Origin of the sequence: Streptomyces graminofaciens, from assembly GCF_030294945.1 — a bacterium.
GTDB lineage: Bacteria > Actinomycetota > Actinomycetes > Streptomycetales > Streptomycetaceae > Streptomyces > Streptomyces graminofaciens.
The window spans coordinates 1,023,688-1,081,358 of the sequence record NZ_AP018448.1 but is presented as its reverse complement, the minus strand read 5'-3'; the positions used below and the strand labels follow the sequence as shown (position 1 = coordinate 1,081,358).

General features: G+C 68.9%; 47 protein-coding genes and 2 pseudogenes (1 of these 49 running past the window's edge). 24 read left to right on the top strand and 25 right to left on the bottom strand.

Going from position 1 to position 57,671, the window contains the following annotated elements; translation table 11 throughout:
- Together SGFS_RS04690 and SGFS_RS04685 are read left to right on the top strand one after the other, a co-directional pair.
- Positions 1-888: the 3' portion of an aldo/keto reductase gene (locus tag SGFS_RS04690; RefSeq protein WP_286247834.1), read on the top strand. The gene continues 93 nt to the left of window position 1, outside the view; 888 of the gene's 981 nt are visible here — the last part of the coding sequence; its start codon lies beyond the left edge, outside the window; the stop codon is at positions 886-888.
- A 143-nt stretch (positions 889-1,031) separates the two neighbouring features.
- Entirely contained in the window at positions 1,032-1,574 is a 543-nt protein-coding gene (locus tag SGFS_RS04685; protein ID WP_286247833.1) for an NAD(P)H-dependent oxidoreductase, read from the top strand.
- Between the two features lie 8 nt (positions 1,575-1,582).
- Here SGFS_RS04685 and SGFS_RS04680 read toward each other — a convergent pair whose 3' ends face one another.
- Both SGFS_RS04680 and SGFS_RS04675 read right to left on the bottom strand, forming a co-directional pair.
- Positions 1,583-1,792 carry a hypothetical protein gene (locus tag SGFS_RS04680; RefSeq protein WP_286247832.1) on the bottom strand — a complete coding sequence of 70 codons (210 nt, stop codon included), beginning with the start codon at positions 1,790-1,792 and terminating at the stop codon, positions 1,583-1,585.
- A gap of 588 nt (positions 1,793-2,380) precedes the next feature.
- A complete protein-coding gene (locus SGFS_RS04675) occupies positions 2,381-2,929 on the bottom strand; it encodes a DinB family protein (RefSeq protein ID WP_286247831.1) in 549 nt (182 codons plus the stop codon).
- Between the two features lie 28 nt (positions 2,930-2,957).
- Here SGFS_RS04675 and SGFS_RS04670 point away from each other — a divergent pair.
- Positions 2,958-3,248: pseudogene (locus SGFS_RS04670) on the top strand (UvrD-helicase domain-containing protein); the annotation flags it as partial.
- Here SGFS_RS04670 and SGFS_RS51285 read toward each other — a convergent pair.
- From SGFS_RS51285 to SGFS_RS04650, 5 genes are read right to left on the bottom strand one after another with little or no spacing between them, the layout of a single operon-like run.
- Positions 3,187-3,540: an ATP-binding domain-containing protein gene (locus SGFS_RS51285; protein WP_350283971.1), complete on the bottom strand. Its 354-nt coding sequence runs from the start codon at positions 3,538-3,540 to the stop codon at positions 3,187-3,189. The pseudogene SGFS_RS04670 and the gene SGFS_RS51285 overlap by 62 nt on opposite strands.
- Positions 3,476-4,090: a GTP-binding protein gene (locus tag SGFS_RS04665; protein ID WP_286247830.1), complete on the bottom strand. Its 615-nt coding sequence runs from the start codon at positions 4,088-4,090 to the stop codon at positions 3,476-3,478. Before SGFS_RS04665 ends, SGFS_RS51285 begins: the two co-directional genes overlap by 65 nt.
- Positions 4,038-4,484 carry a DUF742 domain-containing protein gene (locus SGFS_RS04660; RefSeq protein WP_286247829.1) on the bottom strand — a complete coding sequence of 149 codons (447 nt, stop codon included), beginning with the start codon at positions 4,482-4,484 and terminating at the stop codon, positions 4,038-4,040. Before SGFS_RS04660 ends, SGFS_RS04665 begins: the two co-directional genes overlap by 53 nt.
- 30 nt (positions 4,485-4,514) lie before the next feature.
- Positions 4,515-4,991, bottom strand: a complete 477-nt coding sequence (locus tag SGFS_RS04655) for a roadblock/LC7 domain-containing protein (RefSeq protein ID WP_286247828.1) — start codon at positions 4,989-4,991, stop codon at positions 4,515-4,517.
- A complete protein-coding gene (locus SGFS_RS04650) occupies positions 4,972-7,431 on the bottom strand; it encodes a sensor histidine kinase (RefSeq protein WP_286247827.1) in 2,460 nt (819 codons plus the stop codon). Before SGFS_RS04650 ends, SGFS_RS04655 begins: the two co-directional genes overlap by 20 nt.
- 416 nt (positions 7,432-7,847) lie before the next feature.
- Here SGFS_RS04650 and SGFS_RS04645 point away from each other — a divergent pair, with 416 nt between their 5' ends.
- Entirely contained in the window at positions 7,848-8,990 is a 1,143-nt protein-coding gene (locus SGFS_RS04645) for a substrate-binding domain-containing protein (RefSeq protein ID WP_286247826.1), read from the top strand.
- Between the two features lie 236 nt (positions 8,991-9,226).
- Here the strand turns inward: SGFS_RS04645 and SGFS_RS04640 are convergent, their stop codons facing one another.
- A complete protein-coding gene (locus tag SGFS_RS04640; RefSeq protein WP_286247825.1) occupies positions 9,227-9,874 on the bottom strand; it encodes a TetR family transcriptional regulator in 648 nt (215 codons plus the stop codon).
- A gap of 119 nt (positions 9,875-9,993) precedes the next feature.
- Here SGFS_RS04640 and SGFS_RS04635 point away from each other — a divergent pair, with 119 nt between their 5' ends.
- Entirely contained in the window at positions 9,994-10,986 is a 993-nt protein-coding gene (locus tag SGFS_RS04635; RefSeq protein ID WP_286247824.1) for an aldo/keto reductase, read from the top strand.
- 174 nt (positions 10,987-11,160) lie between these two features.
- Here SGFS_RS04635 and SGFS_RS04630 read toward each other — a convergent pair whose 3' ends face one another.
- From SGFS_RS04630 to SGFS_RS04600, 7 genes are read right to left on the bottom strand one after another with little or no spacing between them, the layout of a single operon-like run.
- Positions 11,161-12,027 (bottom strand): HAD-IIA family hydrolase, encoded by an 867-nt coding sequence (locus SGFS_RS04630; RefSeq protein ID WP_286247823.1) that lies wholly within the window; start codon positions 12,025-12,027, stop codon positions 11,161-11,163.
- Complete coding sequence (locus SGFS_RS04625) at positions 12,008-13,483, bottom strand: biotin carboxyl carrier protein (protein WP_286247821.1); 1,476 nt, start codon at positions 13,481-13,483, stop codon at positions 12,008-12,010. Before SGFS_RS04625 ends, SGFS_RS04630 begins: the two co-directional genes overlap by 20 nt.
- Positions 13,476-14,867: an acetyl-CoA carboxylase biotin carboxylase subunit gene (locus SGFS_RS04620; protein ID WP_286247820.1), complete on the bottom strand. Its 1,392-nt coding sequence runs from the start codon at positions 14,865-14,867 to the stop codon at positions 13,476-13,478. The genes SGFS_RS04625 and SGFS_RS04620 overlap by 8 nt, the downstream gene beginning before the upstream one ends.
- The gene (locus SGFS_RS04615) at positions 14,864-15,370 is read right to left on the bottom strand and encodes an acetyl-CoA carboxylase biotin carboxyl carrier protein (RefSeq protein ID WP_286247819.1); all 507 of its coding nucleotides are present in this window, start codon (positions 15,368-15,370) and stop codon (positions 14,864-14,866) included. Before SGFS_RS04615 ends, SGFS_RS04620 begins: the two co-directional genes overlap by 4 nt.
- Entirely contained in the window at positions 15,367-16,455 is a 1,089-nt protein-coding gene (locus SGFS_RS04610; protein ID WP_286247818.1) for a PEP/pyruvate-binding domain-containing protein, read from the bottom strand. The genes SGFS_RS04615 and SGFS_RS04610 overlap by 4 nt, the downstream gene beginning before the upstream one ends.
- Positions 16,456-16,483: 28 nt before the next feature.
- On the bottom strand, positions 16,484-18,304 hold the full coding sequence (locus SGFS_RS04605) for a PEP-utilizing enzyme (protein ID WP_286247817.1): 1,821 nt from the start codon (positions 18,302-18,304) through the stop codon (positions 16,484-16,486).
- A gap of 60 nt (positions 18,305-18,364) precedes the next feature.
- A complete protein-coding gene (locus tag SGFS_RS04600) occupies positions 18,365-20,482 on the bottom strand; it encodes an acetoacetate--CoA ligase (protein ID WP_286247816.1) in 2,118 nt (705 codons plus the stop codon).
- A 121-nt stretch (positions 20,483-20,603) separates the two neighbouring features.
- Between SGFS_RS04600 and SGFS_RS04595 the strand changes: the two genes are divergently transcribed.
- Positions 20,604-21,416, top strand: a complete 813-nt coding sequence (locus SGFS_RS04595; protein WP_286247815.1) for a helix-turn-helix domain-containing protein — start codon at positions 20,604-20,606, stop codon at positions 21,414-21,416.
- A gap of 31 nt (positions 21,417-21,447) precedes the next feature.
- Here SGFS_RS04595 and SGFS_RS04590 read toward each other — a convergent pair whose 3' ends face one another.
- Positions 21,448-21,825 carry a MerR family transcriptional regulator gene (locus tag SGFS_RS04590; RefSeq protein ID WP_286247814.1) on the bottom strand — a complete coding sequence of 126 codons (378 nt, stop codon included), beginning with the start codon at positions 21,823-21,825 and terminating at the stop codon, positions 21,448-21,450.
- Between the two features lie 187 nt (positions 21,826-22,012).
- Here SGFS_RS04590 and SGFS_RS04585 point away from each other — a divergent pair, with 187 nt between their 5' ends.
- A complete protein-coding gene (locus SGFS_RS04585; protein WP_286259797.1) occupies positions 22,013-22,936 on the top strand; it encodes an NADP-dependent oxidoreductase in 924 nt (307 codons plus the stop codon).
- 67 nt (positions 22,937-23,003) lie between these two features.
- Here SGFS_RS04585 and SGFS_RS04580 read toward each other — a convergent pair whose 3' ends face one another.
- Positions 23,004-24,017, bottom strand: a complete 1,014-nt coding sequence (locus tag SGFS_RS04580; protein ID WP_286247813.1) for a hydroxyacid dehydrogenase — start codon at positions 24,015-24,017, stop codon at positions 23,004-23,006.
- 381 nt (positions 24,018-24,398) lie between these two features.
- On the opposite strand from SGFS_RS04580, the gene SGFS_RS04575 reads away from it, so the two are divergent.
- The 7 genes from SGFS_RS04575 (at position 24,399) to SGFS_RS04545 (ending at position 34,735) form a co-directional block, all read left to right on the top strand.
- Complete coding sequence (locus SGFS_RS04575) at positions 24,399-25,727, top strand: ABC transporter substrate-binding protein (protein WP_286247812.1); 1,329 nt, start codon at positions 24,399-24,401, stop codon at positions 25,725-25,727.
- A gap of 46 nt (positions 25,728-25,773) precedes the next feature.
- A complete protein-coding gene (locus tag SGFS_RS04570) occupies positions 25,774-26,727 on the top strand; it encodes a carbohydrate ABC transporter permease (RefSeq protein WP_286247811.1) in 954 nt (317 codons plus the stop codon).
- Entirely contained in the window at positions 26,724-27,590 is an 867-nt protein-coding gene (locus tag SGFS_RS04565; protein ID WP_286247810.1) for a carbohydrate ABC transporter permease, read from the top strand. The genes SGFS_RS04570 and SGFS_RS04565 overlap by 4 nt, the downstream gene beginning before the upstream one ends.
- 14 nt (positions 27,591-27,604) lie before the next feature.
- Positions 27,605-31,021 carry a Tat pathway signal sequence domain protein gene (locus SGFS_RS04560; RefSeq protein ID WP_286247809.1) on the top strand — a complete coding sequence of 1,139 codons (3,417 nt, stop codon included), beginning with the start codon at positions 27,605-27,607 and terminating at the stop codon, positions 31,019-31,021.
- 113 nt (positions 31,022-31,134) lie between these two features.
- On the top strand, positions 31,135-32,316 hold the full coding sequence (locus SGFS_RS04555) for an alginate lyase family protein (RefSeq protein ID WP_286247808.1): 1,182 nt from the start codon (positions 31,135-31,137) through the stop codon (positions 32,314-32,316).
- Positions 32,317-32,336: 20 nt separating this feature from the next.
- Complete coding sequence (locus SGFS_RS04550; RefSeq protein ID WP_286247807.1) at positions 32,337-33,941, top strand: glycoside hydrolase family 43 protein; 1,605 nt, start codon at positions 32,337-32,339, stop codon at positions 33,939-33,941.
- Entirely contained in the window at positions 33,938-34,735 is a 798-nt protein-coding gene (locus SGFS_RS04545) for an alpha/beta fold hydrolase (protein WP_286247806.1), read from the top strand. Before SGFS_RS04550 ends, SGFS_RS04545 begins: the two co-directional genes overlap by 4 nt.
- 543 nt (positions 34,736-35,278) lie before the next feature.
- Here SGFS_RS04545 and SGFS_RS04540 read toward each other — a convergent pair.
- Positions 35,279-36,500: pseudogene (locus SGFS_RS04540) on the bottom strand (metallophosphoesterase).
- A gap of 220 nt (positions 36,501-36,720) precedes the next feature.
- Here SGFS_RS04540 and SGFS_RS04535 point away from each other — a divergent pair.
- Positions 36,721-37,275, top strand: a complete 555-nt coding sequence (locus SGFS_RS04535; protein WP_286247804.1) for an FCD domain-containing protein — start codon at positions 36,721-36,723, stop codon at positions 37,273-37,275.
- Between the two features lie 72 nt (positions 37,276-37,347).
- Here the strand turns inward: SGFS_RS04535 and SGFS_RS04530 are convergent, their stop codons facing one another.
- The gene (locus tag SGFS_RS04530) at positions 37,348-38,814 is read right to left on the bottom strand and encodes a non-reducing end alpha-L-arabinofuranosidase family hydrolase (RefSeq protein WP_286247803.1); all 1,467 of its coding nucleotides are present in this window, start codon (positions 38,812-38,814) and stop codon (positions 37,348-37,350) included.
- Between the two features lie 935 nt (positions 38,815-39,749).
- Between SGFS_RS04530 and SGFS_RS04525 the strand changes: the two genes are divergently transcribed.
- Together SGFS_RS04525 and SGFS_RS04520 are read left to right on the top strand one after the other, a co-directional pair.
- The gene (locus tag SGFS_RS04525) at positions 39,750-41,180 is read left to right on the top strand and encodes an endo-1,4-beta-xylanase (protein ID WP_286247801.1); all 1,431 of its coding nucleotides are present in this window, start codon (positions 39,750-39,752) and stop codon (positions 41,178-41,180) included.
- Between the two features lie 32 nt (positions 41,181-41,212).
- Positions 41,213-42,583, top strand: a complete 1,371-nt coding sequence (locus SGFS_RS04520; RefSeq protein WP_434026209.1) for an RICIN domain-containing protein — start codon at positions 41,213-41,215, stop codon at positions 42,581-42,583.
- A 440-nt stretch (positions 42,584-43,023) separates the two neighbouring features.
- Here SGFS_RS04520 and SGFS_RS04515 read toward each other — a convergent pair.
- Both SGFS_RS04515 and SGFS_RS04510 read right to left on the bottom strand, forming a co-directional pair.
- Positions 43,024-43,814, bottom strand: a protein-coding gene (locus tag SGFS_RS04515) for an IS5 family transposase (RefSeq protein WP_434028170.1) whose coding sequence is annotated in 2 segments (ribosomal slippage) — positions 43,024-43,493 and positions 43,493-43,814 — 792 coding nt in all. Because the reading frame shifts where the segments join, the coding sequence is not laid out codon by codon here.
- 110 nt (positions 43,815-43,924) lie between these two features.
- A complete protein-coding gene (locus tag SGFS_RS04510; RefSeq protein ID WP_286247799.1) occupies positions 43,925-44,776 on the bottom strand; it encodes an IS5 family transposase in 852 nt (283 codons plus the stop codon).
- Between the two features lie 294 nt (positions 44,777-45,070).
- On the opposite strand from SGFS_RS04510, the gene SGFS_RS04505 reads away from it, so the two are divergent.
- From SGFS_RS04505 to SGFS_RS04490, 4 genes are all read left to right on the top strand, one after another.
- Positions 45,071-45,655, top strand: coding sequence for a GNAT family N-acetyltransferase (locus SGFS_RS04505; protein WP_286247795.1), 585 nt, complete (start codon positions 45,071-45,073; stop codon positions 45,653-45,655).
- A gap of 118 nt (positions 45,656-45,773) precedes the next feature.
- Positions 45,774-46,142 (top strand): WD40 repeat domain-containing protein, encoded by a 369-nt coding sequence (locus tag SGFS_RS04500; RefSeq protein WP_434026206.1) that lies wholly within the window; start codon positions 45,774-45,776, stop codon positions 46,140-46,142.
- A 111-nt stretch (positions 46,143-46,253) separates the two neighbouring features.
- Positions 46,254-47,021 carry a hypothetical protein gene (locus tag SGFS_RS04495; protein WP_286247794.1) on the top strand — a complete coding sequence of 256 codons (768 nt, stop codon included), beginning with the start codon at positions 46,254-46,256 and terminating at the stop codon, positions 47,019-47,021.
- 198 nt (positions 47,022-47,219) lie between these two features.
- Positions 47,220-48,320, top strand: a complete 1,101-nt coding sequence (locus SGFS_RS04490) for an ABC-2 transporter permease (protein ID WP_434028183.1) — start codon at positions 47,220-47,222, stop codon at positions 48,318-48,320.
- 151 nt (positions 48,321-48,471) lie between these two features.
- Here SGFS_RS04490 and SGFS_RS04485 read toward each other — a convergent pair whose 3' ends face one another.
- Positions 48,472-48,594, bottom strand: coding sequence for a hypothetical protein (locus tag SGFS_RS04485; RefSeq protein ID WP_286247792.1), 123 nt, complete (start codon positions 48,592-48,594; stop codon positions 48,472-48,474).
- A gap of 493 nt (positions 48,595-49,087) precedes the next feature.
- On the opposite strand from SGFS_RS04485, the gene SGFS_RS04480 reads away from it, so the two are divergent.
- Together SGFS_RS04480 and SGFS_RS04475 are read left to right on the top strand one after the other, a co-directional pair.
- Positions 49,088-50,266, top strand: a complete 1,179-nt coding sequence (locus SGFS_RS04480; protein WP_286247791.1) for an NAD(P)/FAD-dependent oxidoreductase — start codon at positions 49,088-49,090, stop codon at positions 50,264-50,266.
- A gap of 71 nt (positions 50,267-50,337) precedes the next feature.
- A complete protein-coding gene (locus tag SGFS_RS04475) occupies positions 50,338-51,237 on the top strand; it encodes an RNA polymerase sigma-70 factor (protein WP_286259794.1) in 900 nt (299 codons plus the stop codon).
- A gap of 433 nt (positions 51,238-51,670) precedes the next feature.
- On the opposite strand, the gene SGFS_RS04465 is transcribed toward SGFS_RS04475, so the two are convergent.
- Both SGFS_RS04465 and SGFS_RS04460 read right to left on the bottom strand, forming a co-directional pair.
- Positions 51,671-52,393 carry a hotdog fold domain-containing protein gene (locus SGFS_RS04465; protein WP_286247790.1) on the bottom strand — a complete coding sequence of 241 codons (723 nt, stop codon included), beginning with the start codon at positions 52,391-52,393 and terminating at the stop codon, positions 51,671-51,673.
- A 733-nt stretch (positions 52,394-53,126) separates the two neighbouring features.
- A complete protein-coding gene (locus SGFS_RS04460; protein ID WP_286247789.1) occupies positions 53,127-54,014 on the bottom strand; it encodes a prohibitin family protein in 888 nt (295 codons plus the stop codon).
- An 899-nt stretch (positions 54,015-54,913) separates the two neighbouring features.
- Between SGFS_RS04460 and SGFS_RS04455 the strand changes: the two genes are divergently transcribed.
- Positions 54,914-56,116: a Vps62-related protein gene (locus SGFS_RS04455; RefSeq protein ID WP_286247788.1), complete on the top strand. Its 1,203-nt coding sequence runs from the start codon at positions 54,914-54,916 to the stop codon at positions 56,114-56,116.
- A 14-nt stretch (positions 56,117-56,130) separates the two neighbouring features.
- Here the strand turns inward: SGFS_RS04455 and SGFS_RS04450 are convergent, their stop codons facing one another.
- Entirely contained in the window at positions 56,131-57,606 is a 1,476-nt protein-coding gene (locus SGFS_RS04450; protein ID WP_286259792.1) for a bifunctional aminoglycoside phosphotransferase/ATP-binding protein, read from the bottom strand.
- Between the last annotated feature and the right edge of the window lie 65 nt (positions 57,607-57,671).

Genomic DNA, 57,671 nt, shown 5'->3' with positions numbered 1-57,671 from the left:
GATGACGCCGAGTCGATCCGCGCCGTCCACCGGGCGCTGGACCTCGGGGTCACCCACATCGACACCGCCGAGATCTACGGCCCCTTCCACAGCGAGGAACTCGTCGGCAAGGCCATCAAGGGCCGACGCGACGACGTCGTCGTGGCGACGAAGTTCGGTCTCGTCTCCCACGCCGGCGACGGCCCCGGCGTCATCGACAGCAGCGCCGACAACGTGAAGACCGCGGTCGAAGGCTCGCTCAAGCGGCTCGGCACCGACCACATCGACCTCTACTACCAGCACCGCGTCGACCCGAACACGCCCATCGAGGAGACCTTCGGCGCGCTGGCCGAGCTGGTCGCCGAGGGCAAGGTGCGCCACATCGGGCTCTCCGAAGCCGGCCCTGAGACGATCCGCCGGGCACACGCCGTGCATCCGGTCGCCGCGCTGCAGACCGAATACTCCCTGTGGACCCGCGACGTCGAGGCCGCAATCCTCCCGCTGCTGCGCGAGCTCGGCATCGGGTTCGTTCCCTACTCGCCGCTCGGGCACGGCCTGCTGACCGGGCAGATCCGCACCGTCGACGACTTCGCCGACGACGACTGGCGCAAGACCAACCCGCGCTTCACCGGCGAGAACTTCCAACGCAACCTGCGCATCGTCGACGAAGTCCAGGCCATCGGCGCCGAGATCGGAGCCACCCCGGGCCAGACCGCGCTGGCATGGCTGCTCACCCGCGGCGACGACATCGCCCCCATCCCCGGAACCCGCCGGGTCTCGCGCGTCGAGGAGAACACCGCCGCCGACGGCATCGAACTCAGCGCCGCTCAGCTCGACCGCCTGAACAACCTCACACCGGCGGCGGGCGAACGCCACGACGAGGCCAACATGGCCAGCATCGACCGCTGACCGCCGGCACCGCTGCGCCCGGCTCAGCCCGCGCTCCTGGACTTCGCGAAGGACTGACGCCCCGGCGAAGTTCCTGACCCGTCACACCCGACCAACCTGCATTTCTTCACCCATTTCACTGATCACTGAAAAGGTTTCTCATCATGTCCAAGGTTCTCCTCGTCGTAGGCCACCCCGACCTGTCCCAGTCGAAGGCCAACGCGGCGCTCGTGGACGCTGTCCGCGATCTGCCCCATGTCACCGTGCACGACCTCTACGCCACCTACCCCGACTTCCAGATCGATGTCGCCGCCGAGCAGGCGCTGCTGGCGGAGCACGATGTGATCGTCTTCCAGCACCCGGTGTTCTGGTACAACACCACCCCGCTGTTCAAGCAGTGGCAGGACAAGGTCCTCACCTTCGGCTGGGCCTTCACCCTCGACGGCTCTGCCTCGCAGCTGGCGGGCAAGAAGGCGGTCGTCGCCGTCACCGCGGGCGTCCCCGCCGACCACTACACCCCCGAAGGCTCGAACAAGGCCACCCTGGAAACCCTCCTCAACAGCTGGGAGGCGACCCTGCGGCTGTGCCAGTTCGACTTCCAGCAGCCGATGGTCAAGGTGTGCGGCACGGCTTTCGGCCTCTCCGACGAGGACCTGGCCACCGCCGCCAAGCAGTACAACGAACTGCTCGCCTCCCTAGCCGCCTGACCGCGCTCTCACCACCGCGGCTGCTTGCCCTCCTCCGTGCTGGGCAGATCGACCTGCTGGGCGAGGAGGCCGTCCCCGTCCTCGCGGGAGTTTGCCAGAGGCCGTCCGAAGCCGGTCGTCATTTCCGCAGGCTTTGCTTCGAGGCCCTGTCGCATGGGGCGTGCGACGGGCTTCTCGACGACGTACCGCAGCTTGTCGGGACCGACGGTGTCCGGCACTCCTGCGCTGTTACTGTCGCGCCATTTCCGGTGATATCGCGTCGCGTTCGGCGAGTACCGCAAGTCCGGGACTTGGACGGTGCGCCGTTCGAGGGGGGATGGGGCAAGAACCATCCAGTTCGCCCGCACCTCTGAGGGCTGGCGGATCGCAGTGTTTGCTCGGTGCGACCAGCCCTGACTGCCGTTCTGCTGCGGCTTATTGGCCACAGCGATGCCGGCTGGCCGCGCCCCAGATGCCGAAGGCCACGCACGGCGTTCGGCAGGACGGCGGCCGACAGCAAGGTGAGCGTGTCAGCGGCGCTACGATCGCGGCGTCGAAGCCCTGCACCGCTCGGGCGGCGATCAAAGATGTTGCCGAGGTAGGCCTCTCCACCGGAGAACACATGGGTGACCCGGCTGATGTCGGCCGGGTGAGGCCGGCTTCCTCGATCGAGCGCAGACCGAGTTCGGTACGGGCCAGGAACACGGCTCGATTGGCCGCTGCCGCCCTGTCAGGGAATCGCCGGACGAAGTCGGCCAGCCTGGCGCCGAGTTCTATCGGACCGTCGGAGGTGATCGCGGGCGGGAACAGTCGGCCCTCAGGGCGGTTCATCTCCTCCAGGTCCGGCAGTAGAGGTCGCGCAGCAGGGAAATCTCGGCGCCGTGATGGATCAGCTCCCTGTTGACGTGCAGGACGATGCCCTCCATGGGAAACCGCTCGGGACCCACCGTGGGCGGATTCTCCAGGTCAGCGTCCGAGAGCTCGCGGACCCCCGCGTTCCATCTCCCATACATCTCATCGAGCTGTTTTAGCGCCTCGTCAGCAGTCCCCGCGTAGGCGAATGTCTGGGAGTCGACGTCCTGGCCGCCGAAGTGCCATCCGACCCGGTAGCCCAGGCAGGAGACGATGATGTGCGCCAGCCGCCAGGCAATCGTGGTCACCGGCGCTGGCACCGGGTCAGGCGACGCGGAGTCCATCGTCCATTCCCCCGAACCTGTCGACATCGGTGCGGCCGACGTGTCACGTGGGCGGATGCTCCAGCAGCCACGTACCGGCTCCCAGAAGTACTCCTCATCGGCAAGACCGTGCAGCCGCGGCCGCAGGTTCTTGTGCCAGTGCCGGTCCAGCTGGTCCGCGATTCGCTCGCTTCTTGTCATTTCCGCACACTACACACAACGGAGACCGGTCCGATTCGAACACGACCACTACCTGAAGATGTGGGCGCTGATCCAGCCCAGGATCGAAGCAAACTTCCTCTTCCTCGATGAAGCCCAGGACACCAACGCCGTCCTGGAACAGGTCTTCGACGCCCGGCGCGACCACCCCCAACTCGTCATGGTCGGCGACTCCGCCAAGGCCATCTATGGCTGGCGAGGTGCCCGCGATGTGATGACCGACTTCGACGCCACCGCTCTCACTCTGACCCGCTCCTTCCGCTTCGGCCCTCTGCTCGCCGAACAAGCCAACCGCTGGCTCGAACAAGAGCGATGGTGTGGCGGCGTGCCCGGGTAAGGGCGACGTACAGGGAACGATGCTCCTCGTCTTCGGGGACGAGGCCGTTGTGCAGCGCTGCCGTATCGTTCTCCTCCAGCCGGACCCCGACGGTGCTCCACTCCTTGCCCTTGGCCTGATGGCACGTCAGGCCAAGGATCAGTTCGGTCAAGGCTGTGGCGGCGACTGCCGTCCTGGGCGAGGGGTGGCAGTCAGGTCGCCGCGGCCGATTCGGCGCGGGAGAGGGCGACGTTGAGTACGACCAGGAGCGCGTCACGGACGGAGCCCGTCTTGCGTGCGTCGAAGACGATCAGCGGGACGTGCTCGGCGATGTCCAGTGCCCACCGCACTTCGTCCAGGTCGTGTTCGACCTCCCCGTCGAACGCGTTGACGGCGACCGCGAAGGGGATGCGCTTGTGCTCGAAGTAGTCCACGGCGGCGTAGCAGTCGTCGAGGCGGCGGGTGTCCACGATGACGAGGGCACCGAGAGCGCCCTCGACCACGTCGTCCCACATGAAGCCGAACCGGTCCTGGCCCGGTGTCCCGAACAGGTACAGCTTCAGGGTCGGGTCGAGCGTGATGCAGCCGAAGTCCAGGGCGACGGTGGTGGTGGTCTTGCCGGGAGTGTGCGTGAGGTCGTCCACGCCTGCCGCGACCTCGGTGATCGCGGCTTCCGTGGTGAGCGGTCGTATCTCTGATATCGAGCCCACGGTGGTGGTCTTGCCGACCCCGAAGCCGCCGGCGATGACCAGCTTGACCGGTAGCGGCGGCTGCTCAGCCGCTGTCGCGGAGTGTGCCCCGTGAGTCGGGGACGGCACGGAGACCATTGATAACCCTTCGCAGTACGGAGATGTCCTGGGCGGTCCGGGCGTTGGGCACGTGGACAGCCAGGTGCCCGGCGGCACACAGGTCCTCGGCGAGCACCCGGACCACGTTGAGGTGCAGTCGCAGGCAGGCGGCCAGTTCCGCCACCGACTGCGGCCGCCGGCAGGCGGCGACGATGTCGTGGTGTTCGAAGGCGAGCGTGCCGAGGACGGAGAGTCCGGCCGAGGTCGACACGATCTGGGTCTCGATCGGGATCGGTGCCGCTGCGCCGCGCCCCGACACCCGCCCGGCGGTGAGCAAGAACGGCCGGACCGCGGGGGCGCGGCCGATCGGCTCCGGCGAGCCGCCCCAAGTGTCCTCTGCTGCCTCATGTGGTCCTTGTCCACCGACGGCCATGACGACGACCTCCTGCCTTGCGGGGATGGGTCAGCCGGCCGGTGTGGAGCCGACGCTGTTCTTCAGCTCCATCACCAGTTGGGGGGTGAGTGCGGCCCCGGCGCGGTTGGCGAAGAGGGTCATCTCGTAGGCGATGTTGCCCAGTTTCGCCTCCTTGGAGGCGACCACACCGAGAACGGCGCCGTTGCCGATGGCCGACACCAGTACATGGCCGCCTTCCAGGTCGATAATGACCTTGTTGAGACCGCCCAGGCTGTAGTTGCCGGAGACGCCTGCGGCGAGACTCGTGATGCCTGACACGATCGCGGCGAGCCTCTCGGAGTCGGCCCTGTCTCGTAGTTGGGAGACGGCGATCAGCAGGCCGTCGGACGACACCGCGATGGCGTCGACGACACCGGCGGTGTCCGTGGCGAAGCGGTCGAGCAACCAGGTGAAGTCGGCCGCCGCGGTTCGCAGGTCGTTGGGCTTCGCCTGTTCGGGGGTGCTGTCACCTGTCGACGTGGTCACTGCCCGTCTCCTTCTGGCCTTCTGGGGTTTCTGGAGTTTCTGGTGTTGCGGTGGTGCCGGATTCGTCAGGGGGCGAGGCAGCGTCCTGTTCCGCCCGGTGTACGGCGGCTTCGAACTCGTCGAGTTCTGAGCGGACGGCTTCGGCGTCGAGAGGCTGTCGCACCGGTGGGATGTTCCGGTCGGCCGCTGGTGTGGTCACGGTGAGCGTTGCGCCCCGGACCCGTCGTCGTAGTGGCCGGGTGGCTGTCGACGAAGGTCCCTCGGGAGTGGTGGTTGTTCCCGCGCCGAGGCGAGGTGGGACACGTCGGGGCAGGTCGCTGTGCGGTGACACGATGGTCGGCCGTCGCTCGGGAACGGCCGTGGTGGCCGGTTCGGCGGCTACGACCGCCGTTCCCTTGCGCCTCGTCGTGCCCATTGCCGTGGTCCCGGTCGGGCTCGTGGCAGCGGGCGGTGTGCCGTCCATGGGGCTCATCGCCAGGAGGAGTACGGAGGGGATCCAGACGGTACTGGTGACACCACCACCCGATGTACGGCTCAGGGTGACGCGAAGTCCGAGGTGGCGGGCGAGGCTACCGACCACGAAGAGGCCGAGCACCTTGGTCGGCACGAGGTCGAGCCGTTCCCGGCGGACGAGGCGGGCGTTCTCCTCGGCGAGGCGTTCCGCGCTCATGCCGAGGCCGTGGTCGATGACCTCGATCAGTGCCCCGCCGTCCTTGGTGACATCAGTGCCGGGCCGCACGACCACCTCGACGGGAGTGTCGGACGGGGAGAAGGAGACCGCGTTCTCCAGCAGTTCGGCGAGCATCAGTGTCAGGTCGCCGATGATGTCGGGGCCCACGGTGATGTCCGTCTCGGACCGCAGGGACACCCGCTGGTATCCCTCGATCCGGCCGAGGCCGGAGCGTATGACGTCAACCAGAGTGGTCGGCCGGGCCTCGACATCCGTTTCGCGGATTCCGGCGAGCAGCATCAGGCTGTCGGCGTTGCGCTGGAGTCGTACGGCGATGTGGTCGATGCGGTAGAGCCGGTCGAGGAGGTCGGGGTCGGTCTCCTCGCGTTCCACGGCATCGATCAGCGACAGCTGGCGGGTGGTCAGATTGCTGACCCGGCGCCCGACGTTGCCGAACATCTCGGCGACGTTGCGGCGGCTCAGTACCTGCCGCTCCAGCAGCGCGGCGCCGGTGACCTGCACATGATTGAAGGCCTCGGCCAGCTCACCGATCTCGTCCCGGACCGGGACCGGAATCGCCTGCGGTCGGAACGGGGCGTCGTCGGCGGACTCGTCGTCCGCGACCCGGGCAAGCTCCTCGTCGACGGCCTCGACCACCTGCTGGGCGGAGCCGGTCAGGGCCATGAGGGGGCGGATCACCGAACGCCGGACCACGACACAGAACGCCAGCCACGCGGTGAAGCCGAGCAGAGCCACACCGAGCATCAACCATGCCTTGCGCAGGGCGTTCGCGGACAGAGAGTCGGCCTGAGCGGCGATCTGGTTGATCAGCGTCCGGGTGATGCCGAGGCGCGCGTCGGCCTGCAGCTCGCCGGCGGCGATCTTCTCGCGCAGTTCCCGCGTGGTCTGCGACTGCAGGGAGCCCGGATCGATCTGGAGCTCCGCGAACTGGGAGGTGATGTCGTTCTGTTCGGCGCCGCGCTCGATGCCGCCCATCCTCAGGACCTGCTCCGGCGTGGCGATACGGCTGAAGCGGTCCGATTGGTAGGTGTAGAGCTCGTGGGCGCCGACCGCGCGGGTGTACTCGGTGAGGGCGTTCGCGTCACGGGTCTGTGCGGAGAACACGGCGCTCTCGAAGGCCGCGTGGGCAGCGTCCGCGCGTAGTGCCGCGTCCAGCAGATTGGTGACCGAGGACTCCGAGGTCGCGGCGAAGCGGTCGAGTCCGATGCCGTCGATGAGGTAGCCGACCGCGGCGGCGTAGGCGGGGTCGATGTTGGCGGCGGGGACATAGTCCCGACCGAGCTTCTCACGCAGGGAGCCGAGGCTGGCGATGTACTCGAGCGCCTGCGTTTCGTCGGCCGGCAGGCTCGACCCGAACGCGGACCGCACGGCCGCGACCCGTTCGTCGGTGGCCTGCTGTGCCTCGCGGTATGCGTTCGTCGACGGCTGGGAGGCCCCGGGGCGGGCCGCCTCGTACTGCACGGACAGCAGGAGTGCCAGCCGGTGTTCGGCCTGTATGTCGTTGATGAGCGCCGCCACCTGCTCACTGTCGCGCACCAGTTCGGCGATCCGGTCGGCGTCGCGGACCTGCTCGATCTGGCCGGTGACGCCGATGCCGAGCAGTACGCCGACGACCGCGATGGGCGCGATGACGAGCACGTTGAGTTTCCGCCGGAAAGGCCACCGGGCGAGAACGGATACCGCCCTCCGGCGGAACGGAGGAGTCCGGTCCCTGCGTCCGGGCGGCGGCTCCACTGTGTTCGTGGGCACGCTGGCCTCCTTCGATGTTCGGGTGAGTAGTGACCGCAGGGTCGTTGCCGCAGGACCGTCAACGACCGGGAAAGGCCCGACGCTCGCACGGTGTCGCCGGGCGTGAGCGATCGGACATGTGGCGTGAACGACGGGATCACGTCATGTGTCCGGATCCGGTCGGTCGGAGACTATCGCCTGTGTGATCGCTTTGAGTCTGTGTGTAATCAAGAATTGATTACGAATTGTTCGTACGCGCCTACTGAGCGGTGCTGCCTCCGTGGAGGGACTGGTCGAGGCCCTGCTACATTCCCACCGCGACAACCCGCCGGGCCGCAGCCCGAGGTGCTGCCGTCGTTGTGATTCCGGCCGTCTGCCGGCTCGTTCTCCTCCCCCCACGCAACCCGTATTCCCTCGTGTCCAGTTGAGGAGATCCCGTGCATCCCACCCGCAAAGCTACGGCGGCAGCCGTCACGTTCCTGGTCCTGGCCACCGCTGCCGCGGGCTGTGACAGCGGTTCGACCACCAACGCGTCCACCGTCGGTTCGCGGGAGCCGGGTTGCCCTGCCGTCCTCGAGGAGGCGAAACAGGCCGTCAAGGAGGCCGAGGACATCAACGCTCCCTGGGGCGGCCCCACCACCGGACCCGAGGCCGTCTCCGGCAAGACCATCGCCTATGTCGCCCAGACCATGACCAACCCCGGTGTCTCCGGAGTCGCCAGGGGCGTTCAGGAAGCGGCGAAGGTCCTCGGCTGGGACGTCCGAACCATCGACGGGCAGGGCACGCCCGCCGGCATCCGGAAGGCCTTCGCCGAGGCCATCGATCTCAAGCCCTCCGGCATCGTCATCGGCGGCTTCGACCCCAAGTCCGTGACCAAGCAGGTCGAGCGGGCCGAGGCCGCAGGCATCCCGCTGATCGGCTGGCACGCCGCGGCCGCCCCTGGCCCCAGCAAGGATCCGAAGCTCTTCAGCAACGTCACCACCAGAGTCGAGGAAGTCGCGGAGATCAGCGCCGACTGGATCATCGCCCGCTCGGGCGGCCGCGCGGGCGTGGTGCTGTTCACCGACGCCTCGATACCGTTCGCCAAGCGGAAGTCCGATCTGATCAAGAAGAAACTCGCCACCTGTTCCGATGTCGAGTTGCTGAGCTACGAGGACATACCCATCCCGGAGGCCAACAGCCGCACCGTCGACAAGGTCTCCTCTCTCCAGTCCCGCTTCGGTGACAGATGGACCTACTCCGCCGCCATCAACGACCTGTACTTCGACCACGCCGCACCAGCGCTGCGCGCTGCCGGTCACAAGGGCGACGGCGCTCCGTTCAACATCGGTGCCGGTGACGGCGACCCGTCAGCCTTTGAGCGGATCAACGGCAAACAGTTCCAGTCCGCCACCGTGCCCGAGCCCCTGTCCGAACAGGGATGGCAGATCATCGACGAGTTCAACCGCGCCTTCGCGGGCGAGCCGGCCAGCGGATATGTCGCCCCTGTCCACATCACCACCGCGGACAACAGCGGCGGTGCACTGTCCTGGGACTCGGAGGGCTACCGTCAGGCCTACCGCAAGATCTGGGACAAATAGGGGCTGGCGAACGGTCGGGGCCGCGGGGGGCAGCAATGCGTGTGACGACCGGCAGCAGGACTCAGTGGCCCAACGCGACCCGTCGGCGTCCCTGAACGATTCCGGTAACAAGGCTGTGAATCGGGGCCGGACGGGTCGGCGGCGTCCTTGATCAGGCCTGCGGGCCCTCGGCCGTGTGACCGTGACACACCCGCCATGCCAGGCGGCAGGCGCCGCTGCAGCCGATCTCCCATCGGTCAGTGGGCTCGGCCCCGCTTCGCGCGGGGGAAGAGGCGTTCGACCGCTGCCACCACTGCGGCACGGCGAGCGGCGAGGGACGGGTCCGCAGCCTGTTCGGCCGCGGCGGCGCCGATCTCGGTCTGTGTCGCCCACGTGGTGGCGAGCTGGTTGACCAGGGCGAGGACGTCGACCGGATCCCAGGCGGGATCGAGTTGTCCCGCTTGCTGTGCCTGGCGCAATTGGTCGAGCTTGCGGGCGATGGTCGCCAGGATTGGGTCGTCGTGGTCGGGAGTGGTGTCTGCGAGTTCGAGGCGTCCCCAGGTGATCAGGCGGTGGTGGTCGGGGCGGGCGACGGTGAAGTGGTCGAAGAGACGACCCGCGTAGCCGGGCAGATCGGCCGGGTCCATGGGGGTGGCCTCCGCGACCAGGGCCAGTTCACGTGCGGAGACATGCGCGTAGAGCGCTTCCTTGCCGCGGAAGTACGCGTAGACGCGTTCCTTGCTGGTCCTGGCCTGTTTGGCGATGCGGTCCACCCGGGCGCCGGCGATTCCGTGGCGGGCGAACTCGTCCCTGGCGGCGGTGACGATCCGCTCACGGGTCGAGTCGGCGCCCTCCGGGGCAGCGGGCTCCGCGGTCTGGTCGGCGGCGGTGGTGGGGCGAGGCATACGACCAGGATAAGCGGCCGAACTGCTTGGTTTGGCGTTGCGGTGACTGACGCCTAGACTCAAACCAAACAGGTTGGTTTGGTGCTGGCTTGTCTGGCACCTGCATAGGGAGAGAACTCATGCACCATCGCGACCTGGGCTCACAGGGCCTGCGCGTGTCCGCGCTCGGCCTCGGCACCATGGGGATGACCCTCGCCTACGGCTCCTCGGACGATGGGGAGAGCACCGCCACCATCCGTCGTGCCCACGAGCTGGGGATCGACTTCTTCGACACCGCCGAGCTGTACGGCGCCGGCAGTGGCAGCAACGAGATCCTGCTCGGCAAGGCGGTCAAGGACTTTCGTGACGAGGTGGTCCTGGCCACCAAGTTCGGCTTCGACATGGCCGCGCAGCCATTCGGCTCCGGTTTCGACAGCCGCCCGGAGAACATCCGCAAGGTCGCAGAGAACAGCCTGCGCTATCTGCGGACGGACCACATCGACCTCTTCTACCAGCACGTCTCCGACCCCGACGTTCCGGTCGAGGAGGTCGCGGGCGTCGTCGGCGAACTGATCGCCGAGGGCAAGGTGAAGTACTTCGGTGTGAGCAACGTCGGCCCGCAGTACATCCGTCGCGCCCACGCGGTCACCCCGGTCTCGGTCCTGCAGTACGAGTACTCGATCTTCGAGCGGGAGGTGGAGGAGAAGATCCTGCCGGTCCTGCGCGAACTGGGTATCGGCCTGGTGCCCTACTCCCCGCTCGGGCGCGGCTTCCTCACTGGTGTGGTCAAGCCCGCCGCAGAGTACCCCGCGGACGACATGCGCAGCTGGGACGAGCGCTGGCAGGGCGAGAACTACACCTACAACCTGCGCGCCACGCAGCAGCTCAAACAATTCGCCATGGCCAAGGGCATCACCCCTGCCCAGCTCGCCCTGGCCTGGCTGCTCGCCCAGGGTGACGACGTGGTTCCGATCCCCGGTACCCGCAACGCCGACCGCCTGGAGGAGAACGCCGGCGCCGCCGACGTCGTACTCACCGACGCCGACCTCAAACACATCACGCAGGTCCTTCCCCAGGGCTCGGCGGGAAGCCGATACCCGGCCGCCATGTTGTCCAACTTCTCAACCGCCTGACGCAGAAGCACTCGTATGTGTCGTTGGCCTCGTACCTGATTGTCGTGTACGGGGCCAACAGTCTCTGGGGACATGCCCCGCTCGCCAGTTCTGCCAGCCGACGCTGACGTGCTCATCGTGCGGCGCTCGGCTCCCGGCGATGCGGCGGCTGGTGGAGACCGAGTACGGGTGTGGTCAGCCTGCCGTGGACAGGAGCGCGAGGAGTTCGCCGACACCGCCGACGGTGAGGTGCGGACTGTGCTTCGGCGGGAGTCCGGTGTAACGGTCCGCCGGATGGATGCCGGTGCCCACCGCGATGGCGAGGGCGCCGGCGTCGCGGGCCATCGCCATCTCCAGTTCCGGGTCGTCTCCGACGACGGCGAGTTCCTGCGGGGCGACATCCAGCCGCTGTGCGGCGCATCGCAGGCCGATCAGGGAGGGTTTGCCCACGATCTGTTCGGTGACCCCCGTGACACTGCTGATCATGGCGCAGATGACCCGGGACGTGCCCAGGGCCCTGCCCTCGGCCGTGGCGAAGAACACCGACTGGGAGCAGCTGTACAGGGCGGCGCCGCCGAGGACGGCATGGCAGGCCGCCTCCAGGTCGTCCATGGTGAACTCGCGGTACCAGCCGGCCAGTACGGCGTCTGCCTCGGGCTTCCCCTTGGGCTCGATGACCTCGATGCCGGCCCGGCGCAGCGGTTCCTTCACCCCGTCGCCGCCGAGCACCAGCACGCTGCGGTGCCCCATGGCCAGGAAGTGGTCGACGGCGCTGGTGGCGGGGGTGAGCACGGCCTCGTCGGGCAGGTCGAAGCCGATCCGGCGCAGGGTCCGCGCGTACTCCTCGGGCGTACGGGTGGTGCCGTTGGTGAAAGTGAGCCAGGGCAGGCCGCGTGCGGTGAGCGCGGCGGTGAGTTCCAGGGCTCCGGGGAGGGGTGTGAGCCCGTGGTTGCGTCGGTCGCCCAGCACGAGGGTGCCGTCCAGGTCGAAGACGATGCCGCCGATGGCGCGCAGGCGGTCGGTCACCAGGGCGGCGGCCTCGTCAGTCGGGTCGGCGGTCACGGTGCAGCTCCAGTCGGAAGTCGGGCCGTTCCAGGATCAGTTCGGGTGTCGCCGGGCGGGTCCGCAGGCCGTGCAGCAGGTTCAGTACCGGCTTCACCCGGGGGTTGTAGTGCTGCCGGGCCGGGCCGGCCGCCACCATGGCGTCCACCTGCTCGGCGGGCATGGTGGCCCGCAGGAGCAGCTCTTCGTCGCTGATGCCACGAGAGAAGCGCGCGCGCAGTTCGGCGACGGTCGGCGGGGGCGGTTCGTCCGCGAGTTCCTTGGCTCGCGGCCGGTCGAGGATGCGGTCGGCGATGTCCGGGTCCACGGGGCCGGTCGGCCTGCCGAAGTTGCCCTGCACATACCGGATCACCGGGTCGGAGACGTTCGCGTAGCGCTCGGCGCCGACCACGTTGTACAGCGCCTGGGTGCAGACCATCTGTGGGAAGGGGGTGACCATGATGGGGTGGCCCAGTTCGGCGCGGACCCGGGTCACCTCCTCGATGACCGCGTCGAAGCGGTCGCTGAAGCCCAGTTCGTCGAGCTGGCGGCGCAGCGTGGTCATCACACCGCCGGCCACCTGGTGGCGCATGAACGCGGCGTCGAAGTCCCGGGGGCCGCCGGCGGGCAGACCCTCGGCCCCGGCCATGTGGTGGAAGTAGTCCGACACCACGCCGAGCAGCCGGTCGTCGATGTCCACGGTGTGGCCGAACTCCCGCAGATTGGCCACCACCTGCTGGGCGTTGGGCAGGGATGTGCCGCCCGCCAGAGCCCCGCAGGCCACTTGCAGCGCCTGCACCCCCAGGTCGGCGGCCTTGAGGTAGGTCAGGCCCGGCAGCCCGATGGTGCAGTGGGAGTGCAGTTCCAGCGGCTTGCCGCCGAGGTGGCGGATGACGGCCCGGATCAGCGTGGTGGCACGCTCCGTGGTCAGCAGTCCGCCGGGGTCCTTGATGTAGACGCGGTCGATGTCCGGGCAGGCCGCCATCTGGGCGGCGAGGGAGCCGTAGTGGGCGTCGTCGTGCACGTCGCTGACGGTGTAGGTGAGCGCTCCGACGATCTCGCCGGCGCCGGCCCGGCGGATCATCCGCGCGGACTCGCGTACGGCGTCCATGTCGTGCATGGGGTCGAGCACGACATACCGGGTGACGCCGTTGGCCACCAGCCGGTCGTAGACGAGCTGCATGAACTCCGGGTGGGCGACCTCCCAGGAGATGAAGCGCAGCCCGGTGCCGATGAACTGCAGCGGGGTGTTGGGCATGGCCCGGTGGGTGAGCCGGATGCGTTCCCAGGGGTCCTCGCGGTGGGTCCGTACCGCCATGCCCATGTGGGTGCTGGAGGTGTAGTCGAGGGCCCGGAAGCCCACGCGGTCCAGGATCGGGGCGATCTGGAGGATCTTGCCCGTGTCCAGTCCGGTGGCGCTCCACAGGCTCTGGTTGCCGTCGCGCAATGACACGTCGACGAGCTGGATGTCAGCCATGGGTGCCTCCTCCGGACGACAAGGACACAGATCCGGCCGCCGGGTGGTCCCGCAGGAACCGGGTGAACCAGGCGGTGTCCACGCCGCCCTCCGCGAAGTCGGTTTCCGTCAGCACCGCTTGATGCAAGGCGGTGTTGGTGCTGACCCCGTCGATCGCGCACCGCGCGAGGGCGCCGCGCAGTCGGGCCAGCGCCTCGTCACGGTCCCGGCCGTGGACGATCAGCTTCGCCAGCAGGGAGTCGTAGTACGGCGGCACGGTCGCGCCGGCCTGGAGGTGGGTGTCGATCCGGATGCCGTCACCGAGGGGCCAGACCGCCTCGGTCACCGTCCCCGGGCTCGGCTGGAAGTCGCGGGCCCAGTCCTCGGCGTTGATCCGGCACTCGATGGCGTGCCCGGAGAAGGAGACGTCCGCCTGCCCGAAGGAGAGGGATCGCCCCTCGGCGACGGCGAGTTGCTCGGCGACGAGATCCAGGCCGGTGATGGCCTCGGTGACCGGGTGCTCGACCTGGATCCGGGCGTTCATCTCCAGGAAGTAGAACGTGCCCCGGTCGACGTCGACGAGGAACTCGACCGTGCCCAGGCCCCGGTACCCCAGGTACTTGCCGAGGGCCACCGCGGCGCGATGCATCTCCTCGCGCAGGGCCGCGTCGAGTACCGGGGCCGGCGCCTCCTCGATGAGCTTCTGGTAGCGGCGCTGCACGGAACAGTCACGGGTGCCGAGATGGACGACGTTCTCGCCGTCCGCGAGGAGCTGGACCTCCACATGACGGCCGGTGGCGACGAAGCGTTCCAGATAGACACGGGGGTCGCCGAAAGCGGCGCCCGCCTCCGCCATGGCCAGGTCGATGGTGGAGGCCAGCGCGGCCGGGTCGTGCACCTGCTTCATGCCCCGGCCACCGCCGCCGCCGACCGCCTTGACCAGGAGGGGAAAGCCGATCTCCGCCGCCAGCCGCGCGGCGTCCCCGGCGTCGTCGAGCGGCCCGCCGGGCACAACCGGGAGCCCGGCCGCGATGGCGTGCCGGCGGGCCTCCAACTTGTCGCCCACGGCCGCGAGTTGTTCGACGGTGGGACCGATGAACACGATGCCCGCCTCCGCGCAGGCCTGCGCCAGCCGCTGGTTCTCTGAGAGGAAGCCGTAGCCGGGGTGGATGGCGTCGGCTCCCGAGGTCCGCGCCGCCGCGAGGACGGCGTCCACGTCGAGATAGCTCGCCGACGGCGGGGGAGGACCGAGGCGGACCACCCGGTCGGCCAGCCGGGCGGGCACGGAGGCGAGATCGGCGTCGGAGGCGGCGAGCACCGTCTCGATGCCGAGCCGTCGGCAGGTACGCAGGATCCGCAGGGCGATCTCGCCCCGGTTGGCGATGAGGACACGTCGCAGGATCACGGTGCCGCCCCGCCGGCCGCCGTGTCGATGTACATCAACACGGCCCCCTGCTCGACGAAGTCGCCGTCGGCCAGACCGATGTCCGCCACGGTGCCGGTCGCCCCCGCGTACACGGAATTCATCAACTTCATCGTCTCGACGATCCCGACCACGGTGGTCTCGGTGACCTCGTCCCCGATCTCCACGAAGGGCGGCGCGCCGGGCTTCGGCGCCCGGTAGAAGGCTCCCGGCAACGGCGTACGTACCTCGGCCAGGCCCTCACGGCCGGACACCGCCTGCTTGTCCGGTGCGGTCCCGTCCCTCTCCCCGTCAGCCGGCCGCTCCTCCGGCGCACGGTCCATCAGCACCGGCTCGGCGGAGGTGCGTGCGGACTGTGTCCACTCGCCGTCGTCGCTCCGGCGCAGCGACAGTTCGAACCGGCCGGTGCGCAGATGGAGGCGATCGACGTCCATGTCGTCGATGATCCGCAGGATGTCCTGGACGTCTTCGCCGGTCAGGCTCACGGCGTGCCTCCGCCGGTACCGCCGAGCAGGGACAGCACATGGTCGAACGCCCTGGCCTTGGGTGCGGCCGTCGGCGTCTTCGCCCGATTCGCCCACACCGTCTCGGGGCGGCTCTGGAGCAGGAAGATGTTCTGGCCGGGCACGAGGTTGCGGGAGATCGCCCACTCGATGTCCTGCGGGGTCCCGTAGTGGGACTCGACCTGTCGGCCGATCCGCACCAGTTCCTGGATCTCCGCGTCGGACAGACAGGGCTCGTCCCGCAGGTACTCCGGTACGTCCTCCTCCAGCACCCCGCAGCCGCTCGGGTCCATCCGGTGCTGTCGCAGCTTCGTCGAGACCGTGCGGGAGCAAATGTCCCCAGTGACCTTGCCGACGACGTACTTGTCGGGTGTCACGTCGCCACCGACGAGTGCCGACCCCAGGCCCCAGGTTCCTTCGAGAGCGACGACGGAACGGTCCCCGGTGAGCGGGCTACGGGTGAACATGACACCGGCGCAGCGCGGGTCGATCATGCGCTGGACGACGACGGCCATCGCGAGATCCTGCTCCGGCAGGCCCAGCCGCCGCCGGTAGCTCACCGACTCCACGCTGTAGAGGCTGGCCCAGCACCGCCGGACGTGCTCGACGAGGGAGTCCTCGCCGCGCACCCACAGGTAGGTGTCCTGGAGTCCGGCGAAGCTGGCGTCCTCCGCGTCCTCGCTGGTGGCGCTGGAGCGTACGGCGACAGGGGCGGGCTCACCGGGGGTGTCGGACTCGCTGTCCAGGTCCCGGTAGTGGCCCCGGATCGCCGCCGTTACCTCCTCCGGCAGCTCGGCCGCTTCGATGCGCTCCTTGATCGGCGCGGTCGCGCGGGCGATCGCCTCGGTGTTCTCGGCGTCCAGAGCCTCGACTCCGGCGCGGATCTCGCCGTCCGGGTCGAGGGCGTCGAGGAAGGCCTCGAAGGCGGTGGTGGTGACGACGTAGCCGGGCGGTACGGGGGCGCCGGCGAAGGTGAGTTCGCCCAGGCTGGCGCCCTTGCCGCCGACGGTGGGCCGGTCGGTGAGCCGTAGATCCCCGAACCGGCGGACGAGGGGTGACGTGTCCATCGTGGTGCTCCCTGCGTGGTCGAGGAGGTCAGTCGAGGAGGGTGACGATGCCGCGGTCGCCGTCCACGCGCAGTCGTTGACCCGTGGTGATCCGCTTGGTGGCGTGGCCCGTGCCGACGACGGCGGGCAGTCCGTACTCGCGGGCCACGATGGCCGCGTGGGACATGGTGCCGCCGATGTCCGAGACGGCGGCCGCGATCTTGCCGAAGACGGGCCCCCAGCTGGGCGCGGTCACCGGACAGACCAGCACCTCGCCCTCCCGTACCTGGCCTATGTCGTTGGCGCTCATCAGCACCCGGGCGGTGCCCTCGACCACGCCCGGTGAGGCGGCGAAACCGCGCACCTCGTCGTCACCCGCCTCGGCCGGTGTCGACCAGGCCTGGATGGTCTCCGCGGTGATGCCCCACAGCATGCGCACCGCCGGGTCGTTGAGCGCCTCGGGGACCGGGCCCAGCGCGGGCGGCGGGGACCAGCCCGCGAGGGACTCCAGCATCCGCCTGCGCTCGGCCACTGTCTCCCGCACATGGGCCGAGCCCACCGGCTTCGAACCGGCCGCCCAGGCGAGCATCACATCGGTCAGGGCCTGGCCGACCTCGGTGTGGTTCAGCTGGAAGACGTCTTCGGCGTCGGCCAACACGCCTTGTGCGCACAGCAGTTCACCGAACTCGCGCACCTTCGCGAAGAACTTCGTGGTGAAGTAGTGCTCGCAGTAGAAGTTGTGGTCCTCCACGAAGGGGAACACCACGCGGGCCAGTTCGAGCATCTGGTCGAAGGCGGCCTGTTCCTCCTCGCCGGCCAGCAGGGAGCGGTACTCCCTGGCGATGCGTTCGCGCTCCGCCGTGAGCTGCTCGGTGGGACGGTCGAGCAGTTCGCCGCGCCGCGCCTGGTCGACATAGCCGGGCAGCGCCGCGAACGGCACCGTGAGGTCGTCGTTCCAGCTGCGGTGGTGGTGGTAGAACCCGGCGCCGGTCGACATGTTGAACCACGGCTCACGCGCGTCGTCCATGGCCTTCAGCCAGCGCTGTCCCCCGTCCCCGCGGGCGGCGAGCGCGGCCAGCACCTTGTCCGGCTCGCAGCCCTCCACGAAGAGATCGTCGACGCCGTATTCGACAGCGAGTTTCGCCAGCTTCTTCAGCTCGTCGTCGGGCCGGTAGAGGATCACGTCGATCCCCGCGACCATCCGGGCCACGTCCTGGTCGGGGATCTCCGGGAACGACTTCTTGCAGAACTCGAAGAACACCACGTAGGCGCCGTAGCCCAGCATCAGGAACTCCGAGTGGTGGTGCCACATCTTGGAGTACAGATCCATGAGCCGGTGGTAGTTCTCGCGCACGTAGTGGTTCTGGGCCACGCCCTTGGCCTGGAAGACGACGTCCGGGTCCTCGAACTCCGACAGCTGCGGCACCTCGATCCGCTGCACCTCGTCGATCAGGCCGGTGATACGGGTGACCCAGCCCTGGTACAGCTCGTCCCAGTTCTCGTAGTAGTGCCCCGCCCGCTCGCTGAACTGCGCGAGCCTGCGCTGGATCTCCGCCGGGTCGGTGACCGGGTTGGCGGTGATGTAGACCCGGCCGTTGACGATGCGGTGCTCGATGCCGAGCGTCGTGGGGAAGACGAACATGCGTGCCGTGTTGGCGCCGAGGGCGGTGTAGGGCGCCTCCGCCGTGACGGCGTCGAACGCGGGCATCGGCTCGGGGAAGTGCATGGCGTTGTAGAACCAGAACCGCTGGTCGTCCTCGGGCTGGAACCGGGTGTAATAGGGATACATCGACGCCCACTCCTCGGCGCCCGCCACATCGGTGAGCTCTGAAGGAAGAGGGAAGCGGGAGGCGGGTCTCGCATCGTTCACGGTGCTCTCCAAAAGGTGCGGTTCAAGGGGACAGGGAGCTGAGGGCGAGGACGGAGCCGCTCAGACGGCGCCGGCGGCAGCGGCAGTGGCGACGGCAGGGGCGGCCAGGGGATAGTCGCGCTGGGTACGGGTGTACTCGGCGAGGGCGTCGAGTGCGCGGGGGTCGGCCACCGCGCTGCGGTCGGCCGCCTCCTCGACGGGGGTGCCGAGCAGAATCCTGCGCGCCGGCACTTCGAGCTTCTTGCCGGTCAGGGTGGTCGGGACGGCCGGGACCTGGATGATCCGGTCCGGTACGTGCCGGGGGCTGTACTCCCGGCGCAGCCGGGCGCGGATCGTGTCCTCGATCCCGGCGTCGAGCGTCCTGCCCTCCTTGAGGGCGACGAACAGTGGCATGAAGAACTTCTCGTCCGGCAGGTCGAGACTGACGATCAAGGCTGCGGCGACCTCGTCCAATGCCTCCACCACGCGGTAGATCTCCGCGGTGCCGATGCGCACCCCCTGCCGGTTGAGCGTCGCGTCGGAGCGGCCCAGCACGAAGCAGCCACCGCGCGCGTTGACCTTGAAGAAGTCGCCGTGCCGCCAGACACCGGGGAAGTCCCCGAAGTACGAGCGGCGGTACCGCTCGTCACCGTCCGGCCCCCAGAAGGTCACCGGCATGGACGGCAGCGGCTCACTGATCACCAGCTCACCGACCTCGTCCACGACCCCGCGGCCGCTCTCGTCGTACGCGTACGCGGCGACGCCCAGCGACCGTGCCTGCATTTCACCGGCGTACACGGGCAGTGTGGGCACCCCGCCGACGAAGCCGGTGCAGCAGTCCGTACCGCCGCTGCCGGTGGCCACCCACAGATCCGCCTTGACGTTGCGGTGGAACCACGCGGTGCACTGCGGTGACACCGGTGAACCGGCCGGCATGACCGTGCGCAGGGCCGACAGGTCGTACCGCTCGCCGGGCACGATGCCGGCCTTGCTCATGAGGTCGACATAGGCCGGGCTGGCACCGAAGAAGGTGGTCCGGGTGTCCTGCGCGATCCGCCACAGCACGTCCGGCTCGGGGTGGGCCGGGTTCCCGTCGTACAGCACCGGACAGGCACCGACCAGCAGGGAGCTGATCAGGAAGTTCCACATCATCCAGCCGGTGGTGGTGAAGAACAGCGGCCGGTCGCCCTCGCGCAGGTCCATGTGGAAGGTCTGCAGCTTCAGCTGCTCCAGCAGGATGCCGCCGTGGCCGTGCACGATCGCCTTGGGCAGTCCCGTCGTACCGGACGAGAAGAGCACCCACAGCGGGTGGTCGAAGGGAACGTGCTCGAACGCGAAGTCCTCGGCGGACACGGGCGGATGGTCGAGGACGTCGTCCCACAGCAGGTCGGCCCACGGGTGTCCGCCGTCGACGACCGGCCGGGTCTCGCCGTGCACGGGAGAGGGCAGGTGGATGACGTGTTCCAGACCCGGCAGGGCCTCGGCGATGAGGCGCGCCTCCGCTCGGCGGTCGAAGGTCTTCCCGCCGTAGCGGTAGCCGTCGACGCAGAACAGGACCTTCGGCCCCAGCTGACTGAACCGGTCCACCACACCTCGTGACCCGAAGTCGGGGGAGGCGCCGGCCCACACCGCGCCGACGGCCGTTGTCGCGAGCATCGCGATCGCGGCCTGCGGCACGTTCGGCAGATAGCCGCAGACCCGGTCACCCGGACGCACCCCGAGTGCGCGCAGCCGCGTCGCCAGGATGCGCACCCGGCCCGCGAAGTCCTCCCACGGCACCCCGGCCGGAGCGGCGCCTTCCGAGCAGAACAGCAGGGCGTCCGCGCCGGGGCGTTCGTGGCGCAGCACATGCTCGGCGTAGTTCAGCCGCGCCCCGGGGAACCATTGCGCGCCCGGCATGTCACGGCTGCCGAGCACCTCGGAGTACGGGGTCGCGGACCGGATGTCGAAGTAGTCCCACAGCGCGCCCCAGAAACCCGGCAGATCGGTGACGGACCAGCGCCACAGCTCGTCGTAACCGTCGAAGCGCCGCCCGCACTCGCGGGCCAGCCAGTCCAGGAAGGACGTCAGGTTCGCCTCGGCGACCCGTCGCGGGCCGGGTGTCCACAGCAGCTCGCCCTCGGCCACCGTCACTGGCTCGTCGGCCGCGCCGGCCTTCGGATCGGGGGCATATGAGCCCGCTGCCGCCTTGACGTCCATGTCGCCTCCTCGCGTCACGGAACGAACGGTCCACGACTGGCCATGGACCGGGCAACCATCGGCTGCTAACTTTTCACCCAGTGAAATCCGGTCGGCATCTCCGCAGGTGAGGGCGGGTCCTGTGCGGAACTATCAGGTGAAGACGATCAGCTCTCTGGAGCGCGGCCTGCGGGTGCTGCGGACCCTGCAGGAGATGCGCGCCGCGAGCCTGCACGATCTGCACCAGGTGACCGGCATCCCCAAGGCCACGCTGCTCCGCATCCTGCACACCTGCAACGAGCAGGGCCTGGTGTGGCAGCGGCTCGCCGACGGGGCGTTCATCGCGAGCCTCCGACCGCAGCGCGCCCCGTACGACGACGCCGAGTGGCTCGGCGAGTTGGCGTCGCAGGTCCTGGAAGAGCTGTGCGAACGCGTGATGTGGCCCTCCGTGCTGACCGTGCCGCGGCTGGACTACATGGAGACGATCGACACGAACAGCCCGAAGGCCTACTTCGACGAGGTCGTCCCCGTCGCCCCCGTCGGCTTCCGCTCCCACATGCTGCTCGGCGCCTCGGGCCGGGCCTACGTCGCCTTCTGCCCCGAGCGTGAGCGGGAAGCGGTCCTGCGGCGCCTGCGCGACCACGACGTCCCGGGCAACGAGTACGCCCACGACCCCAGGTGGCTGCGTCAACTGCTGGCGACCACCCGGTCACGCGGGTACAGCGTGCGCGCGCCGGAGTACGACTTCGACGGCCGCAACTCGATCGCCGTCCCGATCCGTGTACACGGCGAGGTGCTGGGGTGCGTCAACGTGACCTGGCGCAAGTCGGTCATGTCCGCACAGGAAGTGGCGCGTCGGCATCTGGACGACCTGCGGGCCGCGGTGCACCGGATAGAGGAGCGGGTGGTGGAAGCGGCCCCGCAACGACTGGGAGGGCCCGGCGCGGGGGCCTGAGCGCCGACGAGTCCGGGCCGCCCGCGTCGGGTCAGTCGGGCGCCGCTGTCCGCAGGGCCTCGCGATGTGCCCGTGCCGAGGTCATCGCCGCGTCCAGTGCGTCCCGCGTACGCACGAGGTCGGCGATGTGCCGGCTCAGCCGGTCGTGTTCTTGCTCCATGCGCGCCAGCGCGGCGTCGGAGTTCCGCTCACTGGGTGCCTCGACGCAGGGCAACAGCTCCACGATGGTGCGGCTGGACAGCCCGGCGGCGAACAACCGCTGGACGAATGCGACCCGCTCCGCGTCGGTGTCCGTGTAGTGCCGCTGTCCACCGGCGCTGCGGGTGCTCGTGAGCAGCCCCTGCTCCTCGTAGTACCGCAGGGACCGGACGCTGACTCCGGACCGTGATGCCAGCTCCCCGATGCGCATGTCGTCCTCCCGGCTGTGACCCTCCGCACCCTCTGCGCAGGGACTTGCCTCTGACATTGATGTGAGGTTCTAGCCTAATGCCGTGCCCGGCGGACCGGGCGCCACGGACCAGGCACGGATCAAGAGGAGTTCTGACATGACGACCCACATCGACAGCCGTCTGCCCGGTGCGCAGGGCGAGGGACGTATGCGAGCGGTCGTCGCCCAGCAGTACGGCGGCCCCGAGACCCTGCAGCTGACGGAGATCGACAAGCCCGAAGCGGGTCCCGGCTCGGTGCTGGTACGGGTGAAGGCCGCTGGGGTCAACCCGGTCGACTGGCACGTCCTGGCCGGGCACCTCGACTCGATCCTGAAGGTCAGCCTGCCGCTCGTGCCCGGCTTCGACGTCGCCGGTGTGGTCGAGGCCGTCGGCCCGGACGTCACGCATTTCTCCGTCGGGGACGAGGTGTTCGGTTACGTCCGCACGGACCAGGTGCAGTACGGCACCTACGCGGAGTTCGTCGCCGCGCCCGTGCACACCATCGCGCGCAAGCCCGCCTCGCTGACCTGGCAGCAGGCGGCCGGCCTCCCGCTCGTAGGACTCACCGCGCTGCAGTCACTGACCCGGGTGGGCGCCGGGGCGGGTGAGACGGTCCTGGTCCACGCGGCGGCCGGCGGTGTCGGCTCCCTCGCCGTGCAGATCGCCGTCGCCCAGGGCGCTCGGGTCATCGGTACAGCCAGCGAACGCAACCACGAGTTCCTGCGCTCGCTGGGCGCCGAGCCCGTCGTCTACGGCGACGGTCTGGTCGAGCGGGTGCGGGAGCTGGCCCCCGAGGGCATCGACGCGGCCGTGGACTGCGTGGGCGGTGACGCCGTCGCCGTCTCCCAGAAGCTGTTGAAGGACCCCTCCCGGGTCGCCTCGATCGTCGACCCCGAGGTCACCCGGCTCGGCGGACACCAGGTGTGGACCCAGCCCGTTCCCGAGGACCTCGCCGCCCTCGCGTCTCTCGCCGACGCCGGCGACCTCACGGTCCACATCGACCGCGTGCTGCCCCTGGCCGAGGCCGCTGACGCCCTCCGCCTCAGCCAGACCGGACGGGTCCGCGGCAAGATCGTGCTGGACGTCGCCTGACGTACACCGTTCCTCGCTCGTCGGCCCGGCCGGAATCGGCCGGGCCGACGTCTTTTCATGCGCTTTTTCATGCGCTGATCGCAAGCTCCCCCCGACGGACGCCGTGCGAGAGCGGCAGCCCGGCGGCGAGTCGTTCGAGTTCCTCCACGACGGTGCCGCCGAGGCGCGCCAGCTCGTTGCCGAGGGAGCCCGCGATGTGCGGGGTGAGGAAGACGTTGGGCAGGCGGTAGAGGGGGGAGTCCGCGGGCAGCGGCTCCGGTTCGGTGACGTCGAGCACCGCGCTGATCCGGCCGCCGACCAGCTCGTCGGTGAGGGCCTCGGGGTCAACGAGGGCACCGCGCGAGGTGTTGATCAGTACGCCGCCGTCGGGAATCAGCGCCAGCCGTTCGCGGCTGAGCATCCGGTGGGTCTCCGGTGTGTCGGGCGCGTGCACACTGACGACGTCGCTCGTACGCAGCAGTTCGTCGAGAGACAGTGACACCGCGCCGAGCGCCGTCGCCTCGGCCTCGTCCACGTACGGGTCGTACAGGCCGGCCGAGAGGTCGAAGGGCCGCAGCAGTTCCAGCACTCGGCGGCCCACGCGTGACGCGCCGATGATGCCGACCCGTCGGCCCAGGTTGCCGACGGCCAGGTACTCGTCCGGTGCGGGGTAGGCGTGCTCGGTCCGGAAGCGCTCCCGGAGCCCGAAGGCGTCCTTGCCGGCGAACAGGATCGCGGCGAGCGTGTACTCGGCGACGGGAAGCGCGTTGGCCCGGACGGCGCTGGAGACGGTGACCCCTCGCTCCCAGACGGCGTCGCCGATCAGGCTGCGCACACTGCCGGCCGCGTGCAGCACGGTCCGCAGCCGGGGCGCCGCGGCCAGTACGTCCGCGCCGAGGTGCGGACAGCCCCAGCCGGTGATCAGCACCTCGGCCCGCGCCAGTGCCCGGACGGCCGCCGGATCGGTGAAGTCCTGGACGACGAGGCCGGGGTCGACCGTCACGAGCTGTCGCAGCCGCGTCATGAGCGGCGACGGGAAGAGCTCCGGCAGATGCATCGGGTCCATGGCGAACACGGCGGAGGGAAGCGGTTGCGGGGGCATGGCGCTCCTGCTTGGGCTCGGGGGCGGGGAAGAGGCCGGATCGGGCCTCAGTGAGGAAAACGGTTACCACGCTAGAGAGCATCACCCCTTAGGTCAATGCTCACCGCGACGGGTTGCTCGCTCGAGAATGGTGCTTACTCAAAGTGACCCAGGTAGAAAAAAGTGCAGGTCGAGTGGGGTCGCTGGGTAACGCTGTTGAAAGTTAGACGAAACAAACCGGACTCCCCTCTTGTGGTTCGGGCTGCTCACGCCCTACGGTCCACAACAACCGGTTACTGCCCCTCGGGAAGAGCCACCGCGTACCCGCCTTCCCTGCCTCACCGCTGACCGCGCCGGTTCCCCCACCCTCAGCGCCGTCCTGTTTCCGTTCGTGGAGGACCGATGTCCCAGTTCCGTGCCAGAGCCCTCGCCGCAGCGGCCGCCGCGGCGTCCCTGTCCCTTCTGCTGGCTGCCTGTGGGGGCGGCGACTCCGGATCCGATTCCGCCGCGAAGGCCACCAAGGGCAAGGTCACCCTGGAGTTCTGGAGCTGGACCGACGGGATAGAGGCCCAGACCAAGGTGTGGAACAAGGCGCACCCCGACACCCAGGTCAAGTTCGTGAACCCCGCGGGCGAGACGGCCTACCAGAAGCTGCGCGCCGCGGTGAACGCCGGCACCGCTCCCTGTCTGTCGAAGATGGACGGGATGAACCTGGCGAACTTCGCCGCGGACGGTCTGCTCACCGATGTCACCAAGGTCGCCGGGCCGTACAAGGGCAAGTACACGGCCGCCGCGTGGAACGCGGTCAGCCCCGGCGGCACCACCTTCGGTATCCCCATGGGTTCCTCACCGCTGTTCACCGCCTATCGCGCGGACCTGTTCGAGAAGTACGGCATCGAGGCGCCGAAGACCTGGGACGACCTGATCGCGGCCGGCAAGAAGGCGCAGAAGAAGGACGAGAAGGTCAAGATCTTCAACATGGCCGGTGAGGACCCGAGCACGCTGGTCGACCTGTCCTGGGAGGCGGGTGCCCAGTGGTACAAGGTGGACGGCGACCACTGGGTCGTCGACTTCACCTCGCCCGAGGCGCTGAAGGCCGGAGACATCGTCCAGCGGCTGGTCGACAACGACCTCGCCTCCAACGCCTCCTACGCCGACCCGGGCGTCTTCAAGACCTGGGACCTCGGGACGACCATCGCGATGACGACGTCGACCTGGCAGCTGCCGATCTACGACACCAACTTCCCCAAGTCGAAGGGCAAGTGGCAGCTCGCGGACTCACCGGTCTTCGACACCGCGAAGCCGCGGACCTCCAGCAACTTCGACGTCCTGGCCGTGCTCAAGGGATGCAAGTACCCGGACCGCGCCGCCGAGTTCGCCGCCTGGCTGTCCAGCAGCAAGGAGTCGCTGACCACGCTCACCGACCCCGCCTCCAAGTCCGGCCTCTTCCCTGCGGTCCCGGACGTCTCCCCGTACGTCGACAAGATCATCCCCACCGAGATGTTCAACGGCGAGTCCGACAGCGCCGAGGTGATCACGACCGCCGCCTCCCGGGTCGGCGAGCAGTGGCAGTACGGCCCGAACTACGCGGCCATGTACTCCGAGATGCAGAAGCAGTGGGGCAAGGTCATGAAGAAGGAGATCACGGTCAAGGAGATGCTCACGAGCATCGAGAAGTGGACCGTCGACGACCTCAACGACAAGGGCATCAAGGCCGTCGCGGGCAACTGAGCCCCGCCCCGGAGACAGCCGACTCACTTCTTACTTGGAGACACCCGTGTCCACCCTGACGCGACCGGCGAAGGTCGCGACCGACTCCCCGGCCCGGCGGACCTCCCCCCGCCGGGCCGGGAGACGGGGAGCCTACAAGGGGCTGCTGTTCATGCTCCCCTTCCTGCTGGGCTTCCTGGCCACCTACGTCGTGCCGATCGGCTACGCCTTCAGCCAGAGCCTGTACGAGAAGAAGGGCACCGGTCTCGGCTTCGGCCCGACACGGGTCGTCTACACGGGCTTCGCCAACTTCGCCTCGGTCCTGGGTGACAGCGCGTTCTGGGCGAGCATGGGGCGCACCCTGCTGTTCGGCGCGGTGCAGATCACGGTGATGCTCGGCATCGCCCTGCTGCTGGCCCTCCTGCTCGACGGGGTGGCCGCCCGCGCGGTGCGTTTCTTCCGAGCGGCGCTGCTCATCCCGTACGTCATCCCCGCCGTGGTCTCCACCCTGATGTGGCTGTTCCTCTACAGCCCGACGGGCAGCCCGCTGCTGGACATCGCGGAACGCGCAGGCACGCAGATCACCTTCTTCGGCGGCCTCAACACCTATCTCTCGCTGGGCAATCTGCTCACCTGGCAGGGGATCGGCTTCAACATGATCCTTATCTCCGCCTCGCTGCAGGCGCTGCCCCGCGAGCTGTACGAGGCGGCCCGGCTGGACGGGGCCCGGGAGTGGCGGATCGCCTGGTCGATCAAGGTGCCCAACATCACCGGGATCCTGGTGCTGACCGGCATGTTCTCGCTGATCAGCCGGCTCCAGCTGTTCGGCGAGCCGCTGATCATGCGGCAGATCGCACCGGAGTCCATCAACACGGACTTCACGCCGATGATGGAGATCTACGACAAGGCCTTCAAGGTCGGCGACTACCAGTACGCCGCCGCCGAGTCCCTGGTTCTGGCCGTCGTCACCGGCATCCTCGCCTTCGTCTTCTACCGCGCCACGAACAGGAAGATGTCATGAGCAGTGTTGCCTCCGGGGGCGGCGTACGGCCCTCCCGCCGCGCGGTGGTGCTCACCACCGGTCTGCTGGTGATCTTCCTGCTCTACTCGCTCGCCCCGACCTGGTTCCTGATCGTCTCCGCGACCAAGGACCAGACCGACCTCTACTCCACGTTCGGACTGTGGTTCTCCTCCAACCACCTGGGCGACAACCTCCAGGACATCTGGACCTACCACGACGGGGTGTTCGTCCGCTGGCTGGGCAACTCCGTCCTCTACTCCACCCTCGGCGCGGCCGGTTCCACCCTCATCTCGCTCGCCGCCGGGTACGGCCTGTCGAAGTTCGGCTTCCGCGGCCGGGGCGCGCTCTTCGCGGTCATCGTCGGCGCCTCGCTGCTGCCGAGCACCCTGCTGGCCTTCCCGCTGTACCTGGTGTTCTCCGAGATCGGGATCACCAACACCATCTGGTCGGTGCTCATCCCGTACTTCATCAACCCGTTCGGGGTCTACCTCGGCAAGGTGTACGCCGACAGTTCGGTGCCCACCGAACTGATGGAGGCGGCCCGGATCGACGGGGCCGGTGAGCTGCGGATCTTCTACGCGGTCGCGCTGCGGCTGATGAGCACCGGCGGCATCACCATCTTCATGCTCGAGTTCATCAACATCTGGAACAACTTCTTCCTCCCCCTGTTCATGCTCAACGGCGAGCGCACCTTCCCCGTCACCCTGGGCCTCTACTCGTGGCTCCAGCAGGCGCAGACCGCACGCGACATGAACACCCTCGTCCTCACCGGGTCCCTGCTGTCGATCGTTCCGCTCGCGATCTTCATGTTCACGCTCCAGAAGTACTGGCGCAGCGGAATCCTCATGGGCAGCCTCAAGTAAGAAGGAACAGCGTCGTGTCCCACGCTCCCAGAAGACGTGAAGTGCTCAAGTACGCCGGGACGACCGGCGTCGCCGCCGCCGGCCTCGGCCTGCTGACCTCCCAGCCCGCCGCCGCAGCACCGGTCACCGAGTCCGACGACTCGGCCGCGTTCAAGAAGGCCGTCTGCAAGCCCCTGGACATAGTCGTCTTCGGTGACGCCGAGTCAGAGGCCGAGCACGGCCTCACCGCCACCCTCTCGGACATGGTCACCGGCGGCCTCGGCCAGAGCGCCCGTGTCCTCAACCCGACCGCACCGGCGAGCTACTGGGGCGGCACGCTCAAGTTCGACGTCGCCGTCAGCCCGACCGACACCACCTACGTCACGGTGCGCCTGTGGGGCGACGACCACGACGACACCTCCGAGCAGGCCGGCTCCGGCACGAACATGTGGCGGCTCCAGCTCTTCGTCGACGGCCGTCAGGTCGGCTACCAGGACGAGGGCGCCGTCGACAGCCTCGACATCCTGGACACCGCCCCGCGCACCCCGGGCCGCTTCTTCTTCCACACGCTGCCGCTGCCGGAGAGCATGACGTCCGGCAAGGAGAAGGTGACGCTGGAGATCCGCGCGATGGGGCGCATCTGGTCGTACGGCCAGAACCCGGACCAGCTGTACCGGAAGCAGACGACGCCCTCCCGGGGCATCTACCGCATCTACACGCACACCGAGCCGTACTTCGTCCCGCCGAAGGGCGAGGTCCAGGGCCCCGCGCCGGAGTTCAGGCCGCGCACCGTGGAAGGCCCCGAGGTGCTGGAGGCCGTACGCAAGCGCGTCGAGAAGGACCAGAAGTTCTACCTCACCTCCGCGAACCCGGCCGGAATGGACGCCTTCGCGTTCCAGTCCCTTGCCGAGGGCTACCTCTGGTCGGGGAGCCCCGCCCACCAGAACCCCGCCGCCCTGGACCGCGTGCTGCGGGCCATCGACGGCCGCTACATGGCCTGGAAGTCCGACGCCTCGATCCTCACCGGCTCCGACCAGCAGTGGCAGGGCTTCGGCCGCGTCGGCCTGACGCTGGCCCTGCTGTGGGAACACCTCGGCGACCGCCTCGACCAGCGGGTCACCGGCTCCCCGTACGAGATCACCAACCCGGGCTTCGAGGAGGGCGACGAGACCCCCATGGGCTGGCTGGCGCCCAGCTGGGGGCAGACCGCCGGTGCCACGTGGTCGCGGGACACGGCGGTCCACCGCGCCGGCTCCGCCTCGCTGAAGCTCCAGGTGCCCGCCGCCGGCGGCAACATGTACACCTACTCCAGCCCCAAGACACGTATCGGCAAGGGCACGTACACCTACGGGGCCTGGATCAGGACCGAGGGCGTCACCGGCGCCGGCGCGCACATCGACCCGCTGTTCTTCGACGCGAGCGGCACGCTGGTCGGCAGCGACCACAAGAAGTTCGCCACTACCGGCACGCACGGCTGGGAGTACGTCTCGATCGACCTGGAGACCCCGTCCGGCGCCACCCAGGTGGAGTTCCATCTGCGGCTGTCCGGCCCCGGTACCGCCTGGTTCGACTCGGTGGAGCTGATCGGGCCGGCCGAGATACGCAACCCCGGCTTCGAGCAGGGCCCCGGCACCGTCCCCACGGGCTGGACCGTCCCCAGCTGGGGCAGGACAGCCGACGCCACCTGGTCCCGGGTCACGGACGTCTCCCGCTCCGGCACCGCCTCGCTGAAGCTCGCGGCCACCGCGTCGAACGGCTTCGTCACCGCCCACAACACGGCCAGGTTCCAGGTCGGCGAGGGCACGTACGCCTACAGCGCGTGGATCAGGACGGACGGTGTCACCGGCACGGGCGCGCACATCGACCCCTTGTTCTTCGACGCGAACGGCAAGCTCGTCGGCAGTGACCACCGCAAGTTCGCGGCCACGGGCACCCACGACTGGGAGCAGGTCTCGATCGACCTGGAGACCCCGTCCGGCGCCACCCAGGTGGAGTTCCATCTGCGGCTGTCCGGCCCCGGCACCGCATGGTTCGACGACCTGACCGTCACCGCGCCGAAGAGCTCCGGCGCCCCCGAGCAGCCGGTGCGCCGCGCCGCGTACACCGACATGCTCAAGTCCAGCCGGGACTACTGGCGACAGCATTTCCCGCACTACACCAACCAGTCGCAGATCTGCGCCATCGGCCTGTACCAGGCCAACCGTGGCCTGAGGCTCCTCGACCCGGACCTCGCGCTGCCGGAGGACAAGGCCCGCGACTACATGTACCAGTCGCTCGGCATGAAGCCCTACCTCGGCCGGGAGGACAAGGACGGCAACCCCACCAAGCCGCTCGGCGAGACCTACCATCAGGTCACCAAGGCGGGCCTGACCCGCGAGCTGGGGTATGTGGGCAGCTACGGTGAGGTCATCGACTGGCTGGTCATGATGTACGAGTCGGTCACGCGCGGCCACGACGCCCAGGAGGCGCCCGAGCTGCGCGAACAGATGGTCAAGATCATCAAGGCGCGCGGCCGGTTCCGGGTCGTGGACGTCGACGAGACGGGCGCCCGTGTCTCCCGTATCGAAACGGTTATCGGCTGGCGCAACGAGGTCTATCCGGGCGAGATCGCCTACGCGTCCCGCACCGCCTGGGACTCCCACCCCGTGATGTCCGCCGCGGTGTTCAAGGACCCCGACATCGTCGGCTGGACCCAGGAGATGGTGGACGACGGCCAGTTCTACCGGCAGTTGGACCTGCTCATCAACCACACCTGGACCCGTGTCGGCCTCGCCGCGCTGCGCCTGGTGTCCCGCGACTGGGACGCCTTCCAGGCCCTCGCCAACCGTCCCGCCCGCATCCCCACCGCCTGGGAGCAGCCGGACTTCGTCTTCGCCGACGAGGAGAACGGCTGCCTGGCCGTCAAGAACGGTGAGGAACTGCTGTTCGCCTCCCTCTACTGGCGGTCCCGCCAGGGCGTGAACAACTACGCCCGCATCCACCACCTCACGCCCGTCGACCAGCGCTCGGCGACCGTCCGCGAGCGCAGCGCCGGCACGACCGATGAGACGTTCACGGCACGGGACTGGATCCTGTGGGACTACGCCATCAACGACCCCGGGGCCGGCCACCTTCCCCCGGGAGGCTTCCCGCCGCCCGGCGACACCCTCCACCAGTCGCAGGAGGGCGACGTCTACCATCTCGCCCCGATCCCCGACGACATCCCGGACCCCACCCTCGGCGTCCACTTCGACGGCGTGGAGACGATGCTCGTCGGCCGTGCGCCGTTCTACCTCTGTGAGTACGGCGACTACCTGATCGCCATGAACACCAGCACCGACAGGACGTTCACCCTGCCCGCCCGTCAGCAGTTCGGCCCGGCCCGCGACCTGGCCACCGGCAGGACGATCGGCGCCGGGCAGCGGCCGAAGCTCGGCCCGCTCAGCACCCTGGTGCTCCACCGGAGCCGCTGACCGACCAGGGGAGCCGGTGCGGCACGGGGGACCGCACCGGCTCCCCGCTCAACTCCACGTCGCCCTCCTCCGCTTCCCGCACTCAACGTCGAGTGAAAGAGGACAGACAGCCCATGACAGAGCCGCAACCCTCCGTGACGCCGGGCCCGCCCAACCGCCGCCGCTTCCTCCAGATCACCGCCGTCGGCGCCGGCGCGGCGGGCCTCGCCGGAGCGTCCCTGGCCGGAGCCGGCCCGGCCGCCGCCGTCACCTCCGGCCTGACCTCCCTGACCCACCCGGGCGTGCTGCACAGCCGTGCCGACCTCGACCGGATGCGCGCCAAGGTCGCGGCCGGCGCCGAACCCTGGCTGAGCGGCTACAACGTCTTCAAGAACGACTCCTTCTCCCGCTCCTCCTACACCATGGCGGGAGGCCGGGCCACGGTCACCCGCGACCCCGCCGGCGATCCCGGCAACGCGGAACTCTGGTACGACTGCAACGCCGCGTACCAGAACGCCCTCATGTGGTACATCACCCGAGACACCGCGCACGCCACCAAGGCCCTGACCATCATCAAGTCCTGGACCAACGCCCTTGAGGAGATCAACGGCAAGGACGCCGAACTCGCCGCCGGGATCTACGGGGCCAAACTCGCAGCCGCCGTCGAGATCATGCACTACACCGGCCCGGCGGGCAGCTGGACGGCCGCTGAACTCGCCGACACGGTCGCCATGTTCGAGAACGTCTTCGTCCCGCTCATCAACGTCTACGGCGACGGCGCCTACGGCCTGATGGGCCTCAAGGGCATGATGCAGATCGCGGTGGCCTGCAACAACCTCACCCTCTTCGACAACGCGTACAACGCCTTCATGACACACGGCTGCTGCGGACTGACCAAACTGATCCGGTCCGGCACCGGCCAGTGCTGCGAGTCCGGCCGCACCCAGGGGTACGCCCAGCTGATCCTCGGCTCGCTCGCCGAGATCTGCCAGACCGGCTGGATCCAGGGCCTCGACATGTTCGGCGTCTCCAACTCCCTGCTGCTGTCGGGCTACGAATACACAGCCAAGTACAACCTCGGCAACACCGTCCCGTACGACGCCACGTTCGGGCGGTGCGACTGGCACTGGTCGAGCATCTCCACCGACGGGCGCGGCACGTACCGCAACATCTACGAGATCGCCTACAACCACTATGTGAAGCGCGCCGGCAAGTCCGCCCCGTACACCGCCCAGGTGGCGAGCGGGCTCCGGCCGGAGGGCGCGCCCAACCAGTGCGACCACCCGGGGTTCGGCACCCTGCTGTTCACCCTCTGACCCCTCCCGCGGAGTTTTTCGTGATCCACAACCCCGTCCTGCGCGGTTTCGAACCCGACCCCGTGATCCTGCGGGTCGGCGACGACTTCTACATCGCCACGTCCACCTTCGAGTGGTACCCGGGGGTTCGCCTTCACCACTCCCGGGACCTGGTGAACTGGCGGTCGTTGGGCGGGGTCCTGGACAGCCGACGCCTGCTCGACCTGACGGGCGTACCCGACTCCGGCGGTATCTGGGCACCCGGACTCTCGTACGCCGACGGCCTGTTCCACCTGGTGTTCACCGTGGTCGACACCTACGCGGAGGGCTGGAAGGACCTCCCCAACCACGTCACCACGGCCCCGTCCATCGAGGGCCCGTGGTCGGACCCGGTGCCGCTGCACGGCCGGGGCTTCGACGTGTCCCTGTTCCACGACATCCATGAAGGGGACGGGCGCAGCTGGCTGCTCAACATGCGCTTCGACTGGCGCCCGGATCGGGAGTCGTTCGCCGGGATCGAGCTCCAGGAATACGACCGCGCGGCGCGAAAGCTGCTCGGCGCGCCCCGGACGATCTCCGTGGGCACCGCCGCCGGGGTCGCCGAGGGCCCACACCTCTACCGTCGGAACGGCTGGTACTACCTCGTCCACGCCGAGGGCGGCACCGGCTACGAACACGGGGCTGCGGTCGCCCGCTCCCGGGATCTGTTCGGCCCGTACGAGCCCGACCCGGCCGGACCCCTGCTCACCTCCCGGCACGATCCGACCCTGGAACTCCAGAAGGCCGGACACTGCTCGCTGGTCGAGACCCAGGACGGCCAGTGGTACGCCGCCCACATCACCGCCCGCCCCTACAGCGAGCGCGGCCGGTGCGTACGGGGCCGGGAGACCGCCCTGCAGCCCGTGACCTGGACCGAGGACGGCTGGCCGCGCATCGCGGGCGCGGTCCCCGCCGTGACCGTACGGGCGCCCGACCTGGCTCCCGCTCCGGTGCCCCAACGGCCCGCCACGGACCACTTCGACGCCCCGGCCCTCGGCCCCGACTGGTCCACTCTGCGCCGCCCGGCCGATCCGGAGTGGGTCGAACCGGCGCCGGGCCGACTGCGCATCCGGGGCGGTCAGTCCCCGGTCGGCCGTCGGACGCCCAGTCTGGTCGCCCGGCGGGTGACGGCACGGCGCTGCTCGTTCGAGACCGAGCTGACCTTCGCGCCGGGTTCCTCCGACCACATGGCCGGACTCACCGCGTACTACAACACCCGCAACTGGCACTACCTGTACGTCACAGCCGAGGACGACGGCTCCCCGGCACTGCGGGCACTGAGCTGCGAGGCAGGAAAGCTCACCGCGCACCCGCCCAGGATCCCGCTCGCACCCGGGCGCCCCGTCGTACTCCACGCCGAACTCGACGGTCCCGACCTGCACTTCTCGTACGACACCGGCGGCGAAGGTCCCCAGGAGCTGGGGCCGGTCCTCGACGCGACCGTCCTGTCGGACGAGCACGCCGACGAGTTCCACGAGGGACAGCTGAGGGTCCTGGGCTTCACCGGTGCGATGCTGGGACTCTGGGTGCAGGACCTCGACGGTTCCGGCGTGCACGCGGACTTCGCCCATGCCACCTACCGCACCACCCCGGGCGCCCACTCATGACACTGCACGACCTCGGCCGTATCCGCCTCTTCTGCACCTCCCTCGGTCCGGAGGACGCCCCCGCGCTGCTGCTGGTGCACGGCTGGGGCGGCGACGGGCGGGAGTGGTCGCCCCACGCCGAGGCGCTGGCCGACCGGTTCCGTGTTCTCGTCCCCGACCTGCGCGGCCACGGCCGCTCCGAGGTTCCGGACGAGGGCAACACACCGGCCGAGATGGCGGAAGACCTGGCCGTTCTGATCGATTCCCTGGGTGTGGGGCAGGTCGTCGCCGTCGGTCACTCCATGGGTGTCCAGGTCGTCAACCTACTCGCCATCCGCCACCCGCAGACAGTGCGGTCGGTCATCGCCCTCGATCCCGCGCACGGCGCGCACGACGCCGAGATCGCGAAGATCCCGGCCCGCCTCGCCGAGTACCGGAAGCACGGCGCCCGCGCCGCCGCCTCCTTCGTGGCCGGCGCCTTCTCCCCGCAGGCCCCGCCCGGCCTTCGTACGGCGCACATCCGCACCATGCTCGGCACACCGGACCACGTCGTCGCCCAGGCCTACGCGGGCATGTACACCGATCCCGGCGCCGTGGGTGCCCGCCCGCACAGCGAGGCGTATCTGCGCCGCCGAACGCAGCCGGCACTGACGGTGTGGACGTTCGACAAGGCCGCCGAATGGGAGCGCGGCACGCTAAGGGTGCCCGGTTCGCGCGTCGAGTACTGGCCCGGCACCGGCCACTATCTGCACGAGGAGCGGACCGAGCGCACGATCCGGCTCATCCGTGACTGGGTCAACGGGGAAACGCCCTAGATCTGGAACTGGATCGGACGGTCGCAGGAGGAGATCGTACAGACCCGTCGGGATTGGCTGGATGGGGCAGGATTCGGGGAGGTGAGCTCCAGCGGGCCGGGCCGTCCTGTCGGAGCCGGATGGAGACGCGGTTGTCAGCGTGGACGGTGAAGACCTGGGAGGCGTGACCTGCGCCGGCTCCGAAGTACGCAGTGCGAGGCCTGGCGAGCGTGACGGCCGCCTCGCGGCCGCCATGGGAAAGGCCGGGCGATTCCGAGCATCGCGTGGTGGACGCCGTCGCCCTTGAGGCGGCAGTCGCGCAGCGCTCCAATCCGGAGTGGACCCGGCCGAATGCGCCCGCCGCGTCGGCCAGAGCATCGAGGTTCTCTTCCGCCGCTACGCCAAGTTCCTCGACGGCCTTCGAGAGCAGGCGAACCGGCTCATCGAGCAGTCCACCGGGAATCGTCCGGATCCTGTCCTCGGCGAGACGGGCCTGGTCATCTGTCGACGCCGCATCCCTCGGCTCGTGGACTGCTCCGAGCGGATGTGTTGGCCCGCCCAGGGCTACGGCGAGGTGGGCAGGTGCGGGGAGCGGAGCACGAGCAGGGTGATCTCGCTGGGGGCGAAGACGCGGAACGGCGGGCCCCAGAAGCCGGTGCCGCGGCTGGTGTAGAGGAGGGTGCGGGTGCCGTGGTGGCTGAGGCCGGCGAGGGCGGGCTGGTCGAGGCGGACCAGGTGGTGGAAAGGCCAGATCTGGCCGCCGTGGGTGTGGCCGGAGAGTTGGAGGTCGATGCCGGCGGCTGCCGCCCGGTCGATGAACTTGGGCTGGTGTGCCAGGAGCAGGACGGGCAGGTCGGGGTCGGCGCCGTTCAAGGCTCCGGCGAGGTGGGCGCGGTGGCCTGCCAGGCCGGAGGACTCGGCGGTGACGTCGTCCACGCCGGCGACCACGAGGGTGTCGCCTCCGCGTTCGAGCAGCAGATGGCGGTTGCGCAGCGGCTCCCAGCCCAGCTCGTCCATCAGGTCGACCCAGCCCTGGGCCTCGCTGTAGTACTCGTGGTTGCCGGTGACATATACACGGGCCCGGGTGGCCCGCACGGTACCGAGTGGGACGGCCTGGGCGCGGCGGCGTTCGGCCGTGCCGTCCGCGATGTCGCCGGTGTGGCAGACCAGGTCGGCTTCCAGAGTGTTCACCGTCTCGCATACCCGCGCCGACCAGCGAGCGCGATCGAGCGGGCCGTAGTGGGTGTCGGTGATGAGGACGACGCGCGTGCCGTCCAACCCGGCACCCAGCCGTGGGAGTTGCACGTCGAGTCGGCGCACGCGCGGCACGCGGCGGGCTTCGGCGTACCCCCAGGCGAGTAGTACGGCGGTTATGCCGAGGACGGCCCAAGTGACGATTCGGGCCCGGTCCTGACTCTCGTCGACGCCGGCCACGGTCAGGGCGAGCCGCAACGGGACGCCGAGCAGAATGGACCAGGTGAACAGAACCCAGCTGGTGCCCAGCAGGGTGTCACCGACGATCGCCGCCCGGTCCTGCTGGCGCCGGCCGTGGCCGCGCACCATCGCGAGCGGCATACCGACTAGGCCTAGGGCGAACAGGGCGGTGCCGACCAGCGTGACGGGCAGCGGCCAGTGCTGGCCGGTGTGCAGGAGCACCCAGCAGGGCACGGCCCACAGCAGGACGGGGGCGATCAGGGGGGAGGTAGCGCATCAGGTGGTGCAGTCGGCTCTGTCGCGGAGCTTGCGCTTCGCTGTCGGCGGGTCGGGTGTTGCTGGTGTCGGTCACGCTTCTCTCCCTGACCAGGCTGCCGTCTCGCGCACTGTATCCGGTCGCCCTCGGGCCGGCCGCACCGGCGTTCATGGGCGCGGCCCCTTGGGGCGAAGGCTCTCTGCGGGATGGCAGGACTCCGCCGCAGACACCTCCCTCGGCATGAGCCGCGATCAGGGCGCCATGGCCCCGGCTTGGTATCGCCGCCAGCGGAGCCTCCTGGCTGGTCCGCGACGACGTGTTGGGTGAGAACCCGCATCGGTGCGGACCGGGGAGGCCACTGTCCCTCCCGGGACTTGTCCAGGCCCACCACCTGGGCACGCAAAGATCAACCAACTGTGCGATCGGCGTAGGACGAACCCGACGCTCGTCAGGCGCGGATGCCCTTCACCGGACGCGCCGGGCGAGCTGGGTCGCCTTCCACGACGTCATCATGCAGCCGTCGGGAAACCGCATCGCCCGTGGGGTGGTCCGCGCGCTGGAGAGCCAGGTCGTCAACACCACGCGGTACATGGACCGGCCCGAGCGCGCCATGTACGTCGCCTCCAACCGCGGCCGTCGCCGTGTGTACGAGCGCATCGCCGCCCACGACCCGAGCGGTGCGGCCGAGGCGATGTTCACCCACATCACCGAAGCCTGGCTCGTCCGCCGCAGCGCACCAGGCGACCCGGTGCGCCTGGACCGTTGGCAAGCGCCACCGGCGGCGGCACAGCGCTGCGGGATGGCCCTCGGGCTGGCGAGCGTTGCCCGACCCGCGCTTCGTCGCCGTATGAGCGCTGACGTGGTCGCGTGACCCGGGCGGGCTCGGCCTTCCGCCGAGCCCGCCACGCCGGCTCCATACCGGAGCCGGACTCGTGCCACGCCGTCAGCGCTGCAGTGTCAGCAGACCCGGACGGTAGGGCAGGAGGCCGTAGTCGCCGCTGGAGTTGGGGCTGCGCCCCTGGTAGAGCAACTGCAGATTGCAGGGATCGACGGTCATCGTCTGATCGGCGCTGGTGCGGATCAGTTCGCCATGGCTGATGTCGTTGGTCCAGGTGGCGCCGCTGTTGGCCTTGCCGGCGAAGGGATTGCTCTCGGTCGCGGCCTGGGGTGTCCATGAGCCGTTCAGACTGGTGGCCGTGAACGAGCGGAAGTAGCGGCCCTGCGAGCCGATCGCCTCGACGATCATGAGGTAGCGGTTCTGGCCCTGCAGCTTGTAGACCTGCGGGGCTTCGAACAGGTTGTTCGTCGTATCGCTCATGATCACTGTCGAGGTCGTGCCGAAGCTGCCCGGGAAGTTCCCGATCGGCATACTGGCCCGGTAGATCTTGCCGTTGTCACCGGCGAAGAACAGGTACATGTTCGTCCCGTCACCGATGAGCGTCTGGTCGATGGGGCCTGTTCCGGAGCCGGAGATGCTCCCGGAGAAGAGCACCTGCGGGGATGACCAGCCATTCGGGTTGGTGGGGTCGCTCGACGTCCGGTAGGAGAAGGCGGTCCCGCCCCACTGGTAGGCGAGCACCCAGATGTTCTTCGGCGCGAAGTAGAAGAGCGTGGGCGCGACGGTGGAAGCCGACATCGTGTTCTGGCTGGCCGAGGCCATCTCCGACCAATTGGTGAACAGGCCAAAGTTCATCGAACCCCAACTCGTCCCCGTGTCGTGCGTCGTCGCATAGACGAGTTGCCTGCCGTTGTAGGGGACGACGGTGAAGTCCTTGAGCGAGACCCACCCCGGCTTGGGCTGCGCCAGCGCGCCCGTTGATGTCCAGCGGTATGTCGACGGAAGATCGCACGGGCCGGAATTGTCGCCGCCGACCTTGACGAGTTGCCACTGCTGGTTGGTGCCGCCCCAGTCGTCGTACTGGACGATGTTCGCGTTGTCGGCGGTGGAGGCGCCTTGTACTTCGAGGGCCTTGTTGCTGTGGCGCGAGATGAACCTCACGTAGCCATCCGAGCTGTCGGCCAGGCGCCACTGCTGGTTGGTGCCGTTCAGGTCGGCCCACTGGACGATCGAGCCGCCGTTCGCGGTGGACAAGTTGTAGACGTCCAGCACCTTGCCCGAGTGGCGGGACTTGATGCGGTAGTAGCCGCCCCCGGAATCGACGAACTGCCACTGCTGCTGGTTCTGATCGTTCCTGGTCCACTGGGTGATGCGGGCGCCGTCGTTGGTCGCCATGTTGTAGACATCCAGGGCCTTGCCGCTGTTGCGGTTGACCAGCACATACGAGGCGTTGGGGTCTACGGTCGCCGCGCTGGCGGGCTGGGCACCGAGGAGGGTGGCCACGAGCAGCAAGGGCGCGAGGACGGCGAGTAAGCGTCTTAGGTGGACCGGGGACGATTGGCGAAACCACATCAGAGGGCCTCCTTGGGGGGGGGCGGGGGTGGGGTGACCCCGATGAACTGCGGAGCGGACGTGCCAGGGGCAGGGACAATCTCGAAACATTTCGAAGAATTACCGCATGCTTCGACGCCACAAGCTAGGAATGTGCTGCCCTCAGGTCAAGGCTTGTCGCCGATCTGTCCACAAACAGCGCCTCCCCTTTGGGCTTGGCAAGCTGTCACGCCGACCGGAAGTGCTCCGGATTTTGCGACAGCTCGCCAGTCAAAGGTGGCCGCGCGGAGGAGAGAAGTCGAGCAAGCGGCGTCCATGTCGTCCCGGCCCTCGCCCCGGCCCCGGTCCTACGACATCCGTCGATGGTGGCGCCGGGGGTTCGCCGTCCGGCTCGCCGGGATTCCCGAATGTTTCGGGCGAGGAATCGAAACTTCTTCTGCTGGGAGTATTGACGATCCATCGTCAATGCCTCAATCATCCCTGTCTGAGAACCCGGCGATAGTTCGAGATATCGAACCACGTCGGCCCTGGGCAATCTGTGCTGCACGGCAGATCCACGCACAACTGCACGGCAGATCCACGCACAGCCGCACGACAGACCGCGCATCAAAGCACCTGCGCCACCCCGTCACGTTCCGGTGAGGTTCGCACCAGCGCATCCTGGCTCTTCGCGCAGTTGGAGAGGTACGCGACGCCGCGTGGCGGTCCCCCGGCTGAGCCGCGATGGAGTGCCCCATGCCTGTGTCGAAACACCGCCGCCGCCCGCCGTACGTCACCCGACGGCCGACCGGGTGCCGTCCGTGCCGTTTGAGATCGTCGCGGTCCCATGACCGCGGTGTCCGGTGATTCCGTGCTGCCCGGGTTCCGGCCTGCCCCGTCCGTCTGCCGAGTGGGAGCGGACGACGCATTCCCCTGCGCTTCAGTCCTTCCGCGATTTCTACCTTGGAGGCACAGTCATGGGCTCGTATGCCGTTCCCAGACCCGTTATCCGCCGGAAGATCCGAGGCCTGCTGTTGGCGCTGGTCGTCGGCGTCCTCGGTACGGTCGCCACACTGATCGCGCCGCCGACCGCGCACGCCGCCGAGAACACGCTCGGCGCCGCGGCGGCGCAGAGCGGCCGCTACTTCGGCACCGCCATCGCCTCGGGCAGGCTGGGCGACTCGGCGTACACGACGATCGCGGGTCGTGAGTTCAACTCGGTGACGGCCGAGAACGAGATGAAGATCGACGCCACCGAACCGCAGCGGGGCCAGTTCAACTTCACCGCCGGTGACCGCGTCTACAACTGGGCGGTGCAGAACGGCAAGCAGGTGCGCGGCCACACCCTGGCCTGGCACTCCCAGCAGCCCGGCTGGATGCAGAGCCTCAGCGGCAGCACGCTGCGCCAGGCGATGATCAACCACATCAACGGCGTGATGGCCCACTACAAGGGCAAGATCGCCCAGTGGGACGTCGTGAACGAGGCCTTCGCCGACGGCAGTTCGGGAGCCCGGCGCGACTCCAACCTGCAGCGCACCGGCAACGACTGGATCGAGGTCGCCTTCCGCACCGCGCGCGCCGCCGACCCGGCTGCCAAGCTCTGCTACAACGACTACAACGTCGAGGACTGGACCTGGGCCAAAACCCAGGCCATGTACGCCATGGTCCGAGACTTCAAGCAGCGCGGCGTGCCGATAGACTGCGTCGGCTTCCAGTCGCACTTCAACAGCGGTAGCCCCTACAACAGCAACTTCCGCACCACCCTGCAGAACTTCGCCGCCCTCGGCGTCGACGTGGCCATCACCGAACTCGACATCCAGGGCGCCCCGGCCACGACCTACGCCAACGTGACCAACGACTGCCTGGCCGTCCCGCGCTGCCTAGGCATCACGGTGTGGGGTGTGCGCGACACCGACTCCTGGCGACCGGAGCACACGCCGCTGCTGTTCAACGGCGATGGCAGCAAGAAGCCCGCCTATACCGCCGTCCTCAACGCACTCAACGGCAGCTCCCCTACGCCCCCTTCGGGTTCCGGCCCGATCAAGGGCGTCGGTTCAGGCCGCTGCCTGGACGTGCCCGGCACCAGTACCACCGACGGCACCCAGCTCAACCTCTGGGACTGCCACAACGGCACCAACCAGCAGTGGACGTACACCGCCGCCGGCGAGCTCAGGGTCTACGGCAACAAGTGCCTGGACGCCGCCGGCACCGGCAACGGCACCAAAGTCCAGATCTACAGCTGCTGGGGCGCCGACAACCAGAAATGGCGCCTCAACTCCGACGGATCCATCGTCGGCGTCCAGTCCGGCCTCTGCCTCGACGCCGTCTCGGGCGGCACCGCCAACGGCACCCTGATCCAGCTCTATTCCTGCTCGAACGGCAGCAACCAACGCTGGACCCGCACCTGATGGGGCCTGCCATCAACGAAAGGGTGAAATCGATGAAGTCCTCCGGTGCGGCTTCCCCCGCCCCTCCACGCAGGCCTCGCTGGTGGTCCCGGGTCGCCGCCGTGGTGGCGGCGACCCTCGCGATCGGCATGCTCGCCGCGGTGAATCCGGCGCCCGCCGAGGCGGCGACGGTGGACACCAATGCCTGGTATGTGCTGGTCAATCGCAACAGCGGCAAGGCGCTGGACGTCTCCGGCGCGGCCACCGCCGACGGCGCGCGGGTCAACCAGCGGACGCGCAACGACGGAGCCAACCAGCAGTGGCAGTTCGTGGACTCCGGCGGCGGCTTCTACCGCCTGAAGGCCCGGCATTCGGGCAAGGTCCTCGACGTGGCCGGCGCCTCGACCGCGGACGGTGCCGCGATCCAGCAGTGGGCCGACGGCAATGGGGCCAACCAGCAGTTCCGCCTGGCCGACTCGGACGCGGGCCACGTCCGGCTGATCAACCGCACCAGCGGCAAGGCGGTGGAGGTGCAGGGCGCCTCCACCGCCGACGGCGGCACCGTCGTCCAGTACTCCGACTGGGGCGGCGCCAACCAGCAATGGCAGATGATCAAGCTGTCGTCCGGTGGCGGCGGCGGATGCGGCAGCGCCCCGACTCTGGCGAGCGGTACGCACACGATTCAGAGCGGCGGCAAGAGCCGCAGCTTCATCCTCAGGGTTCCCGCCAACTACGACAACAGCCGGCCCTACCGGCTGATCTTCGCGTTCCACTGGCGGGGCGGAACCGCCGGCGAGGTCGCCTCGGGCGGCACGAGCGGGAACGCCTGGTCCTACTACGGCCAACAGGAACAGTCGAACAACGGCGCGATCCTCGTCGCGCCCCAGGGCCTCGGCAACGGCTGGGCCGATTCGGGTGGTGAGGACATCGCCTTCGTCGACGACATGATCCGGCGAATCGAGGGCGGCCTCTGTGTCAACCCGGCACAGCGCTTCGCCACGGGATTCAGCTGGGGCGGCGGTATGAGCTACGCACTCGCATGCAGCCGGGCGAACGTCTTCAGGGCCGTCGCGGTCATCTCCGGCGCTCAGATCAGCGGGTGCGGCGGCGGCACCCAGCCCATCGCCTACTTCGGAATCCACGGCGTCAGCGACAATGTCCTCAGCATCGCGCAAGGACGATCCCTGCGCGACAAGTTCGCCGCCAACAACGGCTGCACCGGCCAAAGCCCGCGCGAGCCCGCCCCGGGCAGCCGAACGCACATCACCACCACCTACTCGGGCTGCCGTGCCGGATACCCGGTCCAATGGGCCGCGTTCGACGGAGGCCACATACCCGGTCCGGTCGACGGCTCCCCCGGCGAAAGCGGCGTCGCCACCTGGACCAAAGCAGAGATCTGGAGGTTCTTCGCACAGTTCCAGTGACACGTCCGCAGCACGGAGTGGAGCCAGGATGATCCTGGCTCCACTCCGTCGATGTCTATCCCAGATCGAAGGACGGAGAGGTCTTTTCAGGAGAGCGCCCACGCCTTCGGACTGGGTGCGGCTGGCGAACAGGCCGTGGGAAAAGTGGCGTTCGAAGAACACGCCCTTCGGCGACACTGTGGCCGGTGGACGACGCCGCCACGTTCTTGTTCGTCCGTACGTATTACACCGCCTATGCGGCCACAGGACGTCGCTTGGTCCGCGGCTGGTCCGGGGCGGGTGCACTTGGAATGCAGACAGCGGCGGAAGGTGCCGCGCTGATCGCGGATGGTGACTCCTGCGTCGGGTTGCCTGAAGCGCAACGGGCCCCTCCAAGCAACCGGCTGTGAGCTCTAGAAGAACCAAAACTTCCTAGGGCTGTACGAGGTCGTTAAGAGGTCCTAACAAAGGCGTTGGACGTGTCGGTGGGTGATGAGACAGGTGGCGAGGCCGAGGAAGGCTTCATGGATGTCGTCGCGTCGTTCCCAGCGGATGCGCAGGCGACGGAAGCCGTGGAGCCAGGAGATGGTGCGCTCGACGACCCAGCGGAAGATGCCCAGGCCGGAGCCATGTGGCTGGCCCCGTTCGGCGATCGCGGGCCGGATGCCGCGTTTCCGCAGCAGTCGCCGGTACTTGTCGTGGTCGTAGCCGCGGTCCGCGAAGAGCATGTCCGGCCGTCTCCGCGGCCTCCCGACCGCGCCGGCCACGGGTGGAATCTTGTCCAGCAGCGGGATCAGCTGAGTGACGTCATTGCGATTGCCGCCGGTCAGCGACACCGCGAGCGGGATGCCCTGCCCGTCGACAAGGACGTGGTGCTTGCTGCCCGGCCGTGCGCGGTCGACCGGGCTGGGACCGCTTTTGGGCCCCGTCGGGCCGCCCGCACGTGGGAGGAGTCGATCACCGCCCTCGACCAGTCCAGCTGCTTCGCCGACCGCAGCTTCTTCAGCAGCACCAGGTGCAGCTTCTCCCACACACCGGCCTCGTTCCATGCGGCCAGGCGCCGCCAGCAGGTCATGCCCGAGCCGAAGCCCAGTTCCTGGGGCAGGTACTCCCACTGGATGCCCGTGTGCAGCACGAACAGGATCCCGCACAGGGCTTGTCGGTCCGGCACCCGCGGCCGGCCCGCCACCAGCTTCGGCCCCGGCTCGGGCAGTAACGGCTCGATGAGCGACCACAGTTCGTCCGACACGATCCACGGCCGCGACTGACGTTTCCCCACGACTAGACCAACGACCACCCAAGTCGAAAGTCACTTGATCAACAACTTCTGTTAGGACCTCTAAGAGAGCATCTGATCAGTGTTCACGCGGATGTGAGCCGAATGTCCGTTTCGATTCGCCAGGTTGGTGTGGATTCTCCGGTCAGTTCGCGGGACATTTTGTTAGCCATGGCCCAGTGGATCATCGCTCGTGATCGTTGGGGCAGGGCTTCGTAGTCCCGCGCCAGGCGGCGGTGCTGCATCAGCCAGCCGAAGGTCCGCTCGATCACCCACCGTTTCGGCAGAGGCTCGAACCCCTTGGCCCGCGGCCGCTGCACCACCTCGACATCGATGCCCAGACCGGCGCCGTGGTTGCAGATGCTGTTCTGGTAACCGCCGTCGGCCCAGACCTTGGACACGCTGGGATGTGCCGCGGCCAGGTCGTCGAGCAGGAGCTTGCCGCCGGTGGTGTCGTGCACGTTCGCGGCGGTGACCAGGACGGCCAGCACCAGACCGAGCGTGTCCGTGATCAGGTGCCGCTTGCGTCCCTTGATCTTCTTGCCGGCATCGATGCCCTGGCTCGTCTTGGCGACATTTGCCGAAGTCTTCACGCTCTGCGCGTCCACCACGGCCGCGGTCGGCTCAGCGCGGCGGCCGTGGAATCGGCGGGTCTTGCCGCGTAACAGGTCGTGAACCTGCTGGGTGGTGCCGTCGGATTCCCACTTCGCGTAGTAGTCGTAGACGGTCTTGTACGGCGGGAAGTCGTGCGGCAGGTACTCCCACGGGATGCCGGTGCGGTTGACGTAGAGGATCGCGTTGACGATCTCTCGCAGGTCGTGCACCCGGGCTGCCGTTCCGGGTCCGGTCCGTCTCGCCCGCCAGTCGTCGAAGACCGGTTTCATCAAGGCCCAGCGGGCGTCGGACACGTCACTGCGGTACGGACGACGAACACTCACGCCTCATCCAACGACCGCCAACAGCACCAGTCACAAAACCATCCCAGAACACCAACTACCTAGATCAGATGCTCTCTAAGTCCGTTTTCTGGTAGTGACCTCGTCCGGGTTGGGCGAGAAAGCCTTGGCGGGCGAGGCGGCTGTGGGTGACGTTCATGTCTGGGTCGTCGGTGGGCAGGCCGAGTAGTCGTGCCGTGCACGATCTGCTGGTAGGCGGAGCCTTGGGCGTGAGGATCGGACCGGGATCGGATATTCGGTGTTCTGCCCGCCCCATGAGGACACAAGATGGTGCGCATGACTTTGGCCACCCCCATGCTGCACACCGCTCGCCTGCGACTGCGCCCCTTCACCGACGCCGACGCGGACCTGCTCTTCGCCCTGCACAGCAGCACCTACGTGATGCGCTACTGGGACTCCCCGCCGTGGAACGAACGGGCCCGCGCCGAACGCTTCATCAACATGTGCCGGAAGATGGCGGACGAAGGCACCGGGGCCCGGGTGGCCATCGACCGCGCTTCTGACGGGGCCTTCGTCGGCTGGTGCGGTCTGACCGGATGGAACCCGGACTACCGCAGCGCGTCGTTGGGCTACGTCCTCGACGAAGCGATGTGGGGACACGGCTACGCCTCGGAGGCCGCGCACGCCTTGCTGCAGTGGGCATTCGACACACTGGACCTGAATCGAGTTCAGGCCGAGACCGATACGCGCAACGTGGCATCTGCCCGGGTCCTGGAGAAGATCGGATTCATGCGTGAAGGGACGTTGCGGGAGGACTGCGTCGTGAACGGCGAGGTGTCCGACTCGTGGGTGTTCGGGTTGATCAGGCGAGAGTGGCGGCCGGCGGCCGTGCCGATTCCAGCCCGCGAAGAGCGGCGTTAAGGGCCACTTACGAGGCGACGACAACGGCAATGGCTCTGGCTCGCAGTCGGCGGCGGGGGACCAGACCGGCCGGGTCGCGCTGTGGGACGGGGAGCTGCGGCACAAGGTTGGTGTCCTGATGAACGTCTTCCCGGCCCGGCTGGGCGACGTCCCGGAGGGGGTTCACGCCCTGGCGCTCAGTCCCGACGGCCGCACGCTCGCCGTGGGCGGTGACGCCGGCTCGCTCCAGCTCTGGGACACCACCACCCGGCAACCGCTCGGCGACCTCCTGACCACCCCCGGCGACAGCATCGACACCCTCGCCTTCAGCGCCGACAACAACACCCTCTACGCCGGCAGCGTCCACGTCCCGCTCCAGCGGTACGGCGTCGCCTCCACCCATGCGGTCACCCAGGTCTGCGCCCGCGCCGGCAACGCCGACCTGACCCGCGCCCAGTGGCGCACGTACGTGCCGGACGCGCCGTATCGCAGGGTGTGCGGACATTGATCGCCGTGGCGCACCGGAAGGCGCGCGGACTTTGATTGCCCTGATGGGAACGGCTGGTCGATCAACTCGTCGGGCCCTGACGATCTGGTCAGCGCAGCCCTGCCGGGCAGCGTGTCCGGACATCTGACGGGCCTCCCGCGCCACCACATCGGCGAGCGGGTGGCCCGCCCCGACGAGGGGAACGTCTCCATGAACATCCTCAAGGCCGCCGGCCGCAGACGACTGGGCCTGTTGGCGCCCGCCCTCGCCGTGCTGATTCTTCCCTTCTCCACCGGGACGGCCAGCGCCGCGTACGACAACTCCAACCTCACCCCCGGCTGGAACCCGAACAGCTACCCGGACGTGATCGCCGACTGCGACGGCGGCCACGGCGGCATGACGCCCGACCTCTGCCAGTACCACGAGACGAAGGCCTGGACCGCGCTGGGCAAACGGCACCAGGCCACCAACGTCGTCGCGAACTGCGCGGGCTCCGACAACGAGAGCTACACCTTCACCGCCAGCTACGCGACCAACACCTCGTACACCTACGAGGAGGAGCAGAAGCTGGAAGTCGGCTCCGGATTCTCGGACGTGTTCGAGGGCGGCGTGAAGGCCAGCGTGTCGAGCACCGAGAAGTGGACGCTGGGCGACACCCGCACCACCACCCAGACCCTCACCAACACCATCCGGCCCGGGTACAAGGGCGCGTACTGGTTCGCCCCGTACGTCCGGCACTCCAGGGGCTGGCTGGAGGTCCACTACAACAAGCGGAACCACGGACACTACTTCTGGTACTACCCGGGCAAGGGCGCCTCGAAGGTGGGCGTCGACACCCCTGTGGCCCTCAACAGCGGTGAGCTGAAGGGGGTCATGCACTGGGCAGTGTGGAAGTGCTGACCTGCCCCTCCGCACCCTGAGCGGCCCGTGCCGCTCCATCGGCCGACCTACGGCGGTGGAGCGGCACGCCTGTGGTCTGCATAGCCGGTTCCGGGGGCGACGGGCATGTTGACTGCCGGTCCCGTGAAGCGGAATAAAGGGTTCATCCTCCTGTGCGATCATTCGCCGGTGAAAGCACCTTCCAGCCCTTCCTCGGGTATGTCCCCCGCCGAACACGACGCCAAGTCCCCTGGTTTCGCAGCCGAGTTCAGGGACGCCGTCACCCTCCGGGCCTTCGGGCTCGTGCTCGGCGGCCTGCTAGTCCAGCTCGCCTTCGTCGTGTCCTACGTCGGGGCCTTCCACTCGCCCACGCCGCACGCGATCCCGGTCGCCGTCGCCGCTCCGCAGCAGGTGTCCGCGAAGATCGTCGCCCAGCTCAACGCCCTCGACGGCGACCCGGTCGAGGCCACGGCGGCACCGAGCGCCGCGACCGCCCGGAGTTGGGTCCTCACGAGGAAGACGGACGCCGCCTTCCTCTTCAACGCGACCGGCACCAAGGACACCCTCCTGGTCGCCTCGGCGGGCGGGCCGTCGGTGTCGCAGACCGCCACACAGATCGCCCAGAAGATCGAGACGGCGCAGAAACGGCAGATCGACGTCACCGACATCCGGCCCCCGAACGCGGGGGACGGGCGCGGTATGACGTCCTTCTACCTCGTGCTGGGCTGGGTGATCGGCGGCTACCTGACCGCGACGATCATGGGCATGGCGGCGGGTTCCCGACCCGCCAACAGGCACCGCACCCTGATCCGCCTCGGCGTCCTCGCGCTGTACGCGGCCGTGTCGGGGATCGCCGGAGCGGTCGTCGTAGGACCGGTGTTCGACGCGCTCGGCGGTCACTTCTGGGCCCTGAGCGCCATCGGCGCCCTGGTCGTCCTCGCCTCGGCGGCGACCGCACTCGCCTTGCAGACCCTGCTGGGTCTCCTGGGCACCGGCGTGGTCATCCTGCTCTTCGTGGTGCTGGGCAACCCGAGCTCCGGCGGCGTCTACCCCGCGCCGCTGCTCCCGTCCTTCTGGAGCGCGATCGGACAGGCCCTACCGCCGGGAGCCGGTACGACCCTGGTCCGCAACACGGTGTACTTCTCGGGCCACGCCACCATGTCGGCGCTCTGGGTGCTCGGTGCCTACGCGGTGGGCGGAGCGGTGCTCGCCTGGGCGGCTTCCTGGCGGCACGAACGCCGGCACGCCGACGCGGATATCGAGGGTTCCACGGGTGTCGCGGCATCCTCGTCGACGCCGGAGCCTTCCTCCGCGGCCTGACTTGCGGAACGCCCGCACCGGAGTCCGCGACCCGTGCTCCGGTTCCCGTGCGGAGCCTCTGTGACGGCCCTCGCTACGGCCCATACTCATGGCTCGGCGTGAGCCAAGAGTATGGGCCTGGGGCGTGGGCCTGCCCAGGACATGGGGTGGTTCAGGGCGGATAGGTCTCGGCGACGCGGGTGCTGAGGGCCCCGACGTCGACCAGTTTCACCAGCTCCCCGAGCTGCGTGCCGTCCGGCCCGACCGAGACCGCAGCCGTGCGTATCACCTGCATCGGGGCCAGGTTCGCCTACGGCAGCAACCCCGCGTAGGCGCCCTCGTCACGCACCCACTCAAGCGCCGGTGCCCCGAGGTCGGCGCCGTCCAGGACGGCGTCGTGCGCGTCCGCCGCGCTTCGGCGTGCGAGGAAACGGGGCTGCGCCCAGCTCGTGTACGAACTCCTCGTCGGCTGCGCCCGCGAGAGCGGTCACCTTGACGCCCCGGTGTGCCGCCAGCTGTACGGCGTAGCCGCCCAGGGCGCTCCACTGCGGGTGGGGGCAGGCCGAAGACGGCAGTCTCGGGTTTGGGCCGTGGCAGCGGCGGTTGTCTCTGGCGTCCTGCTCCGCCTCGGCCGGGCCCGATACAACCAGGCACGTGGTGCGTTCTTTCCGGCCCACCAACACCGACGTGATGTAGGTCACATCAGCGACCTGTCACGTCCGGTGGGGGGTGCTTGTCCCATGGGCGTCACCGGCACCGAAGCCGGTGCCCGACCCTGGGAGATAGATATGACCAACGGCCACCACGTCGTCGTTCTCGGCGCCGGCTACACGGGCATGTTCAGCGCCATCCGGCTGGCCCACCGCACCCGCCGGACCGGCGTGAAGATCACCCTGGTCAACCCTACGAGCCGGTTCGTCGAGCGGCTGCGGATGCACCAGATCGCCACCGGACAGCAGCTGGCCGACCACCGGATCCCCGACCTGCTCGCCGGCACCGGCGTCACGTTCGTCCAGGGCACCGCCACCGCCATCGAACCCGAGACCCGACGCATCACCGTCGACGGCACCATGTCCCTCGACTACGACACGCTCATCTACGCGCTGGGCAGCTCGACCGACACCGGGAAGGTCCCCGGCGCCGACGTCCAGGCGTTCACCCTCAACAACCCGGAAATCGCCGGCCGGTTCGCCGCACGGCTCACCGAGATCGCCGCGGCCAGGGGCACGGTCACCGTCTGCGGTGCCGGCCTGACCGGCATCGAGGCGGCCACCGAGATCGCCGAGAGCCACCCCGCGCTGCACGTCACGCTGATCAGCCCGGACGAGCCCGGCGGCCTGATGGGCGCCAAGGCCCGCGCCCACCTCCACCGCGCGCTGGACCGCCTCGGCGTCACCCTGGAGACCGGCGCCCGCGTGACCAAGGTGCTGCCCGAAGCCGTCGAGCTGGCCGACGGCCGGATCATCCGCTCCGACGCCTGCCTGTGGACCACAGGCGTCAAGGTGTCATCGCTCGCCACCGACGCCCGCATCGCCACCGACGACCGCGGTCTGATCCTGGTCGACGCCACGCTGCGGTCGGTGTCCCACCCGGAGATCCACGCCATCGGTGACGCCGCCGCCGTCCGCCTGGCCTGGGGACAGCTCCACGGCTCCTGCCAGAGCGGACTGCCCACCGCCCAGTACACCGCCGACACCGTCGCGCGGCTGGTGCGCGGCAAGGCCGTCAAGCCGTTCCGGTTCGGCTACTACCACCAGCCGGTCAGCCTCGGCCGCCGGGACGCCGTCATCCAGTTCACCAGGACCGACTTCACTCCCCGCCGCCAGTGCCTCACCGGCCGCGGTGCCGTCGCGTACAAGGAGATGGTCAGCGGCAGCCCCCTCCTGACCTACCGGTTCAGCAAGCGCATGAACCTCACCACCATCGTCTCCAAGGGCGGCCGCGCCACCCGCAGGCCCGCGGCATGACCGGCACACCGGCTCCCGGCGCCGTGATCCACACCTTGCCGTCCTGTCCGCGGCGCTGGCAGCATGAGCCGGTGATCGACACCGGCGCCGAGCAGGACCCGTACCTCGAACACCGTAGGCTGCTGTTCGCCACCGCCTACCGGATGCTGGGCAGCGTCACCGACGCGGAGGACGTCCTGCAGGACGCCTGGCTGAAGTGGAGCGCCACGGACCGCGACGTGATCGGCCACCCCAAGGCATACCTGGTACGCACGGTCACCAACCTCTCCTTGAACCGCCTCACCTCCGCGCGGGCCACCCGCGAGACCTACGTCGGCCCGTGGCTCCCCGAACCCCTGCTGACGTCCCCGGACATCGCCGCGGAGGCTGAATTGGCCGACTCCGTCTCCACCGCCATGCTGGTCGTGCTGGAAACCCTCGGCCCCGTGGAACGCGCCGTCTTCCTGCTCCGCGAGGTCTTCGGCTACTCGCACAGCGAGATCGCCGAGACTCTCGAACGCCCCGAGCCGACGATCCGTCAGATCGCCCACCGCGCCCGCGCGCATGTCCAGGCCCGCCGCCCCCGCTTCGACGCCGACCCCGACCGGCGTCGGCAGATCACCGCCCAGTTCCTGGAGGCCTGCGCGGGCGGCGACCTCAACGCCATGATGGAACTGCTCGCCCCCGACGTGACCGCCTGGTCCGACGGCGGCGGCAAGGTAACCGCGGCCCGCCGCCCGCTCCACGGCATCGACCATGTCGCGCGCTGGCTCCTGGGCTTCCTGGCCAAGCCCGAACTGGCCGCCCTGACCATGGAGCCGGCCATCATCAACGGCGAACTCGGCATCCTGGCCACCCTCGACGGGTACACCGTCGGCGCCCTCTCCTTCGACCTCGGTGACGGCCGCATCCACAACCTGCGATTCCAGGTCAACCCCGACAAGCTCAGCGGCCTGACCCCCGACAACGGCTTGGCGCCCCCTGAAGCGTAGGTTCTGGCCACCGTGCTCGAAGCCGTCCCCGTCGTCCTGGTCGGCTCGGTGAGGTCTTCTCGGCAACGTAAGGGTTGCCGTGCGTGATGACGCGCCGGGGTGCCAAGATGGCGACCTGGCGTCAGACCGAGGTGAAGCCCCTGATAGGAACGGGTCTGCCAAGATCACGTTCCGTACGACCAGAGGCGCGCTCGACGTTCCGCCGACTGTCGGGCACTCCGATGCCCCCCTCCGCGCCGTCGGCTCTGGACGTGCCGAGATGAGGGCTGGTCCATGATCTACCGCGACCAGGTCCGCGCCCGCGGCATCATGCCGGTCATCGCACGCCGAGGCACGCGGCACGGAACCGGGCTGGGCACCTGAGGCCGACACCAAGACCGATCAACACGGAGCCTGCCTGCCTGCCTGCCGGCAGGCGGCAGCGGCGGCGGCTTCAGGATGCAGGCCTGGGATCAATCCACAACGCTTCGGAGGCGGCGCACAGTTCGCCCTCGGCCGTGGCGAGCGCGACGCCCATCGTGTGCTTGCGGCCGGACTCCGACAGCAGCCACGCGTACACGATGTACGGCTCACCCGCGGCGACCGGACGCACAATCGTGCCCGTGAGGGCTGCGGTGACCGCACCCGGGCCCTGGGTGCCAAGGAAGCGTCCCGCCCAGTTTCCCGGGCAGTCCAGGGCGCCCCAGAGCAGTTGGGTCGGGAGCAGGCCGTCCGGGCTGGCGAAAGCTCGGGACGGGATCCAGGCGGAAGCCACGAGGCCGAGGTCCGGCACCGGCGTGCAGTGCACGCGCAGACCGCGATCAGCAGCACGCAGGCCGCAGCCGAAGCAGTCGACCACATCCGATGGCGGCGACGCCCGGAACCTCTCCGCTGCGGCGGCAGCCTCGTCCCAGGAGGGTGCGGCCGGCACGTCGAGCAGCAACTCGGCGGGGCGTGCAGTGGCCAGGGGTCGCTCAGCCTCGCCCAACTCCACGCTTCCGACCGCCGTTTCGGAGATCCGCACGGGCACGCCGACCGGCACCGGCCCACGGAAGTCCACCCGCACCGTCTGCGCCCCGGACCTCTCCGCCAGCACGCCGGCGACGTAACCGCCGAACGCCACCCCGGGATAGCCGACGTACAGCTCCGGCACCACGATCACGTCACTCGTCGTCATGCTCCCCACTTCACCACACCCCCAGAACCGCGCTCTGTCGACCGGCTGTACCCGGTGCCGCCCGGACCTGGCCGACAGCGGCTGCGCCGGCCACCGCGCGGCCCCAGAACACGAGTGGCGACCGCGGGCCGGCCCAACCGACCACCGTGACGTCCAAGGGCCTCGAAGGACGACGGCGAGGCAGAGCCGGAGGCAGTAACCCGCGACCGCGACATCCCCGAGAACCGCTCCAGGGCAATCTGGCTGCACCGCGCGTTCGTGACCGACTTCGTCCCCCACGAACGCGACGGTACGAAGCGGCCCGTCCTTCTCATCGACCCTGCAGGCCCAGCTCCCCTCCGGAGCTGTGCTCCCGCCTCGGACGGGCGCCGGTATCGCCGTCCTCCACGCCGACAGGCCCCGACCAGTTTCTGTGCCACCGGTCCCGGACCCGGCTTTCGGCTTCGCATACACGACCCACATGTGTACGAGTCCCATTGGTCGCAGACCAGCAATGCCCGAGCCGAGCGCGGTACACGAACAGACCCCGTACCTGGATCCGAGGAAGCCGGGTACGGGGCGTTGTTTTCGAGTGCCTCCATCTCTACCACCTGTGCGAGGTGTGGCTGCGGGCCCGCAGCGCCACCGACCAGCCCACCATCGTCTGATGCCGAGGAGTCCAAATCCTCCGCGGTATCGAGGTGGCACATCCACGTCGCCACAGGCCGGAAACGGTCACCCGCGAAGTACGGGGCTATTTTTTGCTGCTGTCCACGATGACCGGCGTGCCGCCCGAGTCCGTACCGCAGGGCACCGCGTACACCGGGTTTGCCTTCGCGGCCTCCTTGTAGGCCTCCAGGCACTGGTTGTACAGGACCTTGTCGCTCAGCGACTTCTCGATGATCTTGTTGGCGTTGGCGATGCCCTCTGCCTCGATCCGCTTGCGCTCCGCCTCCGCTTCCGCCGTACGCTGCCCTTCCTCGGACCGCTCGGTGGCCTGCTCCTGCTGGATCTTCTTGTCGATCTGGTCCTGCAGCCTGTCCGACGGTTTCACATTGCGCAGATTGACGGCGGTGACGTCGATCCCGCGCGGCGCCAGGCGCTCCCTGATGAGGTCCTCGATCTCCGAGCCGATCTGCTCGCGAGCCGAGGCGTAGCCCTCCTCGCTGGTGTGTTTCGCGAAGACATTGCGGACGATCTCGCGGCTGTCCGGCAGCACCAGACGCTCCTGGACGGCCTCCTCACTGCCCGCCAGCCGGTACAGCGAGACCGCCTTCGCCGGCACCACCGCCCACTTGATGGTGACGTCCGCGTACAAGACCCCGCCCTGCGAGGAGCGGACCTCGACCACGTCCTTGTCATAGAGGTTGAGGTCCACCGGCCGGGTTGAGAAGGACGTGACCTCGGTGAACGGCGACTTGAACTGGATGCCGGACGTCAACGGCGCGCCGACCCTGCCGAAGGTCACCGGTACGCCGACCTCATAGGCGCTCACCACATGGACGCAGGCGAACACACCGGCCAGGGCTCCTCCTACGGCGCTGAGCACCGCCCCGAGTTTCCAGCCCCCGCCGTCACGGCCACGACCGACCAGAAAGACCACGACTGCCGCTATGAGCAGCAGGATGGAAAGCACGAACACAGGTATCCCCCTCCAGAAACGGATCTGCGCCACCTCGGGGGCGACGCGCAGCGCATCGTAACGAGCCCCGTTCCGTCGCCCGTACGCAGGCCCTGACAGCACCGGACACTGCTGCTCGACAGATCGAAAGCCGTCAGGGAGCGGCGTGTCGGCGGCGGCCGCGAAGTGTTGGCATCCCGGCCGCAGCCGCGGTGAGACACCGGCCAGCACTGTCCGACCGCCCGCCGCCCTCGGCAAGGGCATCCCGGCCAGCACGCGACGCGGCCGGGCGACATCGATCCGTCCCTGGTTGAGGCCGCCGTGGAGGGCCCGCGCCCGCGAGCCGCAGATCTATGGGCGGCGTCCGGGAAATGCCACCCACTGCCGCGTGACCCCGCGTTCGATGTGCCCGTCGGTTGCCGGAAATTGCCGGTTATTGCTGTTCGTGATGCCTCACGGGGCTCGATGAGCGGCGACTCCGCAGGTCAGAAGGGTCGGCGAGCCGGGGTGGCAGATACAGAAAAACTCTCACTTTTCTGCAAGGGCCGCTTCCTACACTTTGCGGTGTCGGACGGCGCCGCGGGCAAGGCGTACGCCGGAGGCAAGCCGTACAGCTGTCCGGTGTCTTCATCGCAGCGGAGGCGCCGGTCGCTGCCCTGGAGCCTGGGCCAGGTGTGTCAATGGCCGCCCAGGCACGGGAAGTCGTCATTTGGGGGGCCGCTCGACAGATCCGTAAGTCACGTCCGTGGCGTATATGTCATGGCCCTGCCATAGAGAGGTGCTCGCGCATGACACCTCGACAGTGACAACAGCGCGGCCCATCCACCACCCGAACTCCTCATGACGGGACATTCATGTTCGCTACACCAAGAGACCGGTCGGCCTCGTTACGAAGATGGGGGTCCCGTCTCATCGCGACGGTGTCCGCCATCGCCCTCCTCCCGGCGCTGGCTTCCCAGCCGGCTGTGGCCGCGGAGGGCACCCGCTCCGCCTCCACCGCCTCGGTGTCGGCGGCGGACGACGAGCTCGCGCGCCGCTACGCCCCCCACATCTGGCTCCACACACAGGAGTCCTACTTCCCGTCCGACGTGGAGTCGTTCCTGGACAACACCCACGTCGAGATCCACAAGGACAGCGAGGACCCCAAGCAGCAGTTCTATGTGACCAACGAGCCGCTGGGCTGCAACTCCTGCACCGACCCGCCGTTCCTGTACGGACAGCGCCCCAACGAGAAATCAGTGCCGGCCTACGCCGAGGTCGTCCACCGTACCGACAACGGCCGCGCGACCAACATCACCGACATCAACTACTGGACGTTCTACCCCTACAACAACGGCAAACGGGTCTGCATCGGCGTGTACACCCCGTGGGGATGTGTCGGGGGCTACTCCTCGTTCGGCAACCACGTCGGCGACTGGGAGCACGTCACCATCCGCTTCGTCGACGACAAGCCCTACCAGGTCTCCCTGAGCCAGCACGACGGCGGACAGACCCTCGTCTACGGCGCCGAGGGCATTCTGGCCGGTGATCAGCCGGTGGTCTACGCGGCCAAGGGATCCCACGCCCTGTACCCCGACGCCGCCCGCCACACCTACCGGCACCTGCCCAACGGCGACACCCTCGACGACTACACCAACGCCGGCACACTCTGGGACACCCGGCAGGGACTCAAGGTGTTCTCCTGGCAGAAGGACTACACCGGCGAACTGTCCTGGCTGAACTTCACCGGCCGGTGGGGCAACCCGAAGGCCGGCTGCTCCGTGTCCGAACCCATCACAGGGGAGTGCGTCCTGGGCAACGGCCCCAAGGGCCCGGCAATGAAAGCGGCGTTCGGCCCTCAGATGCTGGCCTTGGACGGGGCGCCCGGTCTCTTCGCCGGAGCGATCGTCAGCATCGTCGTCGACGGCGATCGAACCGGCGTCCTCACCACCGACGGCACCGCCTATGTGCGTGAAGGCGACGCCTACGCCAACTGGGTCCGCCAGGCAGCGGGGGGCAGTTCTCTGGTCCTGTCCGGCAACCGCGTCGGCGTCATCACCAAAGACGGCGTTGCCTCCGTGAAGGAAGGCGCCCTCGACGCCGCCTGGGTCCGCCAGTCCGGGGTGTCAGGTCACCCGACCTGACCAGGCCATACTAGCTAGTCCGGCTCCATATGGGGCCGGCGGAAGACCGGGGCCCCCTCAGCGGTGTGCGGGCGGATGGCCGCCAGCGCCTGGACGACCGCTGCCTCCAGGGAGCCGCTCGTGTCGACCGCCACGGCTTCCGGCCAGGGCGGTTCCGTGGCCGCCATGGCGGTGGCCACGTCGAGGTCGGCGTCGGATGCGCCGGGGGCGCGGGTGGCGAGGCGGACGGCCGTGGTCTCGCCCGGAACCCGGCAGTGCAGGGCCACCAGGTCGGCGTGGGTGCGTTCGGCCATGCGCAGGGCGGCTTCGCGCTGTTCCGGGTTGGACCAGCTGGCGTCCAGGACGACGGACTCGCCGCGGGACAGCAGGACGGATGCGCGGTCGAGCAGGGCGGCGTAGGTCTTGTTGGTCCATTCCGGTGAGTACAGGCCCTCGCCGTAGGCGGCGGCTGCCGACTGCTCGGCCGGGATGCCCGCCAGTTCCTTGCGGAGGCGGTCGCTGCTGAGCAGTGTGACGCCGAGGCGGTCGGCGAGCGCGCCGGAGAGTGTCGACTTCCCGCTGCCGGGTAGGCCGCCGACGAGGGTCAGGCCGACGGCGGAGGCGCGCAGGTGCCGCAGGGCGGTCGTCATCAGACGGTGTGACGCCGCCTCAGCACCCGGTGCACCCTGGTGGGCCTGGATCAGCGAGACCTTGGCGCGGACGAACGCGCGGTAGGCGACGTAGTGATGGCGCAGGGAGGGCGGTGCCGGGTCGCCGGAGTACTCGGTGTATTCGGCGAGAAAGTGCGCCGCGGCCTCCGGTGCGCCGAGCTGTTCCAGGTCCATGGCCAGGAAGGCGGCGTCATCGAGGCCGTCGACGTGACGAAGGCTGTCGTCGAACTCCAGGCAGTCCAGGACGCGCGGGCCGTCGTCGAGGCAGAAGATGTCCTCGGCGAGCAGGTCCCCGTGACCGTCGAGCACTCGGCCCTCCTCGATCCGAGTGCTGAACAGGCGTTCACGGCCGACGAGATAGCGGCGCACCAGCCGCTCGGTCTCCGCCACGCCGTCGGGCGCGGTGCCGCCGTCGGAGAGTGTGCGGACCTGGGTGAAGCTCGCCTCCCAGCGCGACGACAGCGCGTCGCGCGTCCCCTGCTCGTCCACCTCCCGGCTGCGGGGCGCGCTCGCGTGGTGGGTGGCGAGCAGCCGGGCGACGGCCCGCAGGGCGTCGTCGACGGCCGCCCCTTCCCGTACGAGCCGGGAGAGGCGGCGCTCGTCGGGCATACGGCGCATGACGACGACGGGCTCTGCCACGTCCGTGTCCGGGCTGCGGAAATCGCCGACGCCGAGATAGACGTCAGGGGCGAAACGGCGGTTGAGCACGACTTCCCGCTCGCACGCCGCCCGCCGGGCGGCCACCGTGGTGTAGTCCAGGAACGTGAGAGCGACCGGTTTCTTGAGCTTGTAGGCGCGGTTTCCGATGAAGAGGACCACCGCGGTGTGGGTCTCGCACACCTGCGCGCGCGGCAGCGGCGGAGTCCCGCGAGTGGCGCCGAGCCGGAGTACGGATGCGTCGGCCC

Excerpts from the sequence above, each read along its gene's own strand:
- SGFS_RS04610 (WP_286247818.1), bottom strand. The coding sequence starts at position 16,455 with ATGGACACGTCACCCCTCGTCCGCCGGTTCGGGGATCTACGGCTCACC.
- SGFS_RS04685 (WP_286247833.1), top strand. The coding sequence starts at position 1,032 with ATGTCCAAGGTTCTCCTCGTCGTAGGCCACCCCGACCTGTCCCAGTCG.
- SGFS_RS04530 (WP_286247803.1), bottom strand. The coding sequence starts at position 38,814 with ATGTGGTTTCGCCAATCGTCCCCGGTCCACCTAAGACGCTTACTCGCC.
- SGFS_RS04465 (WP_286247790.1), bottom strand. The coding sequence starts at position 52,393 with ATGACGACGAGTGACGTGATCGTGGTGCCGGAGCTGTACGTCGGCTAT.
- SGFS_RS04675 (WP_286247831.1), bottom strand. The coding sequence starts at position 2,929 with ATGACAAGAAGCGAGCGAATCGCGGACCAGCTGGACCGGCACTGGCAC.
- SGFS_RS04635 (WP_286247824.1), top strand. The coding sequence starts at position 9,994 with ATGCACCATCGCGACCTGGGCTCACAGGGCCTGCGCGTGTCCGCGCTC.
- SGFS_RS04500 (WP_434026206.1), top strand. The coding sequence starts at position 45,774 with ATGAACGTCTTCCCGGCCCGGCTGGGCGACGTCCCGGAGGGGGTTCAC.
- SGFS_RS04665 (WP_286247830.1), bottom strand. The coding sequence starts at position 4,090 with ATGGTCTCCGTGCCGTCCCCGACTCACGGGGCACACTCCGCGACAGCG.
- SGFS_RS04585 (WP_286259797.1), top strand. The coding sequence starts at position 22,013 with ATGCGAGCGGTCGTCGCCCAGCAGTACGGCGGCCCCGAGACCCTGCAG.
- SGFS_RS04490 (WP_434028183.1), top strand. The coding sequence starts at position 47,220 with ATGTCCCCCGCCGAACACGACGCCAAGTCCCCTGGTTTCGCAGCCGAG.
- SGFS_RS04640 (WP_286247825.1), bottom strand. The coding sequence starts at position 9,874 with ATGCCTCGCCCCACCACCGCCGCCGACCAGACCGCGGAGCCCGCTGCC.
- SGFS_RS04520 (WP_434026209.1), top strand. The coding sequence starts at position 41,213 with ATGAAGTCCTCCGGTGCGGCTTCCCCCGCCCCTCCACGCAGGCCTCGC.
- SGFS_RS04660 (WP_286247829.1), bottom strand. The coding sequence starts at position 4,484 with ATGGCCGTCGGTGGACAAGGACCACATGAGGCAGCAGAGGACACTTGG.
- SGFS_RS04525 (WP_286247801.1), top strand. The coding sequence starts at position 39,750 with ATGGGCTCGTATGCCGTTCCCAGACCCGTTATCCGCCGGAAGATCCGA.
- SGFS_RS04555 (WP_286247808.1), top strand. The coding sequence starts at position 31,135 with ATGACAGAGCCGCAACCCTCCGTGACGCCGGGCCCGCCCAACCGCCGC.
- SGFS_RS04625 (WP_286247821.1), bottom strand. The coding sequence starts at position 13,483 with ATGGCTGACATCCAGCTCGTCGACGTGTCATTGCGCGACGGCAACCAG.
- SGFS_RS04590 (WP_286247814.1), bottom strand. The coding sequence starts at position 21,825 with ATGCGCATCGGGGAGCTGGCATCACGGTCCGGAGTCAGCGTCCGGTCC.
- SGFS_RS04505 (WP_286247795.1), top strand. The coding sequence starts at position 45,071 with ATGACTTTGGCCACCCCCATGCTGCACACCGCTCGCCTGCGACTGCGC.
- SGFS_RS04485 (WP_286247792.1), bottom strand. The coding sequence starts at position 48,594 with ATGCAGGTGATACGCACGGCTGCGGTCTCGGTCGGGCCGGACGGCACG.
- SGFS_RS04565 (WP_286247810.1), top strand. The coding sequence starts at position 26,724 with ATGAGCAGTGTTGCCTCCGGGGGCGGCGTACGGCCCTCCCGCCGCGCG.
- SGFS_RS04600 (WP_286247816.1), bottom strand. The coding sequence starts at position 20,482 with ATGGACGTCAAGGCGGCAGCGGGCTCATATGCCCCCGATCCGAAGGCC.
- SGFS_RS04575 (WP_286247812.1), top strand. The coding sequence starts at position 24,399 with ATGTCCCAGTTCCGTGCCAGAGCCCTCGCCGCAGCGGCCGCCGCGGCG.
- SGFS_RS04580 (WP_286247813.1), bottom strand. The coding sequence starts at position 24,017 with ATGCCCCCGCAACCGCTTCCCTCCGCCGTGTTCGCCATGGACCCGATG.
- SGFS_RS04545 (WP_286247806.1), top strand. The coding sequence starts at position 33,938 with ATGACACTGCACGACCTCGGCCGTATCCGCCTCTTCTGCACCTCCCTC.
- SGFS_RS04480 (WP_286247791.1), top strand. The coding sequence starts at position 49,088 with ATGACCAACGGCCACCACGTCGTCGTTCTCGGCGCCGGCTACACGGGC.